We start from the raw sequence: 57,671 nt of genomic DNA on the forward strand, positions 1-57,671 counted from the left end.
TCCTTGCCGCCGGAGAAGAGGATCACCGGCTTCTCGAACTCGCCCGCCACCTCGCGGAAGATGTGCACCGCCTCCGACTCCAGCGCGTCCAGGTGCGACATGGAGAAGGCGCTCACACCAGCCCCCGTTCCGCCAGCACCGCGAACACGGCGTCGGCCGACTCCTCGGGTGTCTGGTCCTGCGTCGGCAGCACCAGCGCCGGGTCGACCGGCGGCTCGTACGGATCGTCGACGCCGGTGAGCCCGGTCAGATGGCCCTCGGCCTGCCGGGCGTACAGCCCCTTGACGTCCCGCTCGCTGCACACCTCGACCGGCGTGGCCACATGCACCTCGATGTACGGCGTCCCGCTCGCCTCGTGCCGCTTGCGGACCGCCTCCCGGCTGTCGGCGTACGGGGCGATGACGGGGACGACGGACAGCACGCCGTTGCGGGCGAGCACCTCCGAGACCAGGCCGATGCGCTGCACATTCGTGTTGCGGTCCTCGCGCGAGAACCCGAGACCGGCCGAGAGGAAACGGCGGATCTCGTCGCCGTCGAGGACCTCCACGCGGCGCCCCCGCGCCCTCAGCCGTTGGTCGAGCAGTCGGGCGATGGTCGTCTTGCCTGCGCTCGGCAGCCCGGTGAGCCAGACGGTGGCTCCGCGCGGCCGTGCCGTGGTGGTCATGCGCAAAGTCCTCTTCTCTCTACTTCCCCCCGCTGACGACCCTTTGGACGTTAGGTAAGAAACTTGAGAGTAGGGACAGAGGAACCTGAGGGTTTTCTAAGTGCATACCCCATGCGCCCGGCCGCACCTGGCCGGCGGACCGCCGTGCACGGCCTCGCTCACGGGTCCCCGGACAGCCCCGCGAAGACGGCGCCCGCGTCCCGCAGCCTGTCGTGCAGCGCGCGGAACACCGCCGCCGAGCGGGCCCCCGGCCAGTCCTCGGGCAGCAGTCGCGCGGGCAGCCCCGGGTCGACGTAGGGCAGGTGCCGCCAGGAGTCCAGGGCCAGCAGGTAGTCCCGGTAGGCGTCCTCCGGCGCGGCGGCGGCGTCCCCGCGCGTCTCCCAGTCGCGCAGCACGCGTGCGTGCCGGTCGAGGAACGCCTCGTACTCCTTCGCGATCGCCGCCAGGTCCCACCAGCGGGCCACCGCCCGCGCGGTCGGGGTGAAGCCGAGGTGCTCCCCGCGGAAGAAGTCCACGTACCCGTCGAGCCCCAGTTGCCCGAGCGCGGACCGGGTCTCCTCGTAGAGCCGGGCCGGGGCGATCCAGACGCCCGGCGCGGCGGTGCCGAAGCCCAGCGCGGCGAGCCGGGACCGCAGGATGTGACGTTTCTGCCGCTCGGATTCCGGGACGGAGAACACGGCGAGCACCCAGCCCTCGTCCCCGGCCGGCTCCGTGGCGTGGACCCGCCGGGCGCCGTCCTCCAGCAACTTCCGGGCCCGCTCCGACAACGCGTACCCGGCGGCGCCCCGCTCCGTGCGGGCCGGCAGCAGCAGGCCGCGCCGCTTCAGCCGGGACACCGAGGAACGGACCGAGGGCGCGTCCACGCCCACCGCGGCCAGCAGCCGGATCAGCTCCTTGACGGGCACCGGGCCCGGCGCGAAGCGGCCGTACGCGCCGTAGAACGTGACGATCAGGGACCGTGGAGCATGCTGGTCGGACACGTTGATCATCTTAGGTCGTCGGCATCGCCGCCGGTCACCCTCGGTCCGCGCGGGCGCCGCGGCGGCCGGGCCGGCGGGCCGGGGGGTCCGCGACCCCCCGGGGGGCCGTCGCTCAGATGTCCCGGAACGTCTCGATCTGCGCCCCCACCGAGTTCAGGCGCTCGGCGAGGTCCTCGTAACCCCGGTTGATGACATAGACGTTGCGCAGCACCGACGTGCCCTCGGCGGCCATCATCGCCAGCAGCACGACGACGGCGGGGCGGAGGGCGGGCGGGCACATCATCTCGGCGGCGCGCCAGCGGGTGGGGCCCTCGACCAGCACCCGGTGCGGGTCCAGCAACTGCAGGCGCCCGCCGAGGCGGTTGAGGTCGGTCAGGTAGATGGCGCGGTTGTCGTAGACCCAGTCGTGGATGAGGGTCTGGCCCTGCGCGGAGGCGGCGATGGCCGCGAAGAACGGGACGTTGTCGATGTTCAGGCCGGGGAACGGCATCGGGTGGATCTTGTCGATGGGCGCCTCCAGCTTGGAGGGGCGCACCGTCAGGTCCACCAGGCGGGTGCGGCCGTTGTCGGCGACGTACTCGGGCGTGCGGTCGTGGTCGAGGCCCATCTCCTCCAGGACCGCCAGCTCGATCTCCAGGAACTCGATGGGCACGCGCCGTACCGTCAGCTCCGACTCGGTGACCACCGCGGCGGCCAGCAGGCTCATCGCCTCGACCGGGTCCTCGGAGGGGGAGTAGTCCACGTCCACGTCGATGACCGGCAGGCCGTGCACGGTCAGGGTGGTGGTGCCGATGCCCTCGACCTCGACGCCGAGCGCCTCCAGGAAGAAGCACAGGTCCTGGACCATGTAGTTGGAGGAGGCGTTGCGGATGACGGTGACGCCGTCGTGCCGGGCGGCGGCCAGCAGCGCGTTCTCGGTGACCGTGTCGCCCCGCTCGGTCAGCACGATCGGGCGGTCCGGGCGGACCGAGCGGTCCACGACGGCGTGGTACTGGCCCTCCGTCGCCGCCACCTCCAGACCGAACCGGCGCAGCGCGATCATGTGCGGTTCGATGGTCCGGGTGCCCAGGTCGCAGCCGCCGGCGTAGGGCAGCTTGAAGCGGTCCATGCGGTGCAGCAGCGGGCCGAGGAACATGATGATCGACCGGGTGCGCACCGCGGCCTCGGCGTCGATGGCCGCCATGTCGAACTCGGCCGGCGGCACGATCTCCAGGTCCACGCCGTCGTTGATCCAACGGGTGCGCACACCGATGGAGTTGAGCACCTCCAGGAGGCGGTACACCTCCTCGATCCGGGCGACCCGGCGCAGTACCGTGCGCCCCTTGTTGAGCAGCGAGGCGCACAGCAGGGCCACACACGCGTTCTTGCTCGTCTTGACGTCGATGGCACCGGACAGGCGCCGGCCGCCGACCACCCGCAGATGCATCGGGCCCGCGTAGCCCAGAGAGACGATCTCACTGTCCAGCGCTTCGCCGATCCTGGCGATCATCTCAAGGCTGATGTTCTGGTTCCCGCGCTCGATGCGGTTGACCGCACTCTGGCTGGTGCCGAGCGCCTCCGCGAGCTGTGACTGCGTCCAGCCGCGGTGCTGCCGGGCGTCACGGATGAGCTTGCCGATGCGTACGAGGTAGTCGTCTGCCATGAGGTCGAGGCTATCTCAGATATGAGATGGCGCCTCTTGGGGGGTCCGTCCGGGTGACGAGATGTCACCCGCGCTTGGCCGAGCGGGTGCGCCGCCAGCCGAAGGGACCGGGCAGATCCATCGACGTCGTACGGCGTCCGGTGCTGCTGTGGGTGTGCCGGGGACCGTTGCTGCCGCCGGTGGTGATCGACCAGGAACGCTTGTTGATGTTCAGCCGCACTCCGGGCAGGATTCGGAAGCTCTTGCGGAACGTGAGGGGCATCGTGCCTCCTTGGCAGGTCGGGCCGGGCCGGACGGCCCCGGCTCAACTCGGTTACCCCGCAAGGGCGCGGTGATGGCCGGACCGGTCAGGAATCGAGAAGCACGGGCCCGGCGCCGCGATTAGCGTGACGGACATGGACATCACCATTCACACCGCCTTCCTCCCGCAGGACGACCCCGAGGCCGCCCTGGCGTTCTACCGCGACACCCTCGGCTTCGAGGTCCGCAAGGACGTCGGGTACCAGGGGATGCGCTGGATCACCGTCGGCCCGCCCGGCCAGCCCGGCACCTCCCTGGTGCTGCACCCCCCGGCCGCCGACCCGGGCATCACCGAGGACGAGCGCCGCACCATCACCGAGATGATGGCCAAGGGCACCTACGGGAGCATCGTCCTGGCCACCCACGACCTCGACGGCGTCTTCGAGCGGGTGCAGGCCACCGCCGAGGTGGTCCAGGAGCCGACGAAGCAGCCGTACGGCGTCCGCGACTGCGCCTTCCGGGACCCCGCGGGCAACATGGTCCGCATCCAGGAACTGGCCTGACCCGCCTCCGCCGGCCAGGCGTTCCCGCGGACCCGGGCCCGCCCGCCGGGCCCGCCCGCCGGATGCGCGGAAACGCCCGGCCGGCGGCCCGCCCCGCACGTATCCTCATGGCCGCCCCGATGCAGCCCGGCGGCGTCGACACTATGGAGAGACGATGACCACGGCCCCGCGCCCGGACACCCACCCGACCGCCCCGCACGCCGCCGACAGCCACGACCTGATCCGGGTGCACGGGGCGCGGGAGAACAACCTGAAGGACGTGAGCGTCGAGATCCCCAAACGGCGGCTGACGGTCTTCACCGGGGTCTCCGGCTCGGGCAAGAGCTCCCTGGTCTTCGACACCATCGCCGCCGAGTCCCAGCGGATGATCAACGAGACGTACAGCGCCTTCGTGCAGGGCTTCATGCCGACGCTCGCCCGGCCCGAGGCCGACCTCCTGGAGGGGCTGACCACCGCGATCATCGTCGACCAGCAGCGGATGGGTGCCGACCCCCGCTCCACGGTCGGCACCGCCACCGACACCAACGCCCTGCTGCGCATCCTGTTCAGCCGGCTCGCCGAGCCGCACGTCGGCCCGCCCGGCGCGTACTCCTTCAACGTCGCCTCGGTCTCCGCGAGCGGCGGCTTCCGGGTCGAGCGGGGCGCCGAGAAGACGAAGACCGAGAAGGTGACGTTCAGCCGCACCGGCGGGATGTGCGTGCGCTGCGAGGGCCGCGGCAGCGTCTCCGACATCGACCTCGGCCAGCTCTACGACGACTCCAAGTCGATCGCCGAGGGCGCGTTCACCATCCCCGGCTGGAAGTCGGACAGCGTCTGGACGGTCGGGGTCTACGCCCAGTCCGGCTTCCTCGACCCGGACAAGCCGATCCGCGAGTTCTCCGAGAAGGAGATGCGGGACTTCCTGTACGGCGAGCCCACCAAGGTCAAGGTCAACGGCGTCAACCTCACCTACGAGGGCCTGATCCCCAAGATCCAGAAGTCCTTCCTGGCCAAGGACAAGGAGGCCCTCCAGCCGCACATCCGGGCCTTCGTGGAGCGGGCGGTCACCTTCACCACCTGCCCCGACTGCGACGGCACCCGGCTCAGCGAGGCCGTCCGCTCCTCGAAGATCGCGGGCGTCTCCATAGCCGACGCCTGCGCGATGGAGATCCGGGACCTCGCCGAGTGGGTCCGCGGCCTCGCCGAACCCTCCGTGGTACCGCTGCTCACCGCGCTGCGGGAGACCCTGGAGTCCTTCGTGGAGATCGGCCTCGGCTACCTCTCCCTGGACCGGCCGGCCGGCACCCTCTCGGGCGGCGAGGCCCAGCGCGTGAAGATGATCCGCCACCTCGGCTCCGCCCTCACCGACGTCACGTACGTCTTCGACGAGCCCACCATCGGGCTGCACCCGCACGACATCCAGCGCATGAACGACCTGCTGCTGCGCCTGCGGGACAAGGGCAACACGGTCCTCGTCGTCGAGCACAAGCCGGAGACGATCGCCATCGCCGACCACGTCGTCGACCTCGGCCCCGGCGCGGGCACGGCCGGCGGCACCGTCTGCTTCGAGGGCACCGTCGCCGGTCTGCGCGCCTCCGGCACCGTCACCGGCCGGCACCTCGACGACCGGGCCGCGCTGAAGGAGGAGGTCCGCAAGCCCACCGGGGCCCTGGAGATCCGCGGCGCCTCGGCGAACAACCTGCGCGACGTCGACGTCGACATCCCGCTCGGCACCCTGGTCGTCGTCACCGGCGTGGCGGGCTCCGGCAAGAGTTCGCTGGTGCACGGCTCGATCCCGGCCGGCGAGAACGCGGTCTTCGTCGACCAGAGCCCGATCCGCGGCTCCCGGCGCTCCAACCCGGCCACCTACACCGGGCTGCTCGACCCGATCCGCAAGTCCTTCGCCAAGGCGAGCGGCGCCAAGCCCGCCCTGTTCAGCCCCAACTCCGAGGGCGCCTGCCCGGCCTGCAACGGCGCCGGGGTGGTCTTCACCGACCTGGCGATGATGGCGGGCGTCGCCACCACGTGTGAGGAGTGCGAGGGCCGCCGCTTCCAGGCGTCGGTCCTGGAGCACCGGCTCGGCGGCCGGAACATCGGCGAGGTGCTGGCGATGCCGGTGACCGAGGCGGAGGAGTTCTTCGCGGCCGGCGAGGCCCGCACCCCGGCCGCGCACCGGGTCCTCCAGCGGCTCGCCGACGTCGGGCTCGGCTACCTCAGCCTCGGCCAGCCGCTCACCACCCTCTCCGGCGGCGAGCGGCAGCGGCTGAAACTCGCCACGCACATGGGCGACAAGGGCGGGATCTACGTCCTCGACGAGCCGACCACGGGCCTCCACCTCGCCGACGTCGAACAGTTGCTCGGCCTGCTCGACCGGCTGGTGGACGCCGGCAAGTCGGTCGTCGTCATCGAGCACCACCAGGCCGTCATGGCCCACGCCGACTGGATCATCGACCTGGGCCCCGGCGCCGGCCACGACGGCGGCCGGGTCGTCTTCGAGGGCACCCCGGCCGACCTGGTCGCCGCCCGCTCCACCCTGACCGGCGAACACCTGGCGGCCTACGTGGGGGCACCCGGGGCCTGACGGCCCCACGCCGGGCGCCCGCCTGACGGTCCCACGCCGGGCGCCCGCCCGACGGCCTCACGCCGCGCTCCCGTCCGACGGTCCCGGGCCGGGCGCCCGGCGATCCCGGGCGGGTGTCACCGGGCCGCCGTACGATCGGTCGGGTGACGAGCAGACCCAGCCAGGATCAGCGGCTGAAGGACCTGGCGCGGCTGCGCCGGGTCAAGGACCGCATCGACCGGGAGTACGCGCGCCCGCTCGACGTCGAGGCCCTCGCCCGCGGCGAGCACATGTCGGCCGGGCACCTCAGCCGCGCCTTCCGGGCCGCGTACGGCGAGTCGCCGTACGCGTATCTCATGACCCGCCGGATCGAGCGGGCGATGGCGCTGCTGCGCCGCGGCGACCTCAGCGTCACCGAGGTCTGCTTCGAGGTGGGCTGCGCCTCGCTCGGCACCTTCAGCACCCGCTTCACCGAACTGGTCGGGATGCCCCCCAGCGCCTACCGGCGGCTCGCCGCCGACGCGACGGAGGGCATTCCGTCGTGCGTGGCCAAGCAGGTGACCCGCCCGGTCCGGACCAGGGAAACCCGGCCGTCCGGCCCGGACCGGGCGGGGCGGAGCGGGGTCGGGGCATGACCAGGACGCCCCCATGTACTAGAGTTATCTCGACATCGAGATATCTGCCGAGGCGTACCGCAGCCGCCATCCCGGTAAGGCTAGCCTAACTTAGCCTTACCTGAGCGGATCGGCCAGGGCGGCGTGGCGGCACGATGCGGTGGTACGCGCACATGAATGAAGGAGACTGTCGTGTCGGCGAACAGCTTCGACGCCCGCAGCACGCTGCAGGTGGGCGACGAGTCGTACGAGATCTTCCGGCTGGACAAGGTCGAGGGCTCCGCGCGCCTTCCCTACAGCCTGAAGGTGCTGCTGGAGAACCTCCTCCGCACCGAGGACGGCGCGAACATCACCGCCGACCACATCCGCGCCCTCGGCACCTGGGACTCCCAGGCCCAGCCGTCGCAGGAGATCCAGTTCACGCCCGCCCGCGTGATCATGCAGGACTTCACCGGCGTGCCCTGTGTCGTGGACCTCGCCACCATGCGTGAGGCGGTCAAGGAGCTGGGCGGCGACCCGGCGAAGGTCAACCCGCTCTCCCCGGCCGAACTGGTCATCGACCACTCCGTCATCGCCGACAAGTTCGGCACCAACGACGCCTTCAAGCAGAACGTCGACCTGGAGTACGGCCGCAACAAGGAGCGCTACCAGTTCCTGCGCTGGGGCCAGACCGCGTTCGACGACTTCAAGGTCGTCCCGCCCGGCACCGGCATCGTCCACCAGGTCAACATCGAGCACCTGGCCCGCGTCGTCATGATCCGCGACGGCAAGGCGTACCCCGACACCCTGGTCGGCACCGACTCCCACACCACCATGGTCAACGGCCTGGGCGTGCTCGGCTGGGGCGTCGGCGGCATCGAGGCCGAGGCCGCGATGCTCGGCCAGCCGGTCTCCATGCTGATCCCGCGCGTCGTCGGCTTCAAGCTCACCGGCGAGCTGCCGCCCGGCACCACCGCCACCGACCTGGTCCTCACGATCACCGAGATGCTGCGCGAGCACGGCGTCGTCGGCAAGTTCGTCGAGTTCTACGGCGAGGGCGTGGCCGCCACCAGCCTGGCCAACCGCGCCACCATCGGCAACATGTCCCCGGAGTTCGGCTCCACCGCCGCGATCTTCCCGATCGACGACGAGACGCTGAACTACCTGCGGCTGACCGGCCGCAGCGACCAGCAGGTCGCCCTGGTGGAGGCGTACGCCAAGGAGCAGGGCCTGTGGCTGGACCCGGCGGCCGAGCCCGACTTCTCCGAGAAGCTGGAGCTGGACCTCGCCACCGTCGTGCCGTCCATCGCCGGCCCGAAGCGCCCGCAGGACCGCATCGTCCTCGCCGAGGCCGCCCGGCAGTTCGCCAAGGACGTCCTCAACTACGTCGAGGTCCCCGCCGCGCCGCAGTCCGGTACCGCGGCCTCGCCGGTCGACGAGGCGAGCGACGAGTCCTTCCCGGCCTCCGACGCCCCGGCCTACGGCAGCCAGGAGAACGGCGCCGGCGCCCCGCAGCACGCCGACGGCACCGGTGCCGGCGTCCCGTCCAACCCGGTGCGCGTCACCGCCCCCGACGGCACCTCCTACGAGCTGGACCACGGTGCGGTGACGGTCGCGGCCATCACCTCCTGCACCAACACCTCCAACCCGTACGTCATGGTCGCCGCCGCACTCGTGGCGAAGAAGGCGGTCGAGAAGGGCCTGACCCGCAAGCCGTGGGTCAAGACCACCCTCGCCCCGGGCTCCAAGGTCGTCACCGACTACTTCGAGAAGGCGGGCCTGACCCCCTACCTCGACAAGGTCGGCTTCAACCTCGTCGGCTACGGCTGCACCACCTGCATCGGCAACTCCGGCCCGCTGCCGGACGAGGTCTCCCAGGCCGTCAACGAGCACGACCTCGCCGTCACCTCGGTCCTGTCCGGCAACCGGAACTTCGAGGGCCGGATCAACCCCGACGTCAAGATGAACTACCTGGCGTCCCCGCCGCTGGTCGTCGCCTACGCGATCGCCGGTTCCATGAAGGTGGACATCACCCGCGACGCCCTGGGCACCGACCAGGACGGCAACCCGGTCTTCCTCAAGGACATCTGGCCCTCCGAGGCCGAGGTCAACGAGGTCGTGGCCAGCGCCATCGGCGAGGACATGTTCGCCAAGTCCTACGCCGACGTCTTCGCCGGCGACGCCCAGTGGCAGGCGCTGCCCATCCCGACCGGCGACACCTTCGAGTGGGACGCGGAGTCCACCTACGTCCGCAAGCCCCCGTACTTCGAGGGCATGACGATGGAGACCACCCCGGTCTCCGACATCGCGGGCGCCCGCGTCCTGGCCAAGCTGGGCGACTCGGTCACCACCGACCACATCTCCCCGGCCGGCGCCATCAAGGCCGACACCCCGGCCGGCAAGTACCTCACGGAGCACGGCGTCGAGCGCCGCGACTTCAACAGCTACGGCTCGCGCCGCGGCAACCACGAGGTCATGATCCGCGGCACGTTCGCCAACATCCGCCTGCGCAACCAGATCGCGCCGGGCACCGAGGGCGGCTACACCCGCGACTTCACCCGGGCCGCCGAAGGTGAAGGAGGTGCGCCCGTCTCCTTCATCTACGACGCCTCGCAGAACTACCAGGCCGCCGGCATCCCGCTGGTCGTCCTGGCCGGCAAGGAGTACGGCTCCGGCTCGTCCCGCGACTGGGCCGCCAAGGGCACCGCGCTCCTCGGCGTCAAGGCCGTCATCGCCGAGTCCTACGAGCGCATCCACCGCTCCAACCTGATCGGCATGGGCGTCCTCCCGCTCCAGTTCCCGGAGGGCGGGTCCGCCGCCTCCCTCGGCCTGACCGGCGAGGAGACCTTCTCCATCACCGGCGTCACCGAGCTGAACGAGGGCACCACCCCGCGCACGGTGAAGGTCACCACCGACACCGGCGTCGAGTTCGACGCGGTCGTCCGCATCGACACCCCCGGCGAGGCGGACTACTACCGCAACGGCGGCATCATGCAGTACGTCCTGCGCAGCCTGATCCGCAAGTAAGCGGCACGGCGGCACGGACGCGGACCTGAGGGCCGCATCCCCGGCGACGGGGGTGCGGCCCTCTCCCGTGTCCGTCAGGCCAGCAGTTGCACCTCCGCGAGCGTGTGCTCGCCGTCGAGGACCAGCCGGTACTTCGCGTAGGTGCCCGGCGTCCGGACCGAGAACGCCCGGGTCTGCCGGTCCCAGGCGAAGGATTCACCGGACCGTTCGTCGAGGGTGCGCCAGGTGGTGCCGTCCGCCGAGCCCTGGAGTTTCCAGGACGTCGGGGACCCGGCGCGGTCCGCCGGCGAGGTCAGCGTGTACTGCGCCGCCTTCGTCCGGTCGGCCACCGGCAGGTCCACCGAGGTCACGGCCGCCTCCGTCGCCGAGGTGTCGTCGAAGAGGGCTCCGTCGCCGGCCAGGGCGTCCTCGCGCGGCGCCGGCACCTCGTCGTCGCGGGTGATGGAGACCGGCGCGGCGTTCTCGCCGGTGCCCCACGCGGAGGGCCGCGAGCCCATGTCGAACTCCAGGACCCCGCCCCGGGCGATCAGCGAGTGGGGGAGCGAAGTGGAGTTCCACGAGCGGCCGTTGACCTTCAGCCCCTGCACGTACACGTTCCGCGCGGAGTTCTTCGGCGCCTTGACGACCAGTTCCCGCCCGTTCTCCAGATGGACGGTCGCCTCGGTGAACAGCGGGGAGCCGATGGCGTACTCGCCGCTGCCCATCACCAGCGGGTAGAAGCCCAGCGCGGAGAAGAGGAACCAGGCCGACTGCTCGCCGTTGTCCTCGTCGCCGTGGTAGCCCTGCCCGATCTCGCTGCCGGTGTAGAGCCGGGAGAGCACCTCACGCACGTTGCGCTGCGTCTTGTACGGCTGCCCGGCCGCGTCGTACATGTAGAGGGCGTGGTGGGCGACCTGGTTGGAGTGCCCGTACATGCCCATCCGGACGTCCCGCGCCTCGGTCATCTCGTGGATGACGCCGCCGTAGGAGCCGACGAACTCGGCGGCGGCCGTCTCCGGGGTGGCGAGGTACTCGTCGAGCTTGTCGGCGAGGCCGGAGCGCCCGCCGTAGAGGTTGGCCAGGCCCCGGCTGTCCTGCGGGGCGGTGAAGGCGTAGCCCCAGCCGTTGGTCTCGGTGTAGTCGTAGCCCCACACCCGCGGGTCGTACTTCTCCGAGTCCACCCGCCACTTGCCGGACGCGTCCCTGCCCTGGAAGAAGCCCGCCTTCGCGTCGAACATCTTGACGTAGTCCTGGGCGCGGTCGAGGAAGTACGCGGACTCCTCCCGGTACCGCTTCTCCCCGGTCTCCCGGTAGAGCTTCTCGCCCATCTTCGCGATGCCGTAGTCGTTGAGGTAGCCCTCCAGCGCCCAGGACAGGCCCTCGTGCGTCTCGGTGGAGGTGTAGCCGAGGAACGGCGAGGTGGCCATGCCCTTGCGGCCCACTCCCGAGGACGGCGGCACCACCGTGGCGTTCTTCACCGCCGCGTCGTACGCCGCCTCCGCGTCGAAGTCGACGCCCTTGACGTAGGCGTCGGCGAAGGCCACGTCGCTGGAGGTGCCGGTCATCAGGTCCGCGTAGCCGGGGGAGGACCAGCGCGAGGTCCAACCGCCGTCCTTGTAGTGCTGCACGAACCCGTCGACCAGCTCACCGGCCTGCGCCGGGGTGAGGAAGGAGTACGCGGGCCAGGTCGTCCGGTAGGTGTCCCAGAAGCCGTTGTTGACGTACACCTTGCCGTCCACGATCTTCGCGCCGGTGTGCGTCGCGGTGTCCGGCTGGGGCATCTTCTGGAACGGCGAGGCGTACTTGTGGACGCCGTCGACCTTCTCGTGGCCCGCGTTCGGGTACAGGTACAGCCGGTACAGGCTGGAGTACAGCGTGGTCAGTTGGTCCCGGGTGGCGCCCTCGACCTCGACCTTGCCGAGGATGCGGTCCCACTGCCGCTGCGCGTCCCGCTTCACCTTCTCGAAGGAGGCGCCCGCCCCGATCTCCTGGCGCAGGTTGTCCTTCGCCTGGTCGACGCCGATCAGCGAGGTCGCCAGTCTCAGCGTCACCGTGCGGTCGTCGCCCGCGTCGAAGCGGAGGTGGCCCTTGACGCCGCTGGAGTCGCCGCCGGTGACCTTCTTGTCGAACTCGCCGTAGACGAAGAGCCGGGTCGCGCCGGTCGACAGGCCGGACTTCACGTCCGAGTAGCCGGTGAACGTGCCGTTCTCCTGGTCCAGGGTCAGGCCCGCCTGGTCGGTGACGTTGTCGAAGACCACGTTGGCATCGTCGCCGGGGTAGGTGAAGCGGAGCATCGCGGCGTGGTCGGTCGGCGCCATCTCGGCCGTCAGGCCGTTCTCGAAGGTGACCCCGTAGTAGTACGGCCGCGCGGTCTCGTTCTCGTGCCGGAACGGCAGCTCACGGGCCTCCCGGTCGGTCCGGGGGGTGCCGGACGCGGCCGACGGCATCACCTGGAAGGTCTGCCGGTCACCCATCCAGGGACTCGGCTCGTGGCTGGCGCTGAACGCCTGGATCGTCGGCAGGTTGTCCGCGTTGTTGCCGCGGGCGTAGTCGTACAGCCAGCTCAGCGAACCCGCGTCGGTCACCGGCGTCCAGAAGTTGAAGCCGTGCGGGACGGCCGTCGCGGGGAAGTTGTTGCCGCGCGAGAAACCGCCGCTGGAGTTGGTGCCGCGGGTGGTCAGCGCGTAGTCGGAGAGGTGGGCCGCGGGCCGCTCCGGCTCGGCCCGCGTGATCGACACGTCGTCCAGCCAGCCCCGGAACTTCGCCGGGCCCTTCGGGGAGTCGTAGGCGACCAGGACCCGGTCGACCGTCTTTCCGGCCGCGACCGAGCCGATGCCCGACTCGACGGCGTTCCACTGGTTGACGTACAGCACCTTGGACGCGCCCTGCCCGCGCGGCGTCAGCGGGAAGCCGTGACCGTCGGTCGCCCCGAGGTCACTGAGGTAGGTGCCGTCGGTGAAGGCGAGGTCGACGGAGACGTTGGTGGCGTCGTAGTCGAGGTCGCCGTCGGCCATCGACGGAAAGATCTTGTAGGAGAGTTCGGTCCGGCGGTCGACCCGCACATCGACGTCGAACACCTTGTTGTACGAGTAGGCCCGCCCGTCGGCGGTGTGCCGGCCCGCGTAGCGCAGCGCCCGCTTGCCGGTGAACCCGGCGCCCGCCTTGGCCGTCGGGGAGCCGGTGGGACCCTTGTCGACGAGGGAGAGCATGTCCTCGGGGACGGCGGTGCCGTCGCCGCCGGTGGAGAACTGCACGTCGGCGAGCTGGAGGGCGTCGCCCGCCCCGTTGTTCTTCGTGAACTCCAGCCTGAAGTGCCGGAATTCGGCCTTCTCGGCGAGGTCGTACGTCTTCGTCTCGAACCGTTCGGCGAAGGACTCCCCGGTGCGGGTGTCCACGGCCGTCCAGGTCTCGCCGTCCGCCGAGCCCCGCAACGTCCAGTCCACCGGGTCGCGTTCGGCGTGGTCGTTGGCGGAGGTGAGCGCGTACCGGGTCACCTCGGCCGGCGCGTCCAGCTCGAACTCGACCCAGCCGGTGGGGGCGAAGGTCAGCCACTTGGTGCCGGGCTCGGTGTCGACGAGGTTCTCCTTGACCTCGCCGCCGCCCGCGTTCTCGCCGCTCGCCCGGACCTCCTCGACATGGTCGGAGACGTTGCCGGGGATGCCGGTGCGGTAGCCGCCGTCGACGCCGGAGGCGCGCTTGCCGCCGCCCGGCGCGGTGTCGACGGTATTGAGCCAGTCCGGAGCCGGATCGTCCGCCTCGAAGGAGGACGTGAACTCCTTGGCCGGAGCGGCGGGCGTCCCTGGCAGGGCGACCGCCGCGCCCTGCGAGCCGACCGCCAGTGCGAAGGCGGTCGTCACCACGACCGCCGGAACCCATCTGTGCCGAGTTCTGCGCTGCATTCCCGAGGACCCTCCCTGCGCGCTGGACAACGTTGTCAATTCCTGTGCGCAAGGTCCAGTAGTGGGCCAAGTGGCGAGCGGTGTCAAGGTGTTGACAACGGTGCCCGGGGGTTATGTCAGCAATTTTTCCGGCCGACGGCACACCCGCCACTCATATGTCCGTCAGGTCTCAACTCGGAAAAGACCCATGGCCAACCTTGCGTTCGATCTTGCTCCCCTGACGGAAAGTGGACTATACCTGTCGGCCACCGGGGAGATCCGCAGTAACCGAGTCCCCAGGCACGACCCGCACTTCCTGCACGAACCAGCTCGACCCGATCTGCGGTGCCGGGACGGATGATCCGGTTCACCGCCTGAGTCCTGGAGAAGGCGAGGACTTGAGCCATGGGAACCACGTCCGCCGAGCACCACGGCCGCACCGGCGTCGGCCGCCGCGACCTGATCAAGAGGTCGGCCGCGCTCGGTCTGATCTCCGTCCCCACGATGGGTTTCCTGTCCGCCTGCGCGAGCGGCGGCGGCGGTGACGACCAGGACAAAGCGGAGGCGGGCGAGAAGACCGCCAAGAATCCCCTGGGCGTCAACAACAGCGCCCAGATGGAATTCGTCCTCTTCGACGGCGGTTTCGGCAAGGAGTACGCCGAGGACGCGGTGAAGATCTACGAGAAGAACTTCGCCAAGGCGAAGGTGAAGTTCTCCGCCACCCAGAAGATCCAGTCCACCCTCCAGCCCCGCTTCAACCAGGGCACCCCGCCCGACCTCATCGACAACTCCGGCGCCGAGCAGATGGACATGGGCGTCCTCGTCGGCAAGAACCAGCTCGCCGACCTCACCCCGCTGCTCGACGCGCCCTCCTACGACGACCCGGACAAGAAGGTCCGCGACACCCTGCGCCCCGGCATCGTGGAGATGGGCCAGTTCGACGGCGACCAGGTCTGGGTCCTGTACTACGCCTACACCGTGTACGGCGTCTGGTACTCGCAGAAGGCGCTGGACTCGCTCGACGCCGAGTACCCGAAGACCTGGGACGAGATGATCGCGGTCTGCGCCAAGGCCAAGAAGAAGGGCATGGCGGGCTGGACGTACGCCGGCAAGTACCCGTACTACATCCCCTTCTCGCTCTACCCGATGATCGCGAAGGTCGGCGGCACCGAGGTGCTGGACGCCATCGACAACCTGGAGCCGAACGCCTGGAAGCACCCGGCGGTCAAGGCGTGCTTCGAGGCGTACTACGAGCTGTACCGCAAGGGGTACGTCCTCAAGGGCACCCCCGGCCTGGACCACATCCAGTCGCAGACCGCGTGGGCCAAGGGCGACGCCCTGTTCCTGCCCAACGGCTCCTGGGTGGAGAACGAGTCGGCGAAGGTCATCCCCGCCGACTTCGACCTCGCCGTCTCCGCGCCGACCGGCCTGGACTCCTCCGACAAGCTGCCGTTCGGCACCATCTGGGCCTCCGGCGGCGAGCCCTTCGTGGTCCCGGCCAAGGCGAAGAACGGCACCGGCGGCATGGAGCAGTTGCGCATCATGCTGAGCGAGGCGTCCTCGAAGAACTTCACCGCCAAGGTGAAGTCGCTGACCGCGTTCGACGGCGGCACCGACGGCATCGAACTGACCCCCGGCCTGAAGTCCGGCGTCGCCGCCCTGGAACTGGCCGGCGACAACGTGGTGAACCCGCGCATCCAGGACTGGTACGTCAAGCTCCAGAAGGAGCAGATCGGTGTCGGCGGCCTGGGCGAGATGATGGCCGGCCGGCTCACCCCGGCCGAGGCCGTCAAGAAGATCCAGGGCTATGCCGACGAGGCCGCCAAGGACTCGTCGATCAAGCACTACAAGCACCAGTGAGGAAGTGTCACCGGGGCCCGGCCGGCGTGCCCGCGCCGGCCGGGCCCCGGCGGCGCGGACCGCGCGCAGATCGGGGTCGGTAGCAATGCAGCACGGCAAGTACCGGTTCATCGTGGGGTTCCTGGCGCTGCCGCTGGGGGTGTACGCGCTCTTCGTCGTCTGGCCGTTCGTCCAGTCCATCTACTACTCGTTCACGGACTGGACCGGTCTGAGCCCCGACTTCAAGATGGTCGGCCTCGACAACTACTCACGGATGCTCGACGACGACATCTTCTGGAAGTCGCTGTGGCACAGCGTGCTGTTCGCGCTGCTGGTGCCCCTGGTGACGCTCGGCCTGGCGCTGTTCCTGTCCTTCATGATCAATGTGGGCGGACGGCACCGCCGGGGCGGCCCGGTGATCACCGGGGTCCGCGGCTCCGCCTTCTACAAGATCGTCTACTTCTTCCCGCAGGTGCTTTCCATCGCCATCGTGGCCCTGCTGTTCCAGTTCGCGTACAACCCGGACAGCGGGGCGATCAACTCCCTGCTGCGCGGGATCGGGCTGGACGGGGTGCAGCCGCTGTGGCTGGGCGACCCGGGGCTGGCGCTGTGGTGCGTGATGGCGGTGCTGGTGTGGTCCACGGTCGGCTTCTTCGTGGTCCTGTTCTCCGCCGGCATGGCCTCCATCCCGGCGGACCTGTACGAGGCCGCGCTGCTGGACGGGGCGGGCCGCGCGACCACCTTCTTCCGGGTCACCCTGCCGCTGCTGTGGGACACCGTGCAGTCCGGCTGGGTCTACATGGGCATCCTGGCGCTCGGCGCCGAGTCCTTCGCGGTCGTGCAGATCATGACGACCGGGCCCGGCGGACCCGACTACTCGACCACCGTCATGGTCCTGTACGTGTACCAGAAGGCGTTCCGTGACGGCCAGGCCGCCTATGCCACGACCATCGGCGTCGCCCTGCTCGTCGTCACGCTCGCCTTCGCGGCGCTGGTGATGAGGCTGGGCCGGCGCGAGCGGCTGGAGTACTGAGGATGAAGACGACCGACGCTCCCGCCCCGGCTCCCGTGAAGGAGCGGCCCGCCCCCGCGCGGCCGAAGAAGGAGGGCGCGACCCTCAACGTGTTCTCGCACGGCGTGCTCGTCCTGTGGGCGGTCATGGTGGTGCTGCCGCTGGTGTGGGCGGTGATGACGTCCTTCAAGGACGACGCCTCGATCTTCCGCTCGCCCTGGTCGCTGCCGGACAGGCTGCACTTCGACAACTGGTCGCGGGCCTGGACCGAGGCCAACATGAGCGACTACTTCCTCAACACCGTGCTGGTGGTCGGGGGTTCGCTGATCGGCACGCTGGTGCTCGGCTCGATGGCGGCGTACGTGCTGGCCCGCTTCGACTTCCCGGGCAACCGCTTCGTCTACTACCTGTTCGTCGGGGGCATGAGCTTCCCGATCATGCTGGCGCTGGTCCCGCTGTTCTACGTGGTGAACAACATGGGGCTGCTGAACACCATCCACGGGCTGATCCTGGTCTACATCGCCTACTCGCTGCCCTTCACGGTGTTCTTCCTGACCGCCTTCTTCCGGACACTGCCGACCTCGATCGCGGAGGCGGCGTTCGTGGACGGGGCCTCGCACACCCGGACGTTCTTCCAGATCATGCTGCCGATGGCCAAGCCCGGCCTGATCAGCGTGGGCATCTTCAACTTCCTGGGGCAGTGGAACCAGTACATGCTGCCGACGGTGCTGAACACCGACCCTGACAAGCGCGTCCTCACCCAGGGCCTGGTGCAGCTCGCCGTCAGCCAGGGCTACAAGGGGGACTGGTCCGGTCTCTTCGCGGGCCTGGTGATGGCGATGCTGCCGGTGCTGGCGGCGTACGTGATCTTCCAGCGGCAGGTGGTGCAGGGCCTGACGGCGGGTGCCCTGAAGTAACCCCTTGACGCCGGCCCGGTATGCCGCTCCCGGAACTTCGGGGGCGGCATACGGCTGTCCGGGCGGGGCACCCGGATGCGGTTCAACCTCTTGACGGGAGGCGACCCGAACGGCTCAGCTTAGAGTTCACTAGTTGGACATAGACGGGACCTCATCGATGCGGTCCCGTGCGCAGGAGGTCGTCGTGGAGACTCCGGGGTCGCAGTCGTCGCTGCACCGAGCCAACCTGGAGCGGGTGGTACGAGCCGTACGGCTGGCCGGATCGCTGACGCAGGCGGAGATCGCGAGGACGACGGGACTCTCCGCGGCGACGGTCTCCAACATCGTGCGGGAGCTGAAGGACGGCGGCACCGTCGAGGTGACGCCCACCTCGGCGGGCGGCCGGCGGGCCCGCAGCGTGTCGCTGAGCGGGGACGCCGGCATCGTGATCGGGGTGGATTTCGGCCATACCCATCTGCGCGTCGCGGTCGGCAACCTCGCCCACCAGGTGCTGGCCGAGGAGTCCGAGCCGCTGGACGTGGACGCCTCCGCGACGGAGGGCTTCGACCGGGCCGAGGAACTGGTCAAGCGGCTGATCGAGGCGACCGGCGTGGACCCGGCCAAGGTCGCCGGGGTGGGGCTGGGCGTGCCCGGCCCGATCGACGTGGAGTCCGGGACGCTGGGTTCGACGGCGATCCTGCCCGGCTGGGGCGGCACCCGGCCCGCCGAGGAGCTGCGGGGGCGGCTCGGCGTGCCGGTGCACGTGGACAACGACGCCAACCTCGGCGCCCTCGGCGAGCTGGTCTGGGGCAGCGGCCGGGGGGTGCGGGACCTGGCGTACATCAAGGTCGCCAGCGGCGTCGGGGCCGGGCTGGTGATCGCCGGGAAGATCTACCGGGGGCCCGGCGGCACGGCGGGTGAGATCGGGCACATCACCCTGGACGAGGCCGGTCCGGTCTGCCGGTGCGGCAACCGCGGCTGCCTGGAGACCTTCACGGCGGCGCGCTATGTGCTGCCCCTGCTCCAGCCCAGCCACGGCACCGATCTGACCATGGAGGGCGTGGTCCGGCTGGCCCGGGACGGCGACCCCGGCTGCCGTCGGGTGATCGCCGACGTCGGCCGGCACATCGGCAGCGGCGTCGCCAATCTCTGCAATCTGCTGAACCCCAGCCGGGTCGTCCTCGGCGGCGATCTGGCCGAGGCGGGCGAGCTGGTGCTCGGCCCCATCCGGGAGTCCGTGGGCCGGTACGCGATCCCCAGCGCGGCGCGTCAACTCTCGGTTCTTCCCGGGGCACTTGGCGGCCGTGCGGAGGTGCTCGGCGCGCTCGCCCTGGCGCTGAGCGAGATGGGCGATTCGACCCTTCTGGACGGAAGTGCGACGGGCGCGCTGTCCACCGCCACCCCCGCCTTCACTTAGAGAACGGATGGCACCGTTGCCATCTCGTTAAGGATTTACTTCTTGACGTCGCACGTGCGGCCGAGTTGACTTCCAGCCACCTCGGCCGCAACGACGCGGCCTCGTCAGGGAGGTTTCTGAAGTGAACACGCGTATGCGTCGTGCCGCCGTAGCCGTTGCCGCCACCGCGATGGCCGTCTCGCTCGCCGCCTGTGGCAGTGCCAAGGAGTCCGGCGACGACGGCAAGTCCTCGGAGTCGGCCGCCAAGAAGGGCGACGCCGTCAAGATCGGTCTGCTCCTGCCGGAGAACCAGACCGCTCGCTACGAGAAGTTCGACAAGCCCTTGATCGAGAAGAAGGTCAAGGAGCTGACGAACAACAAGGGCGAGGTCGTCTACGCCAACGCCAAGCAGGACGCCAGCCTGCAGAACCAGCAGGTCGACACGATGGTGACCAACAAGGTCGACGTGCTGATCGTGGACGCGGTGGACTCCAAGGCCATCGCGGGCTCGGTGAAGAAGGCCAAGGACGCCGGCATCAAGGTCGTGGCCTACGACCGCCTGGCCGAGGGCCCGATCGACGCCTACACCTCGTTCGACAACGTGACCGTCGGCAAGACCCAGGGCGAGGCCCTCCTGGAGGCGCTCGGCGACAAGGCCAAGGACGGCCAGATCGTCATGATGAACGGCTCGGCCACCGACCCGAACGCCAAGCAGTTCAAGGACGGCGCCCACTCCGTGCTCGACGGCAAGGTCAAGATCGGCCGCGAGTACGACACCAAGGAGTGGAAGCCGGAGAACGCCAACGCCAACATGGAGGGCGCCATCTCCGCCCTCGGCAAGGACAAGATCGTCGGCGTCTACTCCGCCAACGACGGCATGGCGGGCGGCATCATCACCGCCCTGAAGGCGGCCGGCATCGACGACATCCCGGTCACCGGCCAGGACGCCGAGCTGAACGGCGTGCAGCGCATCGTCACCGGCGAGCAGTACATGAGCGTCTACAAGCCCTACCCGCAGGAGGCCGACGTCGCCGCGGAGATGGCCGTCGCCCTCGCCCAGGGCAAGCCGCTCGACTCCATCGCCAAGGACACGGTCGACAGCCCCACCACCAAGGGCGTCCCGTCCGTCCTCGTCCCGGTCGTCTCGCTGACCCAGGACAACATCAAGGACACCGTCGTCAAGGACGGCATCTACACCATCGACGAGATCTGCGGCGGCAAGTACAAGTCCGCCTGCGACAAGATCAAGCTCAGCTAGCAGCCCCCGCCTCCCGTACCCATGACCCGTACGGGAGCAGGCCGCACCAGCTCCTCCGGCGCCCCGCACTCATCAGCCCCGCAAGCTAGGCGGGGCGCCGGACGGAACACCCGCGGGTACCTCCCGCCACCCCCCCTCTTTTCTGCACTACCTTCCGCCGGGTCAGGCGGCGAAGGAGATGGTTCACGTGTCCGCTACGCCCGTGCTGGCGTTGCGCGGGGTCTCCAAGCGATTCGGTGCCGTCCAGGCGCTCACCGACGTCGAGCTTGAGGTCCACGCCGGTGAAGTGGTCGCCCTGGTGGGCGACAACGGCGCCGGAAAGTCCACGCTGGTCAAGACGATCGCCGGCGTGCACCCCATCGATGAAGGCGCCATCGAGTGGGACGGCAAGGCCGTCACGATCAACAAGCCGCACGACGCCCAGAGCCTGGGCATCGCGACCGTCTACCAGGACCTCGCGCTGTGCGACAACATCGACGTGGTCGGCAACCTCTACCTGGGCCGGGAGATCCGCAAGCGCGGTGTCCTGGACGAGGTGGAGATGGAGCGCCGCTCCCGCGAGCTGCTGGACACGCTGTCCATCCGCATCCCCAGCGTCCGCATCCCGATCGCCTCGCTCTCCGGCGGTCAGCGCCAGGTGGTGGCCATCGCCCGCTCCATGCTGGGCGAGCCCAAGCTCGTCATCCTCGACGAGCCGACCGCCGCCCTCGGCGTCGAGCAGACCGCCCAGGTCCTCGACCTGGTCGAGCGGCTGCGCGAGCGCGGCCACGCCGTCATCCTCATCAGCCACAACATGGCCGACGTCAAGGCCGTGGCCGACAAGGTCGCCGTGCTGCGCCTCGGCCGCAACAACGGCGTCTTCGAGGTCAAGTCGACCTCGCAGGAAGAGATCATCTCCGCCATCACCGGCGCCACGGACAACGCCGTGACCCGCCGTGCGGCGCGCACCACTGGGGAGGTCCAGAAGTGAGCATCGACAAGACCTCCACGCCCGCCGACGAGAGCGCCGTGGAGAACCCGGAGGCCGCCTCCGCCGCCGTGACCGTCGTCGACCCCCGGCTGCTCGTGCGCGAGCAGGGCTTCGCCGGCTACCTCGGCGAGTTCAAGCGGAAGATGAAGTCCGGCGACCTGGGTTCCATCCCGGTGGTCGTGGGCCTCATCGTCATCTGGCTCATCTTCCAGAGCCTGAACTCCAACTTCCTCACCGCCGGCAACCTCTCCGACATGTCCGTCGCGATGGTCGGCACCGGCATGATCGCGGTCGGCATCGTCTTCGTGCTGCTGCTCGGCGAGATCGACCTGTCGGTCGGCTCGGTCAGCGGTGTCGCCGGCGCCGTCTTCGCGGTGCTGGCCGTCAACCAGGGCATGAACGAGTGGCTGGCCTTCGTGCTGGCCATCCTCACCGGCACGGTCGCCGGCGCGCTGCACGGCTTCTTCTTCGCCAAGATAGGCGTCCCGGCCTTCGCGGTCACCCTGGCCGGTCTGCTGTTCTGGAACGGCTTCATGCTCCAGGTGCTCGGCGACAACGGCACCATCAACCTCGACTCCGAGGGCGTCGTCGCCAAGCTGACCAGCTACTACTTCTCCGATGTCGCCGCCGCCTACGGGCTCGCGGTCGTGGTGACGGCCGGCTACTTCCTCAGCGCCTACTTCGGCAACCGCCGCCGCGAGGCCGTGGGCGTGCCGTCCCGGCCGCTGAGCGAGATCATCGCGCGGACCGTGCTGCTGGCGGTCCTGGCCTTCGCCGTCGCGATCGTCTTCAACCAGTACAAGGGCCTGCCGCTGGCCGTGCTGATCTTCGTCGCGGTGCTGCTGCTCAGCGACTTCGTGCTGCGCCGCACCGCCTACGGCCGCAAGGTCTTCGCGCTCGGCGGCAGCGTCGAGGCGTCCCGCCGGGCCGGTATCAACGTGACGGCCGTGCGCATCTCGGTCTTCGCGATCTCCGGCACCTTCGCCGCCCTCGGCGGTCTCTTCATCGCCTCCAAGATCGCCTCGGCCAACCAGGGCGCCGGCGCCGGCGACCTGCTGATGAACGCGATCGCCGCGGCGGTCATCGGCGGTACCTCGCTGTTCGGCGGCCGCGGCCGCACCTGGAACGCGCTGCTCGGTGTGATGGTCATCATCTCGATCCAGTACGGCCTCGCCCTCCAGGGCGTCGCCTCGCCGGTCCAGTACATGATCACCGGTGGGGTGCTGCTGGTCACCGTCGTCATCGACGCGGTGACCCGCAAGACCCAGAAGACGGCGGGCCGCGCCTAGCCGCGCCGCCTCCCCGATACCTGTGCCCGGCACCAATGGCGGTGCCGGGCGCAGTCGTGCCCGGACGCGGCCCGTGGCCGGATAGAGCCGAACGCGTGATGTACGACGCACCGCCCCGACGCGTTCCACCGGGGCGGAACATTAGACTCGACAGGCCCGGCAACAGCTCGAACAGCTCTACTGCAAGGAGGCACGGGTGCCGCTGCTGACCCGCATCGGGGGACCGCGCGATCTGGACCGGCTCAGCCTGGAGGAGCTTCAGGAGCTGGCCGGGGAGATCCGGACCTTCCTCGTCGACGCCGTCTCCAAGACCGGCGGCCACCTCGGCCCCAACCTCGGTGTGGTGGAGCTGACCCTCGCCCTGCACCGGGTCTTCGAGTCGCCGAAGGACAAGGTGCTCTGGGACACCGGCCACCAGTCCTACGTGCACAAGCTGCTCACCGGCCGGCAGGACTTCTCCAGGCTGAAGATGAAGGGCGGCCTGTCCGGCTACCCCTCCCAGGCGGAGTCCGAGCACGACGTCATCGAGAACTCCCACGCCTCCACCGTCCTCGGCTGGGCCGACGGCCTCGCCAAGGCCAACCAGGTCCTGCGCCGGGACGACCACGTCGTCGCGGTGATCGGCGACGGTGCCCTGACCGGCGGCATGGCCTGGGAGGCGCTGAACAACATCGCCGCCGCCAAGGACCGCCCCCTGGTCATCGTCGTCAACGACAACGAGCGTTCCTACGCGCCCACCATCGGCGGCCTCGCCAACCATCTGGCGACCCTGCGCACCACCGACGGCTACGAGCGCTTCCTCGCCCGCACCAAGGAGGTCCTGGAGCGCACCCCGGTCGTCGGCCGCCCGCTCTACGACACCCTGCACGGCGCCAAGAAGGGCCTGAAGGACTTCATCGCCCCGCAGGGCATGTTCGAGGACCTGGGCCTGAAGTACCTCGGCCCCATCGACGGCCACGACATCGAGGCCCTGGAGTCCGCGCTGACCCGCGCCAAGCGGTTCGGCGGCCCGGTCATCGTGCACTGCCTCACCGAGAAGGGCCGCGGCTACCAGCCCGCCCTCGCCGACGAGGCCGACCGCTTCCACGCCGTCGGCAAGATCCACCCCGACACCGGCCTGCCGATCTCCACCTCCGGCGCCGACTGGACCTCCGTCTTCGGCGAGGAGATGGTCAGGCTCGGCGAGGAGCGCGAGGACGTCGTCGCCATCACCGCCGCCATGCTCCAGCCGGTCGGCCTGGACAGGTTCGCCAAGCGCTTCCCCGACCGGGTCTACGACGTCGGCATCGCCGAGCAGCACGGCGCCGTCTCCGCCGCCGGCCTCGCGCACGGCGGACTCCACCCGGTCTTCGCGGTGTACGCCACCTTCCTCAACCGGGCCTTCGACCAGGTCCTGATGGACGTCGCCCTGCACAAGTGCGGCGTCACCTTCGTACTGGACCGGGCGGGCGTCACCGGCACCGACGGCGCCTCGCACAACGGCATGTGGGACATGTCGATCCTCCAGGTCGTCCCCGGCCTCCGGCTCGCCGCCCCGCGCGACGCCGACCAGGTCCGCGCCCAGTTGCGCGAAGCCGTCGCCGTGGACGACGCGCCGACCGTGGTCCGCTTCTCCAAGGGCGCCGTCGGCCCCGCCGTGCCCGCCGTCGGCCGGATCGGCGGCATGGACGTGCTGCGCGAGGCCGGCACCGACCGGCCCGACGTCCTGCTGGTCTCCGTCGGCGCGCTGGCCCCGATGTGCCTGGAGGTGGCCGGCCTGCTGGAGCGGCAGGGCATCTCCACCACCGTCGTCGACCCGCGCTGGGTCAAGCCCGTCGACGAGGCCATGGCCCCGCTCGCCGAGCGGCACCGCGTGGTCGTCACCGTCGAGGACAACTCCCGCGTCGGAGGCGTCGGCTCGGCGATCGCCCAGGCCCTCAGGGACGCGGGCGTCGACGTCCCGCTGCGCGACTTCGGCATCCCGCCGCGCTTCCTCGACCACGCCTCGCGCGCCGAGGTGCTCGCCGAGATCGGACTGACCGCGCCCGACATCGCCCGCCAGGTCACCGGCCTGGTCGCCAAGCTCGACGGCCGCTACGACCGGGCCGCCGCACCGGTGGAGGCCGCCCGCGACTGAGGTGCCGCCAATGGGCCGGTTCCGCCACTCGTTGAAGTGGCGGGACCGGCCCATCGGCGTGACATCCGCCCGCGCCGGGCACACGTTCTGCGCCCCCTCTCGACCATGTCGAGGACGACACAGCGTGGGAGGTCCCGTGAGCAGCACGTTCTTCCGGACGAAGAAGATCGAGCAGTCCATCCGCGACACAGAGGAGCCCGAGCACGCGCTCAAAAAGTCCCTGTCCGCGCTGGACCTGACCGTCTTCGGCGTCGGTGTCGTCATCGGCACCGGCATCTTCGTCCTGACCGGCACCGTCGCCAAGAACAACGCCGGACCCGCCACGGCCCTGGCGTTCGTGGTGGCCGGCGTGGTCTGCGCGCTGGCCGCGCTCTGCTACGCCGAGTTCGCCTCCACCGTCCCGGTGGCCGGGTCGGCGTACACCTTCTCCTACGCCTCGCTCGGCGAGCTGCCCGCCTGGATCATCGGCTGGGACCTGGTGCTGGAGTTCGCGCTCGGCACGGCGGTGGTCGCCGTCGGCTGGTCCGGGTACATCCGCTCGCTGCTGGACAACGCGGGCTGGCAGATGCCGGCGACGCTCGGCGGACGGGACGGCGCCGACGGCTTCGGCTTCGACATCCTCGCCGCCGCCCTGGTGCTGGCCCTCACCGGCATCCTCGTCCTCGGCATGAAGCTCTCCGCGCGGATCACCTCGATCGTCGTCGCCATCAAGGTGGCCGTCGTCCTCGTCGTCATCATCGCCGGCGCCTTCCTGATCAAGGGTGCCAACTACGACCCGTTCATCCCCGAGTCCAAGCCGGTGGAGGCGGGCGGCGGACTGCACTCGCCGCTCATCCAGTTGATGTTCGGCTGGGCCCCGTCCAACTTCGGCGTGATGGGCGTCTTCACCGCCGCCTCCGTGGTCTTCTTCGCCTTCATCGGCTTCGACATCGTCGCCACCGCCGCCGAGGAGACCCGCAACCCCCAGCGCGACATGCCCCGCGGCATCCTCGGCTCCCTCGCCATCTGCACCGTGCTGTACGTCGCCGTGTCCGTGGTCGTCACCGGCATGCAGCACTACAGCGAACTCTCCGTGGACGCCCCGCTCGCCGACGCGTTCAAGGCGACCGGGCACCCCTTCTTCTCCGGCGTGATCAGCTTCGGCGCGGCGGTCGGCCTCACCACGGTCTGCATGATCCTGCTGCTCGGCCAGACCCGGGTGTTCTTCGCGATGAGCCGCGACGGACTGCTGCCCCGCTTCTTCTCCCGCGTCCACCCGAAGTTCAAGACCCCGTACCGCCCGACCGTCCTGCTCGGCGTCGTCATCGCGATCGTCGCGGGCTTCACCTCGCTGAGCGAACTGGCCGAACTGGTGAACATCGGCACGCTGTTCGCGTTCGTCATCGTCGCCATCAGCGTGATCATCCTGCGCAACACCCGGCCCGACCTGCCCCGCGCCTTCCGCACCCCGCTGGTGCCGGTGCTGCCCATCGTGTCGGTGTGCGCCTCGCTGTGGCTGATGCTCAACCTGCCCGCCGAGACCTGGGTCCGGTTCGGCGTCTGGATGGCCATCGGCTTCGTCGTCTACTTCCTCTACGGCCGCACCCACAGCGGACTGGCCCGTGCCGAGGCGGGACATCACAAGGAGTGACCGCGCGAGGTCGCTAACGTGCGGGTATGCACGCCCCGCCGCTCATTACGTCACCGTCCGTGTCCGCCCGGCGGGCCGGTCACCGGTACTGGGCGAAGCTGCTGCCCGCGCTGGCGGCGCTGGCCTGCCTGACCCGGCTGCCGTCCTTCGCCCGCCCGCTGTGGAACCCCGACGAGGGCTACCTCGCCGTCCAGTCCCAACTGCTGGCCCAGGGCGGCCGGCTCTACGAGACGGTGGTGGACCGCAAGCCGCCGCTGGTGCCCTGGCTCTACCAGGGCGCCTTCGCGCTGGCCGGCTCCGAGTCGCTGCTGTCCGTACGGCTGCTGGCCGTCCTGGCCCAGTTCGCCACCGCCGCGCTGCTCGCCTCGCTGGCCCGCCGCCGCTGGGGCGACGGCCCGGGGCGCACCGCCGGGGTCCTGTACCTGCTGGTCTCCGTGGGCCTGAACCCGCAGGACGCCCAGGCCGCCACGTTCGAGGTGTTCATGCTGCCGGGCACGGCGGCGGCCCTGTGGTGCGCCGACCGCCGCCGCTGGCGGGCCGCCGGGGCCGCCGTCGCCTGCGCCTTCCTGGCCAAGCAGACCGGCGCGGCGGTGCTGCTGCCGCTGCTGTGGCGGTGCGGCGCCCGCCGGGGCCCCGTGCTGCGCCTGGCGGCGGGCGCGGCGCCCCCCCGTACTGGCCGCGGCCCTGCTCACCGACCCGGCCGGCTTCCTGTTCTGGACGCTCACCGGCTCCGCCGCCTACGTCTCCTTCTCGGGCTCCCCCGGCCACGTCCTGGTCCGGGCCGCCGGCAACGCGGCGATCCTCGCCGTCGGCTGCGCCGCCCTGCTGCCTCCGCTGGTCCGCCGGACGGCCGGCCGCGCCGACCTGTGGGTGTGGCTCGCCGCGTCGGCGGCGGCGGCCGGCACCGGCCTGCACTTCTTCGGCCACTACTACCTCCAGCTCCTGCCGCCGCTGACCCTGCTGGCGACGGCCGGGCTCAGCACCCTGCCCCCGGTGCGCACCGCCCGTACGGTCCTCGGCGCGGCCTGCTGCTGCGCGCTGTTCCTCACCTGGGGGCTGCTCGCGCCGCGCGGCGAACTCGACCACGCCCGGCGCCTGGCGGACACCGCCGCGCGCCGCACCGCACCGGACGAGCGGGTGCTGTTCTGGGGCATGCACCCGGAGACGTACTGGCTGGCCGGCCGCACCCCCGCCAGCCGCTATCTCACCGCCGGTCTGCTCACCAACCACAGCGGCGGCCGGTCCGGCGCCCGGGTCGGCGAGCGGTACGCCGTCCCGGGCGCCTGGGCCGTCTTCCGCCGGGAGACGGCCGCCCGGCCGCCCGCCCTGATCGTCGACGACTCCCGCGGCGCCCCGTACGCGCCGGAGCACCTGCCGACCCTGCGCCGCCTGCTGGCGGCCCGGTACCAGGAGGCGGGGACGGTGGACGGGGCGGTGCTGTACGTCCGGGTGCGCCGGGAGTGAGGGGCGCCGGCCCGCTCGCCGCCGGGCCCCGGCCCGGCCGGCCGTCCTCGCGCGGGGTCAGCCCCCCGCCGCCCCGCCCCCGTCCCGGCTCCGCCCGTCCTCCGCCGCCCCGTCCCGCCCCGGCCGTACCGCCCGGGGACCCGTCACCTCGGCGCCCAACTCGCCCACCCGGCGGCGCAGTTCGCGGTCGGCCGTGACCACCAGGACGGGGCGGTCCCCGGCCGCCGCCACCAGGCGGACCATGTGGTCGTCGCCGCTGCCCGGCGCGTCCTCCACCCGTACCCCCGGCACCGAGGCCACCCCGCGCGCCGCGCCCTCGACGACCAGGACCAGCTCCAGCGGACCGGCACGCCCCGGCACCCCGTCCGACGCCAGGCGGTCCCGCAGCCTCTCGGCGGCCCCGCGCCGGTCCCGCCACCAGCCGTCCGGCACCGACCCGACGACGTTCGCGGCGTCGACGATCACGAGCAGGGGGGTGTTGTCGTCCATCCCGCCAGGGTCGCACGGCCGTACCCGCCCGGTGGCGCCCGGACCGGCCCGCTTAGAGTGAACCGGTGAACGGCGACTGGCTCCTTCGCGGCCGCGACGGCCGCCTCTGCGTCTATCTGCCGTCCGGCGACGCCGCCCTGTGCCGTGCCGAGCGGGTGCCCGGCGGCCCCTGGGAGGCCCCCCGCGGGATCGGCGGCGACCAGAAGCTGCGCCCGGGGCTCACGGCAGGCCGGGGCGCCGACGGATACGCCCATCTCGTCGCGTGGCGGCCCACCGGTTCCGGCCAGTCCGGGCTCGTGCACTCCACGCACTACCGGCCGCTGCTCGCCCCCCTGGACTGGCAGCCGGTCGGCCACCCGGACAAGAAGGGCAAGCGCACCGGCACCCCCGCCGTCGCCGTCGACGCGCAGGGCCGCGCCCATGTCCTGGTCCGCTCCGCCGGCGGCGGGCTGAGCCTGCTGGCGCAGAAGGAGAAGGGCGGCTGGGACCCCTGGCGTGACCTCGGGGGCCAGGACGTCCAGGACGGACCGGCCGCCGTCACGGGCGAGTCCGGCCTGGTCGAGGCGTACGCGGCGACACCCGGCGGTCTCCTGCACTGGCGGCAGGAGAAGCCCGGCGCCCGGCCCGTCCTCGCGGAGCGGATCAGCACCCCGGTCCGGCCCGGCACCCTCCGGGCGCTGGCCACCTCGCCCGAGCACACCACCCTCTTCTACACCGACGGCGCCGGCGAGCTGTGCGCCTGGCGGCCCGGCGCCGACCCCGTCGCGCTGGTCGCCTCGGCCGGGCCCGGCCCGGTCGCCGCCGTCCGCTGCGTCATCGAGGGCCACGACTGCACGCTGCTCGCCCAGCGCTCGGCGAGCGGCCGGGTCGCCTTCGCCGCCTACCCGACGGAACAGGAACAGGCCGGTGCCTGGTGGGCCGACTCCGGGCCGCCGCTGGCGGCCGACGCCGAGGTGGCGCTCGCCGAGGACGCGGCCGGGCGGGTGGTCGCGGCGACCCTCTCCCCGTCCACCGGCAGGCTGCTGCTGACCCGCCGCAAGGACGAACCGGGCCTGGCGCTGACCGCCTGGCAGGAGGTCTGACCCCCGGCCCGGCGGCCGTCCCGGAGACACGCGTACGGGCGCTGGCCGAACGCCCCCGCCGACGACCGTAGACTTGCCCGGTATCCGCAGATATGCCCCTCCTGTGAGGACGTGTTCGATGAGCAGGGACCCCATGCCCCCGTCCTCCGTCCCCGGAGCGGACCTCGTCGTCGTCGGACTCGGTTACGTCGGTCTGCCGCTGGCCCGCGCGGCCACCGCGGCCGGACTGCGGGTGGTCGGCCTCGACCGCGGCCCGCGCGTCGTCGAGGGCCTGAACGCCGGCCGGTCGCACGTGGACGACGTCACCGACGCCGAGGTCCGGGCGATGCGCGCCCGCGGCTTCGAGGCCGTCGGCCGGCCCGGGGTGATCGCCGCTGCCGCCGCCGTCGTGATCTGCGTGCCGACCCCGCTCACCGCCCACGGCGTCCCCGACCTCGGCGCCGTGCACGCCGCCGTCGACGACATCGCCGCCCACCTGCGGCCCGGCACCCTCGTCGTGTTGGAGTCCACCACCTACCCCGGCACCACCGACGAGGTCGTCCGCCCCCGCCTGGAGGCCGGGGGACTGCGCGCCGGCACCGACTTCCACCTCGCCTTCTCCCCGGAGCGCATCGACCCGGGCAACCCCGCCCACGGCCTGGAGAACACGCCCAAGGTGGTCGGCGGCATCACCCCCGACTGCGCCAAGGCCGCCCGCGCCCTGTACGAGCGGTTCGTCGCCCGCGTGGTCGAGGCCAGGGGCACCCGGGAGGCCGAGATGGCCAAGCTGCTGGAGAACACCTACCGGCAGGTGAACATCGCCCTGGTCAATGAGATGTCGATGTTCTGCCGGCAGCTCGGCGTCGACCTGTGGGACGCCATCCGCTGCGCCGCCACCAAGCCCTTCGGCTTCGCGCCCTTCCACCCCGGTCCCGGCGTCGGCGGGCACTGCATCCCCGTCGACCCCGCCTACCTGTCGTACAAGGTGCGTTCGCTGGGCATCCCGTTCCGGTTCGTGGAGCTGGCGCAGGAGATCAACCAGCGGATGCCGGCGCACGTCGTCGACCGCGCCGCCGAGCTGCTCAACGACGCCGGCAAGGCCGTGCGCGGCTCCCGGGTGCTGCTGCTCGGCGTCACCTACAAGGCCGACGTCTCCGACCGGCGGGAGAGCCCCGCCCCGGCCGTCGCCGAGCGCTTGCGGGCCCGCGGCGCCGACCTCGCGTACTTCGACCCGTACGTCCCGCACTGGTCGGCGGGCGGGGTCCCCGTCGAGCGGACCGGCGACTATCTCGCCGCCGCGGCCGAGGCCGACCTGACCGTGCTGCTCCAGTCGCACCGGGAGATCGACCCGGGGCTGCTCGCGGACCGGGCCCGGCTGCTGTTCGACACCCGGGGCGCGACCGCCGGCCACCCCCGGGCGGTCCGGCTCTGACCGGTACGCCGACGGGCCGCACGGTGGTGGTCCACCGTGCGGCCCGTCGCCCTGCTGCGGTGCGGGTTACGCCGGGACGCTCGCCACGCCGGGCGCCAGGAACCGCTTGCCGTTCACCCGCTCGGCGACGCCCGCGCGGTCCAGGTACGGCGTGATGCCGCCCAGGTGGAAGGGCCAGCCGGCGCCGGTGATCAGGCACAGGTCGATGTCCTGGGCCTCGGCGACGACGCCCTCGTCGAGCATCAGCCCGATCTCCTGGGCCACCGCGTCCAGCACCCGGGCCCGGACCTGCTCCTCGGTCAGGACGCTGTCGCCCTGCTTGAGCAGCGCGGCGACCTCCGGGTCCAGCTCCGGCCTGCCGCTGTCGTAGACGTAGAAGCCGCGCTTGCCCGCCTCGACGACCGCCTTGAGGTTGGGGGAGACGGTGAAGCGGTCCGGGAACGCCCGGTGCAGCGTCTCGGAGACGTGCAGGCCGATCGCCGGGCCGACCAGCTCCAGCAGGACCAGCGGGGACATCGGCAGGCCGAGCGGCTCCACCGCCTTCTCCGCGACCTCGACGGGGGTGCCCTCGTCGATGACGTTCTGGATCTCGCCCATGAAGCGGGTCAGGATGCGGTTGACCACGAACGCCGGGGCGTCCTTGACCAGCACGGCCGTCTTCTTCAGCTTCCTGGCCACCGCGAACGCCGTCGCCAGCGAGGCGTCGTCGGTCCGCTCGCCGCGGACGATCTCCAGCAGCGGCAGCACCGCGACCGGGTTGAAGAAGTGGAAGCCGACGACCCGCTCGGGGTGCTTCAGCTTCGACGCCATCTCGGAGACCGACAGCGAGGAGGTGTTGGTGGCGAGGATCGCGTGCGCCGGGGCGACCGCCTCGACCTCCGCGAACACCTGCTGCTTGACGCCGATCTCCTCGAACACCGCCTCGATGACGAAGTCGGCGTCCGCGAAGCCCTCGGCCTTGTCCAGGACGCCGGTCACCAGCCCCTTGAGGCGGTTGGCCTTGTCCTGGTTGATCCGGCCCTTGCCGAGCAGCTTGTCGATCTCGGCGTGCACATAGCCCACGCCCTTGTCGACGCGCGCCTGGTCGATGTCGGTCAGCACGACCGGCACCTCCAGGCGGCGCAGGAACAGCAGGGCGAGCTGCGAGGCCATCAGACCGGCGCCGACCACGCCGACCTTGGTGACCGGACGCGCCAGGTTCTTGTCCGGGGCGCCGGCCGGGCGCTTGCCGCGCTTCTGCACCAGGTTGAACGCGTACAGCCCGGCGCGCAGTTCCCCGCCCATGATCAGGTCGGCGAGGGCCTGGTCCTCGGCGTCGTAGCCCTGCTGGAGGTCGCCGTTCTTGGCGGCGGCGATGATGTCCAGGGCGCGGTAGGCGGCCGGGGCGGCGCCGTGCACCTTGGAGTCGGCGATGAACCGGCCCCGCGCGACGGCCTGGTCCCACGCCTCGCCGCGGTCGACGGCCGGGCGCTCGACGGCGATCTCGCCCTTGAGGACGGCCGCCGTCCAGATCAGCGACTGCTCCAGGAAGTCGGCGCCCTCGAAGATCGCGTCCGCGATGCCGAGTTCGTAGACCTGCTCGCCCTTGAGCTGGCGGTTCTGGTTGAGGCTGTTCTCGATGATGACCGTGACGGCCTTGTCGGCGCCGATCAGGTTCGGCAGCAGGGTGCAGCCGCCCCAGCCGGGGACCAGGCCGAGGAAGACCTCGGGCAGCGAGAACGCCGGGACGGCCGCGGAGACCGTGCGGTAGGTGCAGTGCAGGCCGACCTCGACGCCGCCGCCCATCGCGGCGCCGTTGTAGTACGCGAACGTCGGAACCGCGAGGCCGGACAGCCGCTTGAAGACGTCGTGGCCGCCCTTGCCGATGGCGAGCGCGTCCTCGTGCCGCTTCAGCAGCTCCACGCCCTTGAGGTCGGCGCCGACGGCGAAGATGAACGGCTTGCCGGTGATGCCGACGCCGGTGATCTCACCGGCCGAGGCCTCCTTCTCGACCTGGTCGACGGCGGCGTTCAGGTTCGCCAGCGACTGGGGTCCGAAGGTGGTCGGCTTGGTGTGGTCCAGGCCGTTGTCCAGGGTGATGAGCGCGAAGCGCCCGGCACCGAGGGGCAGGTCGAAGTGGCGTACGTGGGCGGTGGTGACGACCTCGTCCGGGAACAGGTCGGCCGCGCCCTTCAACAGCTCGGCGGTGGTGCTCACTTGTCTCCCTCGAAGTGCGGGTTCTCCCAGATGACCGTGGCGCCCATGCCGAAGCCGACGCACATGGTGGTGAGGCCGTAGCGGACCTGCGGCTGCTCCTCGAACTGGCGGGCCAACTGGGTCATCAGCCGGACCCCGGAGGAGGCCAGCGGGTGGCCGAAGGCGATCGCGCCGCCGTACTGGTTGACGCGCTCGTCGTCGTCCGCGATGCCGTAGTGGTCCAGGAAGGCCAGGACCTGCACGGCGAACGCCTCGTTGATCTCGAACAGGCCGATGTCGGAGATCGACAGGCCCGCCTGCGCGAGGGCCTTCTCGGTGGCCGGGATCGGACCGTAGCCCATCACCTCGGGCTCGACGCCGGCGAAGGCGTAGGCGACCAGGCGCATCTTGACCGGCAGCCCGTGCTCGCGGGCGAAGTCCTCGGAGGCGATGAGGGAGGCGGTGGCGCCGTCGTTCAGACCGGCCGCGTTGCCCGCGGTGACCCGGCCGTGCACCCGGAACGGCGTCTTGAGGTTCGCCAGGTTCTCCAGCGTGGTGCCCGGACGCATCGGCTCGTCGGCGGTGACCAGGCCCCAGCCCGTCTCGCCCGCTTCCTCGTTGGTGCGGCGCACCGAGATCGGCACCAGGTCGGCCTGGATCTTGCCGTTGGCGTACGCCTTGGCGGCCTTCTCCTGCGAGCGCACCGCGTACTCGTCGGCGCGGAGCTTGGTGATGTGCGGGTACCGGTCGTGCAGGTTCTCCGCGGTCATGCCCATGAACAGGGCCGACTCGTCGACCAGCTTCTCGCTGACGAACCGCGGGTTGGGGTCGACGCCCTCGCCCATCGGGTGGCGGCCCATGTGCTCGACACCGCCCGCGACGGCGATGTCGTACGCGCCGAAGGCCACCGAACCGGCCACCGTGGTGACGGCGGTCAGGGCGCCCGCGCACATCCGGTCGATCGCGTAGCCGGGCACCGAGGTGGGCAGGCCCGCGAGGATGCCGGCGGTGCGGCCGATGGTCAGGCCCTGGTCGCCGATCTGCGTGGTCGCGGCGATGGCGACCTCGTCGATCTGCTTCGGGTCCAGGCCCGGGTTGCGGCGCAGCAGCTCCCGGATCGCCTTCACGACCAGGTCGTCGGCGCGGGTCTCGTGGTAGATGCCCTTCGGGCCCGCCTTGCCGAACGGGGTGCGGACGCCGTCGACGAAGACGACGTCCCTGACGGTACGAGGCACGATGGCTCTCCTCCAGGATGCGGGACGCTGAGCGCTTGCTCAACCCATGCTACTAACCAGTAACGTAGCTGCCCAGTCTTACGCGGCACAGCGGCGCAGGTCACATGGACACCCCGAAGGGGGAACGGGGAACCGCCCGCTCGGCCACCGCGCACCCGCGGCCTTCCTCCAGGCTCACCCGGGCGGCGCCGTGGACCCCCGGGGCACCAGCACCGGCGTGGCCACCGGATGCGACCCGGCGCCTTCCCCGGATATCACCCCGAACAGCGTCCGCGCCACCTCCGCCCCGAACCCGTGCACGTCATGGCTCATCGCCGACAGCGTCGGATGGGTCAGCCGGCACAACTGGGAGTCGTCCCAGGCCAGCAGCGAGACGTCGGCCGGGACCCGCAGTCCCATCTCGGAGGCGACCGACAGCCCGGCGACGGCCATGATGTCGTTGTCGTACACCACCGCGGTCGGCCGGTCCGCCGGCGGGGCCGTCAGCAGGGACCGGGTGGCCCGCGCCCCCGCGTCCCCGGAGAAGTCGGTGGCCACCTGCCGGGCACCGGCCAGCCCCAGCGCGCGGGCCGCCCCGTCGAAGGCGGCCGTACGGATGGAGGTGTGCCCGAGCGCCGCCGCGCCGCCGACCCGGGCGATCCGCCGGTGCCCGAGCGCCGCCAGATAGCGCACCGCCTCGGTGACCGCGGTGGCGTCGTCGGTCCACACCGAGGTGAGCCCGCCGGTCAGCGAGGGGTGCCCGACGGCCACCGCCGGGATGCCCAGCCCCCGCACCGGCGCCACCCGGGGGTCGTCGGCGCGGAAGTCGACCAGGATCGACCCGCCGATGCTCCGCCCCCGCCACCAGCTCTCCAGCAGCCCCGCCTCCTCCTCCACCGTGCGCACCAGCCGCAGCAGCAGGGAGCAGGAGTGCTCGGTCAGGACGCTCTCCACGCCCGAGACGAACTCCATGTAGAACGGCTCCAGGCCGAGCAGCCGGGCGGGCCGGCAGACCGCCAGCCCCACCGTGTCCACCCGCGATCCGGCCAGCGTCCGCGCGGTCGCGTTCGGCGCCCAGCCCAGTTCCCGGGCGGCCCGGAAGATCCGCTCCCGCGTCGCCTCGGAGACCCCGGGCTTGTGGTTGAAGGCGAGGGACACCGCCCCCTTGGACACGCCCGCGAGGGCGGCGACGTCCTTGATGGTGACGCGGGGGGTCGTCATCGTCGGGGCTCCATGCAGTACAGGGCGGACCGGGCGGCGTGCGCGTCAGGAGTCTTCCAGCCGCGCACCCCGATGGTCACCCGTTCCCCGGGCAGCAGGGTGACCGGCCCCCGGTCCGCCCGCGCGGCCGGGTCCAGCCGGTCGGCCTGGAGCAGCAGGTCCCGCACCAGGGTCCGGGCCGTCACCGCGACCCCGCCCGGCACGAGAGCGACGTCGAACTCCGGGGCCGGGTACGGGATGTCCCGGTCGGGCGCCGGGAAGCGCAGCGCCCGCAGCCCGTCCGCGTCGGCGACCAGGAACTCCTTCGGGCCGGCCGGCACCAGCCCGGCGGGCACCTCGACGACGGCCACCGCCCGCCGCCCGGCCGCCAGCGCGGTCCCGGTCCGGCCGAGCACGGTGCCGTCGACGGACATCCGGCGCAGGACGAGCGGCGCCGCCCACCGCTCGGCGCCCTGGTTGACGGCGGCCAGCACCAGGGCGCCGTCCCGCTCCTGGAAGGTGAGCAGCCGGTCCGCGTAGAGCCGGCGCAGCTCGTGGTAGAGCGGCTTCTCGCGGCCGTCGCCGTCGATCGCGGCCCACGAGGTCACCGGCCAGCAGTCGTTGAGCTGCCACAGGACGGTGCCCGCGCACACCGGCCAGTGCGACCGCCAGTGCTCGATCCCGGCGGCGACGGCGCGGGCCTGGTTGATCTGGGTGAGGTAGTGCCAGCGGTCGAAGTCGCCGTCGGGGACCGGGAAGTGCCGCTCCAGGCCGCGCCGCAGCTTGCCGTTGCCGTCCTCGGCCTTCTGGTGGTGCAGCATCCCGGGGGAGTCCGGCGCGAGGTCCTCGCCGGGCAGCGCGCGCCGCAGTGTGGCGTACGCGGGCGGCGCCTGCCAGCCGAACTCGGCCACGAACCGGGGCGCGCTCAGCCGGTAGTCGGCGTAGTCCTCCCGGTTCCACACCTCCCAGGAGTGGTGGGTGCCGTGCGCCGGGTCGTTCGGATGCCGGTCCCACGACCCGGACCAGGGGCTGCCCGCCGTGTACGGCCGGGTCGGGTCCGTCTCGGCCACCACCCGGGGCAGCAGGCCCAGGTAGTAGCCCTCGCCCCAGGAGTCCCCGGCCAGCCCCGGCTCCCAGCCCCAGTCCCGGAAGCCCCACAGGTTCTCGTTGTTGCCGTTCCACAGCGCCAGCGAGGGGTGCGGCATCAGCCGGGCGACGTTCTCCCGCGCCTCGGCCTCCACCTCGCCCCGCAGCGGCTGCTCCTCGGGGTAGGCCGCGCACGCGAAGGGGAAGTCCTGCCAGACCAGCAGCCCCAGCTCGTCGCAGGCGTCGTAGAAGTCCTCGCTCTCGTAGATCCCGCCGCCCCAGACCCGGACCAGGTCCACGCCCGCGTCCGCCGCCTGCCGCAGCCTGGTGCGGTACCGCTCGCGGGAGACCCGGGAGGGGAAGACGTCGTCCGGGACCCAGTTGACGCCCCGCGCGAAGAGGCGCTCGCCGTTGACGACCAGGGTGAAGCCGGTGCCGTGCGCGTCGGGGGAGGTGTCCAGCGCCACGGTCCGGAAGCCGACCCGCCGGCGCCAGACGTCCAGCGGCGTCCGCCCGTGCAGCAGCGTCAGCTCCACGTCGTACAGCGCCTGTCGGCCGTACCCCCGGGGCCACCACAGGGCCGCGTCCGGGACCCGGAGGCGTACGGTGCCGCCGGTGCCGTCCAGGGGCGCGCGGGCGGTGACGCCGCCGACGCGCGCCTCGACGGTGAGCGGCGCCTCGACGCGGGTGCGCTCCACGTCGACGAGGAGTTCCACCAGGCCGGTGCCCTCCTCGACGGTGACCAGGGGGCGGACCCGGGCGAGCCGGGCCGTCGACCAGTGCTCCAGCCGGACCGGCCGCCAGATCCCGGCCGTCACCAGGGTCGGCCCCCAGTCCCAGCCGAAGGAGCAGGCCATCTTCCGCACGTACTGGTACGGCTCGGCGTACGCGCCCGGCCGCTCGCCCAGTCGCCCCCGCACCGCCTCCGCCTCGGTGTAGGCGGAGGCGAACCGGACCGTCAGCTTGCCGCTCAGCCCGGTCACGTCGAAGCGGTACGAGCGGTGCATGTTCCGCGTCCGCCCCAGCGGCCGGCCGTCCAGCAGGATCTCGGCGACCGTGTCCAGGCCGTCGAAGACCAGGTCGGTCTGCTCGTGCGGGGAACCGGCGACGAGATCCCACTCGTACGTCCACTCCCGCCGGCCCACCCACGCCACCTCGGTCTCGTTCCGGCCGAGGAAGGGGTCCGGGATCAGTCCCGCCGCCAGCAGGTCGGTGTGCACACAGCCCGGCACCCCGGCCGGGAGCGCGCCGCCGGCGCCCTCGGGGTGACGCAGGACCCAACCCTCGGTGAGCGGTGTCGCCTGAAGCATGGCACTCCCTTAACCGGTTCACAGATGCAACGGTCAGCTACGGGCCAGTGTTGGCGAAAACGAGACTGTACCGGTTCAGTCAGCACTGTCAGAGTGCGGAACCGGCCAACCACTCGTGCTCGTCCGCCCGGAACGGAGCTGGTGCTCATGAACCGCCGCAACGTACTCGCCGGATCACTCGCCGCCCTCGCCCTGCTGGCCTCGGCCTGCACGGGCAGCGGCGGCACCTCGAAGGGCGCGGACGCCGAGGCGCCCACCGACCCGGCGAACGTCGAGGGGACCATCACGGTCCTCACCCACCGGACCGACCTCGTGCAGGACGGGACGATGAAGAAGTACGCCGCCGAGTTCAACCGGACCTACCCCAAGGTGAAGGTCGAGTTCGACGGCCTCACCGACTACGAGGGTGAGGTCAAGATCCGCATGAACACCGAGAACTACGGCGACGTCCTGATGATCCCCGCGGTGATCCAGAAGAAGGACTACCCCAGGTTCTTCGCCTCGCTGGGCAGCGCGGGCGAGCGCTCCGCGAAGTACCGCTTCACCGACTACTCCGCCGTCGACGGCAAGGTCTACGGACAGAGCCCCATCGGCGTCGTCCCCGGCTTCGTCTACAACAAGAAGGTCTGGGAGCGGGCCGGCGTCACCGACTGGCCCACCACGCCCGCCGCGTTCCTCGCCGCGCTGAAGGCGGTGAAGGCCAGGACCGACGCCGTGCCGTACTACACCAACTTCAAGGACATGTGGCCGCTCACCCAGTGGACCAACGTCAACGGCTCGGTCTCCTGCGACCCGCAGGCCACCAGCGAGCTGGCCGCGGGCGACCCGTGGGCCGAGGGCGCCGACCTCCGCGTCGGCGACACCCTGCTGCACGACATCGTGGCCCAGGGGCTGGTGGAGAAGGACCCGACCACCACCAACTGGGAGGCGTCCAAGCCCAGGCTGGCCAAGGGCGAGATCGCCACCATGTGGCTCGGCTCCTGGGCGGTGGTCCAGATGCGGGACGCGGCGAAGCAGGCCGGCACCGACCCGGACGACATCGGCTTCATGCCGTTCCCGGCGCAGAAGGACGGCACCTTCTGCGCGGTGACCTCGCCCGACTACCTCCAGGCCGTCAACGCGCACTCCGCGCACAAGGACGCCGCCCGCGCCTGGATCGACTGGTTCACCGACAAGTCCGGCTACGCCGACGCCAACCTCGCCCTCTCCCCGCTCAAGGACGCGCCCCTGCCCGAGGTGCTCAAGCCCTACGAGGAGGCCGGCGTGAAGATCATCGACCTGGACGACACCAAGGGCGCCGAGGTCAAGGCCATCGACAACGCCTCCGAGGTCGGCATCTACAAGCCCGACTACCGCCAGGACCTCGTGGACCTCGCCCGCGGCGCCGCCGACGGCGACCTCGACGGCTTCTTCGCGGAGCTGAGCGAGAAGTGGGACGCCGGGCGGAAGACAGCGGGGTCCTGATGACCGACCTCGCCCGGCAGGCGGCCCGGCCGGCACCCCCGGCCGCGCCCGCCGCGCCCCGCCCGGCCCGGCGGGTGCGCCGGCCGCGCCTGACGCCCTGGCTGTTCCTGGTCGCCCCGCTCACCCTGCTGATCGTCTTCACCTACGCGCCGATCGCCAACATGGTGGCGTACAGCTTCACGGACTGGGACGGCGTCAGCCCGGAGCTGCGCTTCACCGGCGCCGGGAACTACGCCGAGATCTTCACCCGCGAGGACCTCTTCCGGGTCTTCTTCGTCAGCGGCTACTACCTCGCCGCCTCCGTGGTGCAGATCGCCGCCGCCCTGTACTTCGCGACCGTCCTGAGCTTCAACGTCCGCTTCCGCAACTTCTTCAAGGGCGTGCTGTTCTTCCCGTACCTGATCAACGGTGTCGCCATCGGCTTCGTCTTCCTGTACTTCTTCCAGGACGGCGGCACCCTCGACTCGGTGCTGAGCCTGTTCGGCTACGACGGCGACCGCGCCTGGCTCGGCACCTCCACGTCCGCCAACGTCTCGCTCGCCGGGGTCTCGGTCTGGCGCTACACGGGACTGAACTTCGTGCTCTTCCTGGGCGCCGTCCAGTCCATCCCGGGCGACCTGTACGAGGCGGCCGAACTGGACGGGGCCAACCGCTGGCACCAGTTCCGGTACATCATCGCGCCGAGCATCCGGCCGGTGCTGAGCCTGACCGTGATCCTGTCCGTCTCCGGCTCGCTGTCGGTCTTCGAGATCCCGTACATCATGACCGGCGGTGCCACCGGCACCGAGACCTTCGTGATCCAGACGGTGAAGCTGGCCTTCCAGTTCAACAAGACGGGGCTCGCCTCGGCGGCGGCGGTCGTGCTGCTGCTGATCATCCTGGCGGTGACCTGGGTGCAGCGGCGCCTCGTCCCCGACGACGCCGACCACAAGGTGGAACCCGTATGACACGCCGTGCCGTGGCCCGGACCCTGGTGTACCTGTCGCTGATCGGCGCGAGCCTGGTGGTGCTGCTGCCGCTGGCGGTGGTCTTCCTGACCTCGCTGAAGTCCTCCGGCGAGATGGCCGACGGCGGTGGCGCCCTCGCGCTGCCCGAGGACCCGCTGAACCTCGGCAACTACGTGACGGCGTTCCAGGACGGGCGGATGCTCGCCGCGTTCGGCAACACCGCGTTCGTGCTGTTCTTCGCCATCGGCGGGACGGTCCTCATCGGGTCGATGGCGGCCTACGCGATCGACCGGTTCGCCTTCCGGATGAAGAAGCTGGTCGTGGCCCTGTTCCTGGTCGCCGCGCTGGTCCCCGGGGTCACCACCCAGGTGGCCACCTTCCAGATCGTCGACAGCCTCGGCATGTTCGACAGCCTGTGGGCGCCGATCCTGCTCTACATGGGCACCGACATCGTGTCGATCTACATCTTCCTGCAGTTCATCCGGTCCATCCCGGTCTCCCTGGACGAGGCGGCCCGGGTGGAGGGCGCCAACGCCTTTACCATCTACCGGAAGATCATCTTCCCGCTGCTGCGGCCCGCGATCGCGACGGTCGTCATCGTCAAGGGCATCACCGTCTACAACGACTTCTACATCCCGTTCCTCTATCTGCCGTCGGAGGATCTTGGCGTGATCTCGACGTCGCTGTTCCGCTTCAAGGGGCCCTTCGGGGCGCACTGGGAGACGATCTCGGCAGGAGCGGTCCTGGTCATCCTGCCGACGCTGATCGTCTTCCTGTTCCTCCAGCGGTTCATCTACAACGGCTTCACCCGGGGCGCGACCAAGTGACCCAGCCGGTCAGCCGTCCGCCGCCAGCGCCGCCACCAGGACCGGCGTGACCTGCTCCACCTGCCAGGGCCGGGCCCCGTGCCGGGCGAGCGCGGCGGCCACCGAGGCGGCGTCGGCGGGCTGCGGCGGCTCCCAGCAGACCCGGCGCACGGTGTCCGGGGTGATCAGGTTCTCCTGCGGCATGTTCAGCCGCTCGGCCAGCGCCGTCACCCCGGCCCGCGCCGCCGACAGCCGGGCCGCGGCGGCCGGGTCCTTGTCGGCCCACGCCCGGGGCGGCGGGGGCCCGGTCACCGGCTGTCCGGGCGGCGGCAACTGCGATTCCGGCAGCGCCCTGGCCCGGTCGACCGCCGTCTGCCACTGCTCCAACTGCCGGCGGTTGACCCGCCCGAACCCGTTCAGCGCGGCCAGCGCGTGGGCGTTGGGCGGCAGCGCCAGCGCGGCCTCGACGATGGCCGCGTCGCCGAGCACCTTGCCGGGGGAGACGTCCCGGCGCCGCGCGATGCGGTCCCGGGTCTCCCACAGCTCCCGCACGACGGCCATCTGCCGCCGCCGGCGCACCTTGTGCATCCCGGACGTGCGGCGCCAGGGGTCCTTGCGGGGCTCGGCCGGCGGGGCGGCGGCGATGGCGTCGAACTCCTGCCGGGCCCACTCCAGCTTGCCCTGCCGCTCCAGCTCGGCCTCCAGCGCGTCCCGCAGGTCGACCAGCAGCTCCACGTCGAGGGCGGCGTAGCGCAGCCAGGGCTCGGGCAGCGGCCGGGTGGACCAGTCGACGGCGGAGTGGCCCTTCTCCAGGACGTAGCCGAGCACGGACTCGACCATCGCGCCGAGGCCGACCCGCGGGAACCCGGCGAGCCGCCCGGCCAGCTCGGTGTCGAACAGCCTGCTGGGCACCATCCCTATCTCCCGCAGGCAGGGCAGGTCCTGGGTGGCGGCGTGCAGCACCCACTCGGCGTCCGCCAGGGCCTCGCCGATCCCGGAGAGGTCCGGGCAGGCCACCGGGTCGATCAGGGCCGTCCCGGCGCCCTCGCGGCGCAACTGCACCAGGTAGGCGCGCTGGCCGTAGCGGTACCCGGAGGCCCGCTCGGCGTCGACGGCGACGGGGCCGGTGCCGGCGGCGAAGGCGGCGGTCGTCTCGGCGAGCGCGGCGGCGTCCGCGATCACCGGGGGAATCCCCTCGCGCGGCTCCAACAGCGGGATCGGCGCCTCGGTAGCAGAAGATCCGGCCTCGTCCGGAGGGGCGCCTCCGGTGGTTCGCAGTGAACGGTCTGCTGCGGTTTCGTGGGCGTCGGTCACCTGTCAAGAGTATCCGTGGATCGACGGAGCCCGCCGACGGAACGTTCCGTCGGCGGGCTCCGGGGGGTCGTAAACCAGTCAGGTCGCCGCGGTGGGGGACGCGGGGGAGGGGCGGGAGGGGGTCGGTCAGTGGATGATCCCGGTGCGCAGCGCCACCGCGACCATGCCGGCCCGGTCGCCGGTGCCCAGCTTGCGGGCGATGCGGGCCAGGTGGCTCTTGACGGTCAGCGCGGACAGGCCCATGGAGACGCCGATCGCCTTGTTCGACTGGCCCTCCGCGACCAGTCGCAGCACCTCGACCTCGCGGCCGGACAGCTCGCGGTAGCCGCCCGGGTGGCTCGGGGCGCCCGGGGGGCGGCGGTGCAGCCGGGCGGCGGCGGCGCCGATGGGGGCGGCACCCGGCCGGGTGGGGAGCCCGACGTTGGTACGGGTGCCGGTGACGACGTAGCCCTTGACGCCGCCGGCGAGGGCGTTGCGCACCGCGCCGATGTCGTCGGCGGCGGACAGCGCGAGCCCGTTGGGCCAGCCCGCGGCGCGGGTCTCCGACAGCAGGGTCAGGCCGGAGCCGTCGGGAAGGTGGACGTCGGCGACGCAGATGTCGCGGGGGTTGCCGATGCGGGGACGAGCCTCCGCGACGGACGAGGCCTCGATGACGTCGCGCACACCGAGCGCCCACAGATGGCGGGTGACGGTGGAACGGACGCGCGGGTCGGCCACGACCACCATGGCGGTCGGCTTGTTCGGGCGGTAGGCGACCAGGCTTGCGGGCTGCTCGAGGAGAACGGACACCAGGCCTCCTGGGGTGCGGGGACGGGGGCCGGCTCATGGGGAAGAAGCCGGGGGGAACCGTGCTTTCAAGGTCACAGTCGTCTTCGGCACCGAACGCGTCCGCCTTTAGAGAATGATCACTATCTGGTGAGTAACAATCCGAGCAATTCGGACGTGCGGTCGATCATTCGAAGTCGGAACGGTTTCGGTTCGAACCAATACGTGCTCGAAAGTGGCCGTATCGACAAAGTGACGGGAGGAACCGGTACGAAAAAAGGGGGAGCGCGGATCGCTCCGCGCTCCCCCTGCCGGGAAGCTGCCGGGCCGGGCCCGGACCTGCCGGGCCTACCGGGTCTGCGGCCCCCGCCGCTGCGGCAGCGTCACCACCGACGCGTCGCCCGGACCGGCCGGCGGCAGCCCGCCGACCTGGGCCAGCAGATCGCACCACGCGGCGAGGTGCGCGGCGGTGTCCGGAACCCCGCCGAGCCCCTCCCGGGGCGTCCAGGAGGCGCGGATCTCGATCTGCGAGGCGGCCGGGCGCGCGGACAGCCCGCCGAAGTAGTGCGAGGAGGCCCGGGTCACCGTGCCGCTGGGCTCGCCGAACGCCAGCCCCCGCCCCTGGAGCGCGCCGGTCAGCCAGGACCAGCACACCTCCGGCAGCAGCGGGTCCGCGGCCATCTCCGGCTCCAGCTCCGCCCGGACCAGCGTCACCAGCCGGAACGTGCCCCGCCAGGCGTCGTGCCCCGCCGGGTCGTGCAGCAGCACCAGCCGCCCGTCGGCCAGGTCCTGGTCGCCGTCGACGACCGTGGCCTCCAGCGCGTACGCGTGCGGCGCGAGCCGCTGCGGCGGGCGCGTCGGCTCCACCTCGACCTGGGGCCGCAGCTTCGCGGTCCGCAGCGCCTCCACCGCGGCCCGGAACGGCGGCGGGGCCGCGTCCGGGTGCCGGGCGCCCGCCGCGCCGTCCGTGGGTTCCTTGGGTTCCGTGGGTTCGTCCATTCCGTCCGCGCCGTCCGACAGTCGTCCCTGAGCCGCAGCCATGCGGGGAAGGTTAAGCGGAACGCGGCCCCGGCGCAGGGAGGGACACCCGCGTGCGGGCGCGATGGCCGGATCACGTGGCACCCGGGCCGAAGACCGTGCCGCGGCGGGTCCGGCGCGGCCGCCCCGCGGTCCGGGGCGGCCGGCGGGGCGTGCGAGACTTTCCGTCGTGAGTGCCAACCAGAGCCCCGCGGGCAAGCAGCCGTCAGCCACGTACGACTCCGCCTTCCTCAAGGCGTGCAGGCGTGAGCCGGTGCCGCACACGCCGGTGTGGTTCATGCGGCAGGCCGGGCGCTCGCTGCCGGAGTACCGCAAGGTGCGCGAGGGCATCCCCATGCTGGAGTCCTGCATGCGGCCCGAGCTGGTCACCGAGATCACCCTCCAGCCGGTGCGCCGGCACGGCGTGGACGCGGCGATCTACTTCAGCGACATCGTCGTCCCGCTCAAGGCCATCGGCGTCGACCTCGACATCCGGCCCGGCGTCGGCCCGGTCGTCGAGCGGCCGATCCGCACCCGCGCCGACCTGGCGGTGCTGCGCGACCTGACCCCCGAGGACGTCTCCTACGTCACCGAGGCGATCGGCCTGCTCACCGCCGAGCTGGGCGAGACCCCGCTGATCGGCTTCGCGGGCGCCCCCTTCACCCTGGCGAGCTACCTCGTGGAGGGCGGCCCGTCCCGCAACCACGAGCACACCAAGGCGCTCATGTACGGCGATCCGGAACTCTGGGCCGACCTGCTGGACCGCCTCGCCGACATCACGGCCGCCTTCCTGAAGGTGCAGATCGAGGCGGGCGCCAGCGCCGTCCAGTTGTTCGACTCCTGGGTCGGCGCGCTCGCCCCGGCCGACTACCGCCGCTCGGTGCTGCCCGCCTCCGCGAAGGTCTTCGAGGCGGTCGCCGGATACGGCGTGCCGCGCATCCACTTCGGCGTCGGCACCGGCGAACTCCTCGGCCCGATGGGCGAGGCCGGCGCGGACGTCGTGGGCGTCGACTGGCGGGTCCCGCTGGACGAGGCCGCCCGCCGGGTCGGCCCCGGCAAGGCGCTCCAGGGCAACCTCGACCCGGCCGTCCTGTTCTCCTCCCGCGAGGCCGTCGAGGCCAAGACCGACGAGATCCTCACCGCCGCCGAGCACCTCGAAGGCCATGTCTTCAACCTCGGCCACGGCGTCCTGCCCACCACCGACCCGGACGCGCTGACCCGGCTCGTGGAGCACGTCCACACCCGCACGGCCCGCTGACCGCACGCCGGGCCGCACCGCCCGGCCGCCCCGCACCCCGTCGCGGCCGGGAGGTGCCGTCAGTGCGCCGTCACTGACGTGTCATCGGGCCTTCGTAGTGTTCCGCGCACGATCCGTTGTCCGGGGACGGTGCCAGAACGCCGGGGGTGTGTGTGGAGTACCGAATTCTCGGCCAGGTCGAAGTGCGGCACGAGGGGCGGCCGGTGCCGCTGCACGGCGCCAAACCGCGCACCGTGCTCAGCGCCCTGCTCCTCGCCGGCGACCAGGTGGTCTACGACTCCCAGTTGGGCGACCACCTCTGGGGCCGCAAGGCGCCCGCCACCATGAACGCCCAGATCTACACCTATGTCTCGCGGCTGCGGAAGCTGCTCGGCCCGCACGCGCGGATCACCCGCCGCTCACCGGGCTACGTCATGGAGACCGGGTCCGCCTGGTTCGACCTGGCCGAGTTCACCGACCGGTCGCGGCGCGGGCACGAGGCGCTGGCCGCCGGTGACCACCGGGGGGCGGTCCGCCTGCTGACCTCGGCGCTGTCGCTGTGGCGCGGCCCCGCGCTCGCCAACGCCTGCGCGCCGCTGGCCGAAGAGGTGCGACCGCACCTGGAGGAGGCCCGGATCACGGCGCTCACCGGCCGGTTCGAGGCCGGACTCGCGCTCGGCGCACACGCCGCGCTGGTGCCGGAGCTGACCCGGACGGTCCGTGAGTACCCGCTGCAGGAGCGGTTCCGCGCGCAGCTCATGACGGCCCTGTACCGCTGCCACCGCCAGGCCGACGCCTTGGCCCTGTACGAGCAGGGCCGGAAGATGCTGAAGGGCTCGCTGGGCGTCGACCCCGGCACGCTGCTGCGCGAGGTCATGCTCGCGATCCTGCACTCCGATCCCGCGCTGCTCGGCCCGGTCCGCGAGCGCGCGCCGGCCGGCGCCGGGCGCATGGCGCCGCCGGGACTCGCCGTCCGCTGAGCGGCGGCGCACCGGCACCCGCGGGGCCCGGCATCCCGTCCGCGCCCCCACCCACCTCACAGGAGGCACTGCCATGACTGCACCTCTGCCCGAGACCGCCCTGCCCGACGAGGCACGCGCCCGCGTCAAGGACGTGGTGTGCGAGGTCCTGGAGGTCGAACCGGACGAGATCACCCCCACCGGGTCGTTCACCGGGACCTACGGCGCCGACTCGATGGCGCTGGTGGCCCTCGGCGCCACGCTGGAGCGGACCTTCGACATCGAGATCGACGGCTGGAAGGTCGACCAGATGGACGACCTGGAGAACGTCTACGCGGTGGTGGGCGAGGCCCTCGCCGAGAACCGCTGATCCGGTTCCACGACGCGAGGGAGGGGCGAAGTGAACGCGGACGGGGACAGGGAAAGAGTGGTGATCACGGGCCTGGGCGTGGTCAGCAGCATCGGTACCGGGGCCGAGGACTTCTGCGCCGGGCTGCGTGAGGGGCGCAGCGGGGCCAAGCCGATCACGGCCTTCGACACCACCGGCTTCGCGCACTCGGTCGGCTGCGAGGTGACCGGGTTCGATCCGGGGCGGTGGCTGGAGGTCCTGGCGCCGCAGGAGGCCGGGCGGGCCACCCGGTTCGCGGCCGCCGGTGCCCGGATGGCCCTCGCGGACGCCGCGCTGGACGTCGCGGAAGTGCGGCGCCGCCGGACCCTGGTGTCCGTCGGCACCAGCGACGGCGAGAACAACGACCTGGACACGCTGACCGGGCAGCACCTGGCCGGCGGCGCCGCGGCGCTCGACCCGGCGCTGGCCGGGCGCGTCGACCCGGGGCGGCTCGCCGCGGGCGTGGTCCGCGAACTCGGGCTGCGCGACGCGGAGATGATGACGCTCGGCACGGCCTGCGCGGCGGGCAACTACGCGATCGGCAGCGCGTTCGACGCGCTGCGCGCCGGTGACGTCGACTTCGCGCTGTGCGGGGGCGCGGACGCGGTGTGCCGCAAGACGTTCACCGGGTTCTACCGGTTCGGCACGATCGCCCCGGAGAAGTGCCAGCCCTTCGACCGGGACCGCAAGGGCCTGCTGGTCAGCGAGGGCAGCGGCATCCTGGCGCTGGAGACCCTGCGCTCGGCGCGGGCCCGGGGGGCGCGGATCTACGCCGAGGTGCTCGGCTACGGGCTCAACTGCGACGCCCAGCACGCGGTCGCCCCGGACCGGGACAGCCTGGCCCGGTGCATCCGGCTGGCGCACCGCAACGCCGGCATCAAGCCCGAGGACGTGGACCTGATCTCGGCGCACGGCACCGGCACCCCGACCAACGACGTGGTCGAGACCGGCGCGATCCGCCAGGTGTTCGCCGATCCGCCGCCGACGGTGTCGGTGAAGAGCATGATCGGACACGCGATGGGAGCGGCGAGCGCGCTGGCCGCGGTCGCCTGCGCGCTCGCTATCCGGGAGGGCTTCGTCCCGCCCACCATCAACCACGAGCACACCGACCCGGAGTGCGGCCTGGACTGCGTGCCCAACCAGGCGCGTTCCGCCGTACTGAACGTGGTGCAGAACAACGCGCTGGCGTTCGCCGGCAACAACGTGGTCCTGCTGCTGGGCCGGCACCGGGAGACGATGTGACGACGATCGAGGCGACCGGGCCGCTCGGCCCGGACGCGGCGGAGGCCGGCGAGCGGACCCTGGTGCTGTCGGGCTGGTCCGCCGTGACCGGCTACGGGGTGGGCCGCGAAGCCCTGCGCGAGGGAGTGCTGTCCGGCCGCCCGGTGGCGGCGGACCCGGACGCGGCCGGGCCGGACGGGGGCGCCCCGGCCGTGGTGGTGCCGGAGTTCCGGGTCGCGGACCACCTGGGGCGCAAGGGGACCCGTACGATGTGCCGCTCCACGGCGTTCGCCGTGACCGCCATCGACGTGCTGCTGCGCGAACTGGGCCCCGAGGTCGTCGAGGACCCGGGGGCCATCGGGCTGGTGCTGGGGGTCGGCCAGGGCAACGTGCAGGCCGCCATGGACTTCACCCGGGGGGCGCTCACCGCGTCCAGGCCCTACCACGTGGACGCGCTGCGCTTCCCGGACACGTTCCTCAACCGGGCCGCCGGGCAGAGCGCGATCTGGCACCGCCTCAAGGGCCCGAACACCACGGTGGCCGGCGGCCGGCTGGCCGGGCTGCTGGCGCTGGGCTACGCGTCCCGGCTGCTGCGCGGCGGGCACTGCCGGAAGCTGCTGGTCGGCGCCACCGAGGAGTACTCGCCGGCCCGCGCCATGCTGGCGGACGCGGCGGGCGGACCGGACCGTACGCGCGGTCCGCTGGGCGAGGGCTGCACGGTCGCGCTGCTGGAGTCGGCGGCCGACGCGGCGCGGGCCGGGCGGGTCCCGGTGGCCACCGTGGCGGCGACGCACTTCCGGGCGGCCCCGGAGCCCGGGACGGCCGGTCCGGAACTGGCCGCGTGCGTGCGGGCCGCGCTCGCCAAGGCGGGCGCCGGCGCCGACCGGGTCCGGCTGGTGGCGCCGCTGGGCGAGTACGCGGCGGCGGAGGAGGCCGCGGTCCGCGAGGTGACCGGCGACCACGGGCCGCACTGGCTGCGGTGCCGTCCGCTGCTGGGCGACGCGTTCGCCGCGTCGGCGGCGCTGCAGATGTCGGCGGCGCTGGCCGCCGAGCGGTACTGGCCGGAGCGCGGGGACCTGGCGCTGATCACCGGCATCGACCGGGACGGCACGGTGGGCTGCGCCCTGCTGGGCCGCCCCGCCTGACCGGCCCGCCCCCCTCGCACCGGCACCACGGCACCACGGCACCTCGGCACCGCGCTCCGGCACGGGCCGGGGTGCCGGGCGCGTGCCCGGGGCGTGCGGCCGGTGCCTCGCGCGTACCCGCCGGTCGCGCGGGGCCGCCCGAAGAACCCTCGCCTGCGGGCGAGTCGCGAAGTCCTTCCCAGACGAACGGAGTCGATCATCATGACACGTACCCGCACCTGGGCGGCCGCGGCCGCGGCCGCCGTGGGTCTGCTGACCGCGGCGGCCGCTCCCGTCGCCGCGGACCAACCGGCACGGGCGGCGGCCCCCGTCCCCTGGTCGGTCTCCCTGGGGACGGCCGGTGCCGCCGGGGAGCGGTGGACCGAGCCCTCCGCGTATCCGGGCCTGCCCGACCTGGTGATCAGCGGCACCCTCACCAACACCGGCACGGGCTGTTACGCGGTGTGGACGCGCTTCTACCGGGACTTCTCCGTCGGCCCGGTCACCAAGCAGGCCGAGATCTGCGGCCCGGGGTCCGCCGCCGTGGCGGCGCGGCAGTCCTACGGCTTCACCACCACCGGGTACGTGACGGTCTGCCGGGGCACGGCGAACACCGCGGACTGCGCCCCCTGGGCGAACATCACCTGGTGGCCCATCGACCCGTCGAGCTGACCGGGACCGACACCGAGGGCCAGGAGCCGTCCGACCGGCTCCTGGCCCTCGGTGCGCACCGGCGCGGGGGCCGGTGTCCCGGCTAGCTCGCCTTGCCGTGCAGCTTGCGCAGGTAGTCGTAGGTCGACGGCAGGGTGTCCAGCAACTCCTGCTGCTTGGCCTTGATGCCTTCGAACACCGGCTGGGCGCGGTCCATCATGTCCGGCCGGGCCGCCAGCATCGGCAGCGTCTGGTCCGGCATGTGGTTCAGGCCGGCGAAGATGCAGTAGTAGTTGCTGTTGTTCCAGAAGTTGCGGAACTCGGCGTCGAAGTTGCCGTAGTAGGTGGACTCGTCGGTGATGGGCATGTTCACCGGGAGACCCACCCGGTACATCTCCATCTTCTCCTTGATGTCGTCGGACAGTTCGAGGTCCTTGCAGGCCCGCCAGAACGCCGTGTCGTTGCGCGGCGCGAAGCTGAAGTGGGCCTGGAGGAAGTCCCGGGTGTCGTCGAACATCGTCTCGATCTCGGCGTTGAACCGGCGCTGCAGGATCGGGTCGAACCGCTTGTCCGGGAAGTGCTTCGCCAGTTGGTACAGCGCCGCGTAGGTGAAGTAGATGCCGGTGGACTCCAGCGGCTCCACGAAGCAGGACGCCAGGCCGATGCTGACGCAGTTGCGCACCCACGCGCGGCGGTTGCGGCCGACCCGGAACTTGATCTGGTTCAGCGGCTGGGTCTCCGGGTCGAGCCCCCACATCCGGCAGAACTCCAGGGTGGCGTCGTCACGCGACTGGAAACGGCTGGAGAACACGTACCCGGTCCCGAACCGGCCCAGCATGGGGATCTTCCACGCCCAGCCCGATGACATGGCGATGGAGCCGGTGTACGGCTCGACGCCCTCGGCCTCGTCGTCGTGCTCGACGGCGGTGGCGACCGCGCTGTCGTTGAGCAGGTGGTCGCTCATGTCCAGGAACGGCTCGCGCATCACGCCGTTGATCAGCAGCGCGCGGAAGCCGGAGCAGTCGATGAACAGGTCGCCCTCGATGACCCGCCCGGTCTCGGTCTTGATGGAGGTGATGTACCCGCGCTCGTCCACCTCGGCGCCGGTCATCTTGTCCTGGATGTGGATCGCGCCCTGCTTCTGCACCGCGAACCGGCACAGGAAGCCGGCGACCAGGTTGGCGTCGAAGTGCCAGGCGTAGTTGGTCCACTTGGTGCCGTCCATGAACCGCGGCGACAGCTTCCGGTCCATGACCGGGGGCTCGCGGTAACACGCGTAGTCGAACGGCTCGTCGGTCTGGCCGGTCAGCTTCTGCTGCGTCCAGTGGTGCGAGATCGGCAGGTTGTCCGAGTTCGCCAGCAGGCCGAACAGGTGGTAGAAGTGGTCCGTCCCGTCGCCCAGCGGGCGCGGGGTCGACTGACCCTCACCCGGGGTGCGCCAGTTGGTGAACTTGATGCCCATCTTGAAGCTGGCGTTGCACTCGCGCATCCACTCTTCCTCGGTGAAGCCGAGGTAGTCGAAGAACGTCTTGTGCAGGTTCGGCACCGTCGCCTCGCCGACGCCGATTCGGCCCACCTGCGGCGCCTCCAGCACCGTGATGGTCACGTCCGGACCGAGCGCCTTGCCGAGGTACGAGGCGGACATCCACCCGGCCGTTCCGCCACCGAGGACGACGACCCGCTTGATGCGGTGATCCTCTACCACTGCTCACCCTTTCCGCGCCGTCGCACGACGCCGGCTCATTCGTTTTGCTGAATGCGAGAACCGCCTTTTCCAGAGGCGTTCGCCGAATTTCTCACGCGTGTCTCCGAGTGTCAACAAATCCCAGTGGATGCCCCCTGCGGAATTCTTTATTCCCTCTATATTCCCAGGTCAGAAGGGCCCGTCAGTGCTGCGTCATCGCCCTGTCAGCGCGGCGAGCAATCATCTTCGAGAATCGCGAATCAGGGAGTAGGGGTTCGGGACAGATGGCGATAATTTCCGGGGGTCGGACCCAACGGCTAATTCCCGGGCGCGGAAAAATAATTGCGGACTTCCGGGAGACGCGATGACGGTGATCACCCGGCCCGAGGAGTTCAACGTCGGGGACCTCTACGTGGCCATGCAGCCCATGTTCGGACAGTCCCTCTACCTCAAGTGCGAGGGCTTCAACTTCGCGGGCTCGGTCAAACTGAAGGCGGCCCTGGAGATGATCGGCGCCGCCGAACGGGCCGGCGTGCTGAGCCCCGGCAAGACCATCGTGGAGAGCTCCTCGGGCAACCTCGGCGTTGCGCTGAGCATCGTCGCCGCGAGCTACGGCTACGGCTTCGTGTGCGTCACCGACGCCCGCTGCACGCTCAGCGCCCAGCGGCTGATGCGGGCGCACGGCGCCGAGGTGCACGTGGTGGCCGAGCCGCACCCGCAGCGCGGGCTGCTCGGCGCCCGGCTGGCGCGCGTGGAGCAGATGTGCCGGGACAACGACCGGTACGTCTGGCTCGACCAGTACAGCAACCCGGCGAACTGGCTGGCGCACTCGCGCACCACCGGCCCGGAGATCCTCAAGCAGTTCCCCGAGTTGGACGTGCTGTTCGTCGGCGCGGGCACCACCGGGACGCTGATGGGCTGCGCCCGCTACCTGCACGAGGAGAAGCCGTCGGTGCGGATCGTGGTGATCGACGCGGAAGGGTCCATCACCTTCGGCTTCCCGCCCGCGCCGCGGCTCATCCCGGGGCTGGGCACCGCGGTGCGGCCCGCCCTGCTCGACCGGTCCTTCGTCGACGAGGTGCTCCTGGTGGCCGAGCTGGACACCGTGCGCACCTGCCGGACGATGCAGCGCAACGGGTTCCTGTTCGGCGGCTCGACCGGGACGGTGGTCGCCGGCGCGCTGCGCTGGCTGGCGGAGCACTCGCCGACCGGGGACCTCACCGCCGTGGCCATCGCCCCCGACCTCGGTGAGCGCTACCTGGACACCATCTACGACGACGAATGGGTGACCGAGCACTTCGGGGCAGGCGCGCTGACGCCGTCCGTGGAGCGGTCCGCCACCCCGAGGAGGCAGCCGTGACCTCAGCGCAGCAGCAGCGGACGGTGTTCCCGCTGATGCCGGGCCAGGCGGAGATCTGGTACGACGAGCAGTTCTCCGGCGGCACACCCGCCTACAACTCCGGTGTGCGCGTGGACATCAGCGGCCCCGTCGACCCCGCCGTGCTGGAGGCGTCCGTACGGCAGCTCGTGGACGAGGCGGAGTGCACCCGGCTCCGGTTCACCGAACGCGACGGGCTGCCCCGGCAGAGCGTCCAGCCCCTGCCCGACCTGCCGCTGACCTGGCACGACCTCTCCGCCGAGCCGGACCCCGAGGCCGCCGCCCGGCGCTGGACGGACACCGACCTGCTGCGCCCCTTCGCGATGACCGACTTCCCGCTGATGCGGCTGGCCGTGCTCCGGCTGGGCCCCGAGCGGGCCCAGCTCTACCTGTGCGTCCACCACGCGGTCAGCGACGGCTACAGCCACGTCGTGTACTGGCGCCGGTTCGCGGAGATCTACGCCGCGCGGGCCACCGGCGCCGACCCGCGGCGCGGCGCGCTGCCGCCGCTGCGCCTGCTGATCGAGGAGGAGGAGTCCTACCTCGGCTCCCGGTTCGAGGAGCGGGACCGCGCCTACTGGCGCGAGCGGTTCCCCTCGCCCACCGCGCCCGCCACGCTCTCCACCCGGTCGCCGGTGGACTCGCTGCCCCGCGAGTTCCTGCGCCGCACCCGCGTGCTCGACGCGGACGTCTCCGGCGCCGTGCGCGGCGCCGCCGCCGAGGCCAAGGTGAGCACCGGCGCGCTGCTGATGGCCGCGACCGCCCTCTACACCCACCGCGTCACCGGCGTCCCCGAGGTCACCCTGACGGTCGCGGCCAGCGCCCGCACCAGCGCCGCCGCCCTGAAGATCCCCGGGATGACCGCCAACTTCCTGCCGCTGGGCGTGCGGATCGACCGCGCGGAGAGCCGCCCCGAACTGCTCCGCCGCACCGCCACCGGCCTCGGCGGACTGCTGCGCCACCAGCGCTACCGGATCGGCGCCGTCCGCCGCGACCTCGGCCTGCGCGCCGACGACCGGTGGCCGGTCGGCCCGTTCGTCAACATGCTGCCGCTGCTGACCGAGCTGGACCTGGGCCCGTGCACCGCGACGGTCGAGAACCTCACCACCGGCCTGGTCGGCGACCTGATGGTCACCACGGTCGACAACCCCGGCGCGAACCTGCGGCTCAGCGTCAACGGCAACCCCGACCTGTACGACCCGGACGAGGTGAGCGACCACCTCGACCGGTTCGCGGGGTTCCTCGGCCGGTTCGCCGGCGCCCCCGCGCGCACCCCCGTGGGGGAGGTGCCGCTGTTCGACACCGCCGAGGCGGGCCACTACGACCGGATGTCCGCCGGACCGGTCCGAGACGAGCCGTACCGGGGCGTCGCCGGGACGATCCGCGCGCTCGCCGCGCGCCGGCCCGACGCGGTCGCCCTGGTCGACGGCCCGCACGACGCGCCCCGCGAGACCAGCTACGGCCAACTGGCCGCCCGTGCCAACGCGGTGACCCGGCGACTGCCGGGCGGCGGGCTCGTCGGGATGCTCGCCGGGCCGGGCGCCGCGTTCGTCGCCGGAGTGCTCGGCGTCTGGGGCGCGGGCGCGGCCTACGTACCGCTGGACGTCCGGGCCCCCGCCGCGCGCACCGCCGCCCTGCTCGCGGACAACGGCATCGGCCTGCTGCTGGCGGACGCCGAACACCTCGCCCTGGCCGCCGAGATCACCGCCGGCACCGCCGCCCGGGTACTGCCGCTGGACGACGCCGAGGACGCCGACCTCGCCGAACTGCCCGAGGACGCCGACGAGTTGGCGTACGTCATCTTCACCTCCGGCTCCACGGGGACGCCGAAGGGCGCGATGGTGCACCACGGCGGCATGGTGAACCACCTGCGCGCCAAGGCCGAGGACCTGGCCCTGGCACCGGCCGACACGGTGCTGATGAACGCGCCGCTCACCTTCGACATCTCCGTCTGGCAGATGCTGGCGGGCCTGCTGGCCGGCGGCCGGGTGCGCATCGTCTCCCGCGAGGTGGCCGGCGACCCGAACCTGCTCTTCCCGCTGGCCGTGGCCGAGGGCGTCACCGTGGTCGAGGTGGTGCCGTCGCTGCTGCGCGCCGCGCTGGACTCCTGGGACGCCCTCGGCGACGGCCCGCGCCTGCACACCCTGCGCCGGCTCCTGGTGACCGGCGAGGCGATGCCCGAGGACCTGTGCCGCCGCTGGTTCGCCCGCGAACCGACGGTCCCCGTGGTGAACGCCTACGGCCCCACCGAGTGCTCCGACGACGTCACGCACGCGGTGCTCACCGCCGGGGACGGCACCGCCGGCCCGGCCCGGCGCCGGGTCCCGATCGGCCGCGCGGTCCGCAACACCACGCTGTACGTGCTGGGCGACGACCTGGCCCCGCTGCCGCGCGGCGCCATCGGCGAGCTGTACGTCGGCGGCCGGGGCGTCGGCCGCGGCTATCTCGGCGACCCGGCGAAGACCGCGGCGGCCTTCCTGCCCGACCCCTTCGCGGGCGGCGGCGCGCGGATGTACCGCACCGGCGACCGGGTGGTGTGGCGGGCGGACGGACAGCTCGAATTCGTGGAGCGCCGCGACCACCAGGTGAAGCTGCGCGGCAACCGCATCGAACTGGCCGAGGTGGAGGCCGCGATGCAGGCCCTGCCGGCGGTGCGGGACGCCGCCGCGGCCGTCTTCGGCGAGCTGGGCCGGCAGCGGCTGGTCGGCTACGTGGTGCCCGCCGACACCACCGGCACCGATCCGGCGGCCCTGCGCGAGCAACTCGCCGGAACACTGCCCGAGTACATGGTGCCGTCCGTGCTGGTGCCCCTGGACGCGCTGCCGCTGACCGCGCACGGCAAGGTGGACCGCAAGGCCCTGCCCGAGCCGGCGCCGGACGGCGGGGCACGGGCGGGCACCGGCCGGGGACCGGCGACCGAGCGCGAGGAACTGCTGTGCCGCCTGTTCGCCGAGGCGCTCGCCCTGCCCGCGATCGGACCGGACGACAACTTCTTCGACCTGGGCGGGGACAGCATCATCTCCATCCAGGTGTCCGGCCGGATCGGCCGGGAGGGCCTGCTGGTCACCCCCCGGCAGATCTTCCAGTTGAAGACCCCGGCCGCCATCGCCGCCGCGGCCGTCCCGGCGCGGCAGACCCCGGCCCGCCCGGCGGACGGCGTCGGAGAGGTCGAACTCCCGCCGGTCACCGCCCAGCTCCGCGCCGACCTCGCGCCGCTGGCCGGGGACGGCCTGCCCGAGGCGGTCCGCCGCTACGGCCAGTACGTCGTGGTCGAGGTCCCGCCCGGGGTGGACGCCGACCGGCTCGGCCGCGCGCTCCAGGCCGTCCTCGACCACCACGACGCGCTCCGCACGCAGGTGAGCGCCCCGGTCGCCGGCCAGTGGCTGATGGAGACCCTGCCGCCCGGGACGGTGAAGGCCGGCGACGTGCTCACCGAGGCGGACGCCGCACCGGTCGCGGACCTCGCGGCGGCGGCCCAGGCCCGCCTGGACCCCGAACACGGGCTCGTCACCCAGGCGGTGCTGGTGCGCGGCGCGGACGGCGCCCCCGACCGGCTGCTGTGGCTGGTCAGCCACCTGTGCGTGGACGGCGTGTCCTGGCGGGTGCTGGTGCCGGACCTGCGCGAGGCGTGGGAGGCCGCGGCGGCGGACGAGGAGATCGCGCTGGCCGCCGTCGGCACCTCCTACCGCCAGTGGTGCCGCACGCTGGGCCGCAACGCCCGCTCCCGGTCCCGCCTCGCGGAGTTCCCGGTCTGGCTCGACCAGGTGAGCGACCCGGGCCCGCCGCTGGGCGTCCGGCCGCTGGACCCCCGGCGGGACACCTACGCCACCGCACGCGCCCTGCGCCTGGAACTGCCGCCGCAGACCACCGCGCCGCTGCTCGGCGTCCTCCCGGCCGCCCTGGGCGTCGAGGTCAACGACGTGCTGCTGACCGCCCTGGGCATCGCCGTCACCGACTGGCGGCGCCGCCGGGGCGACGGCGCCGGGCCGGTCCTGGTGGAACTGGAGGGGCACGGCCGCGAGCCGCTCGCCGACGAGGACCTGGCCCGTACGGTGGGCTGGTTCACCAGCGTCTTCCCGGTCCGGGTGGACCTGTCGGCGGACGGCGCGGTGCCCGGCCCCGACGACCTCTTCGCGGGCGGCCCCGCGCTGCGGCGGCTCGCGGCCCGCTCGTACGCCGTGCCCGACCGGGGCCTGGGCTACGGCCTGCTGCGCTACCTCAACGCCCAGACGGAGGCCGCGCTGGCCCGGTTCGCGCCGCCCGAGCTGGGCCTGAACTACCTGGGGCGGTTCGCCGCCGGGGCCGGGACGGGCGCCTGGCGACTGGACGGCGGCGGCGCCGTGATCGCCACCGCCACCAGCCAGGACATGCCCCTGCGGCACGTCCTGGCCGTCACGCCCGTCACCGAGGACCGGCCGGCCGGGCCGCACCTGGTGGCCGACTGGCTCTGGGCGGGCCGGCTGTTCGACGACGCGGACGCCGAGGACATCGCGCACACCTGGTTCCGGGCGCTGCGCGCCCTGGTGGACCACTGCGGACCCAACGCTAGGGAGACATCGTGACACAGCCGGAGACAGCCGTCGCGGGCGGAGAGCACGACGTGCGCGATGTCGAGCTGACCCCCTCGGCGCAGAAGCTGCGCGACCGGGCCGGCGCGCTGCCGGGCCCGGCCGCGCGACTGGGCGAACACCTGCTGGTGGACGCCCCGGAGGGCACCGACCTGGCCGCGCTGACCGCGGCCGTACGGGCGCTGCTGGACCGGCACGAGGCACTG

41 protein-coding genes and 2 pseudogenes (1 of these 43 running past the window's edge) are annotated in these 57,671 nt (G+C 72.0%); 28 read left to right on the plus strand and 15 right to left on the minus strand.

The window, feature by feature from the left end:
* The 5 genes and pseudogenes from ACFY32_RS25800 to ACFY32_RS25820 all read right to left on the minus strand — a co-directional run.
* A pseudogene (locus ACFY32_RS25800) lies at positions 1 to 101 on the minus strand (sulfate adenylyltransferase small subunit); the annotation flags it as partial.
* Between the two features lie 11 nt (positions 102 to 112).
* Complete coding sequence (cysC, locus tag ACFY32_RS25805; protein ID WP_359202455.1) at positions 113 to 664, minus strand: adenylyl-sulfate kinase; 552 nt, start codon at positions 662 to 664, stop codon at positions 113 to 115.
* A 158-nt stretch (positions 665 to 822) separates the two neighbouring features.
* Positions 823 to 1,653: a PaaX family transcriptional regulator C-terminal domain-containing protein gene (locus tag ACFY32_RS25810; RefSeq protein ID WP_390675383.1), complete on the minus strand. Its 831-nt coding sequence runs from the start codon at positions 1,651 to 1,653 to the stop codon at positions 823 to 825.
* Between the two features lie 103 nt (positions 1,654 to 1,756).
* Positions 1,757 to 3,286, minus strand: coding sequence for a UDP-N-acetylglucosamine 1-carboxyvinyltransferase (locus ACFY32_RS25815; RefSeq protein ID WP_359202459.1), 1,530 nt, complete (start codon positions 3,284 to 3,286; stop codon positions 1,757 to 1,759).
* Between the two features lie 64 nt (positions 3,287 to 3,350).
* Complete coding sequence (locus ACFY32_RS25820) at positions 3,351 to 3,548, minus strand: DUF4236 domain-containing protein (protein ID WP_359202461.1); 198 nt, start codon at positions 3,546 to 3,548, stop codon at positions 3,351 to 3,353.
* A 133-nt stretch (positions 3,549 to 3,681) separates the two neighbouring features.
* On the opposite strand from ACFY32_RS25820, the gene ACFY32_RS25825 reads away from it, so the two are divergent.
* The 4 genes from ACFY32_RS25825 (at position 3,682) to ACFY32_RS25840 (ending at position 10,248) form a co-directional block, all read left to right on the plus strand.
* The gene (locus tag ACFY32_RS25825; protein WP_359202464.1) at positions 3,682 to 4,089 is read left to right on the plus strand and encodes a VOC family protein; all 408 of its coding nucleotides are present in this window, start codon (positions 3,682 to 3,684) and stop codon (positions 4,087 to 4,089) included.
* A gap of 154 nt (positions 4,090 to 4,243) precedes the next feature.
* A complete protein-coding gene (locus tag ACFY32_RS25830; protein WP_359202466.1) occupies positions 4,244 to 6,649 on the plus strand; it encodes an excinuclease ABC subunit UvrA in 2,406 nt (801 codons plus the stop codon).
* Between the two features lie 143 nt (positions 6,650 to 6,792).
* Positions 6,793 to 7,263, plus strand: a complete 471-nt coding sequence (locus ACFY32_RS25835) for a helix-turn-helix transcriptional regulator (protein WP_359202468.1) — start codon at positions 6,793 to 6,795, stop codon at positions 7,261 to 7,263.
* A gap of 156 nt (positions 7,264 to 7,419) precedes the next feature.
* The gene (locus tag ACFY32_RS25840; RefSeq protein ID WP_390675384.1) at positions 7,420 to 10,248 is read left to right on the plus strand and encodes an aconitate hydratase; all 2,829 of its coding nucleotides are present in this window, start codon (positions 7,420 to 7,422) and stop codon (positions 10,246 to 10,248) included.
* A gap of 74 nt (positions 10,249 to 10,322) precedes the next feature.
* On the opposite strand, the gene ACFY32_RS25845 is transcribed toward ACFY32_RS25840, so the two are convergent.
* Positions 10,323 to 14,126 carry a GH92 family glycosyl hydrolase gene (locus ACFY32_RS25845; protein WP_390675385.1) on the minus strand — a complete coding sequence of 1,268 codons (3,804 nt, stop codon included), beginning with the start codon at positions 14,124 to 14,126 and terminating at the stop codon, positions 10,323 to 10,325.
* Positions 14,127 to 14,510: 384 nt separating this feature from the next.
* On the opposite strand from ACFY32_RS25845, the gene ngcE reads away from it, so the two are divergent.
* The 10 genes and pseudogenes from ngcE (at position 14,511) to ACFY32_RS25895 (ending at position 27,975) form a co-directional block, all read left to right on the plus strand.
* The gene (ngcE, locus tag ACFY32_RS25850) at positions 14,511 to 15,965 is read left to right on the plus strand and encodes an N-acetylglucosamine/diacetylchitobiose ABC transporter substrate-binding protein (protein WP_359202474.1); all 1,455 of its coding nucleotides are present in this window, start codon (positions 14,511 to 14,513) and stop codon (positions 15,963 to 15,965) included.
* Positions 15,966 to 16,050: 85 nt separating this feature from the next.
* Entirely contained in the window at positions 16,051 to 16,977 is a 927-nt protein-coding gene (locus tag ACFY32_RS25855; protein ID WP_359202476.1) for a sugar ABC transporter permease, read from the plus strand.
* A 2-nt stretch (positions 16,978 to 16,979) separates the two neighbouring features.
* Positions 16,980 to 17,873: a carbohydrate ABC transporter permease gene (locus ACFY32_RS25860; RefSeq protein WP_359202478.1), complete on the plus strand. Its 894-nt coding sequence runs from the start codon at positions 16,980 to 16,982 to the stop codon at positions 17,871 to 17,873.
* A 184-nt stretch (positions 17,874 to 18,057) separates the two neighbouring features.
* On the plus strand, positions 18,058 to 19,269 hold the full coding sequence (locus ACFY32_RS25865; protein WP_390675386.1) for an ROK family transcriptional regulator: 1,212 nt from the start codon (positions 18,058 to 18,060) through the stop codon (positions 19,267 to 19,269).
* Positions 19,270 to 19,402: 133 nt separating this feature from the next.
* A complete protein-coding gene (locus ACFY32_RS25870; RefSeq protein ID WP_390675425.1) occupies positions 19,403 to 20,506 on the plus strand; it encodes a sugar ABC transporter substrate-binding protein in 1,104 nt (367 codons plus the stop codon).
* A 178-nt stretch (positions 20,507 to 20,684) separates the two neighbouring features.
* The gene (locus ACFY32_RS25875) at positions 20,685 to 21,476 is read left to right on the plus strand and encodes an ATP-binding cassette domain-containing protein (protein ID WP_359202482.1); all 792 of its coding nucleotides are present in this window, start codon (positions 20,685 to 20,687) and stop codon (positions 21,474 to 21,476) included.
* Positions 21,473 to 22,765, plus strand: coding sequence for a sugar ABC transporter permease (locus tag ACFY32_RS25880; protein WP_359202484.1), 1,293 nt, complete (start codon positions 21,473 to 21,475; stop codon positions 22,763 to 22,765). Before ACFY32_RS25875 ends, ACFY32_RS25880 begins: the two co-directional genes overlap by 4 nt.
* Positions 22,766 to 22,961: 196 nt before the next feature.
* Positions 22,962 to 24,881, plus strand: a complete 1,920-nt coding sequence (gene dxs / locus ACFY32_RS25885) for a 1-deoxy-D-xylulose-5-phosphate synthase (RefSeq protein ID WP_359202486.1) — start codon at positions 22,962 to 22,964, stop codon at positions 24,879 to 24,881.
* A gap of 136 nt (positions 24,882 to 25,017) precedes the next feature.
* Positions 25,018 to 26,511, plus strand: a complete 1,494-nt coding sequence (locus ACFY32_RS25890; protein ID WP_390675387.1) for an amino acid permease — start codon at positions 25,018 to 25,020, stop codon at positions 26,509 to 26,511.
* 26 nt (positions 26,512 to 26,537) lie between these two features.
* Positions 26,538 to 27,975, plus strand: a pseudogene (locus ACFY32_RS25895) (glycosyltransferase family 39 protein).
* Positions 27,976 to 28,032: 57 nt separating this feature from the next.
* On the opposite strand, the gene ACFY32_RS25900 reads toward ACFY32_RS25895, so the two are convergent.
* Complete coding sequence (locus ACFY32_RS25900) at positions 28,033 to 28,464, minus strand: NTP pyrophosphohydrolase (protein ID WP_359202492.1); 432 nt, start codon at positions 28,462 to 28,464, stop codon at positions 28,033 to 28,035.
* Positions 28,465 to 28,529: 65 nt separating this feature from the next.
* On the opposite strand from ACFY32_RS25900, the gene ACFY32_RS25905 reads away from it, so the two are divergent.
* Together ACFY32_RS25905 and ACFY32_RS25910 are read left to right on the plus strand one after the other, a co-directional pair.
* Positions 28,530 to 29,546: a hypothetical protein gene (locus ACFY32_RS25905; RefSeq protein WP_359202494.1), complete on the plus strand. Its 1,017-nt coding sequence runs from the start codon at positions 28,530 to 28,532 to the stop codon at positions 29,544 to 29,546.
* Positions 29,547 to 29,664: 118 nt separating this feature from the next.
* Entirely contained in the window at positions 29,665 to 30,957 is a 1,293-nt protein-coding gene (locus tag ACFY32_RS25910; RefSeq protein WP_390675388.1) for a nucleotide sugar dehydrogenase, read from the plus strand.
* A 66-nt stretch (positions 30,958 to 31,023) separates the two neighbouring features.
* Here the strand turns inward: ACFY32_RS25910 and ACFY32_RS25915 are convergent, their stop codons facing one another.
* From ACFY32_RS25915 to ACFY32_RS25930, 4 genes are all read right to left on the minus strand, one after another.
* Positions 31,024 to 33,153: a 3-hydroxyacyl-CoA dehydrogenase NAD-binding domain-containing protein gene (locus ACFY32_RS25915; protein ID WP_390675389.1), complete on the minus strand. Its 2,130-nt coding sequence runs from the start codon at positions 33,151 to 33,153 to the stop codon at positions 31,024 to 31,026.
* Positions 33,150 to 34,367: an acetyl-CoA C-acyltransferase gene (locus ACFY32_RS25920; protein ID WP_359202500.1), complete on the minus strand. Its 1,218-nt coding sequence runs from the start codon at positions 34,365 to 34,367 to the stop codon at positions 33,150 to 33,152. Before ACFY32_RS25920 ends, ACFY32_RS25915 begins: the two co-directional genes overlap by 4 nt.
* A gap of 174 nt (positions 34,368 to 34,541) precedes the next feature.
* Positions 34,542 to 35,567, minus strand: coding sequence for a LacI family DNA-binding transcriptional regulator (locus ACFY32_RS25925; RefSeq protein WP_359202502.1), 1,026 nt, complete (start codon positions 35,565 to 35,567; stop codon positions 34,542 to 34,544).
* On the minus strand, positions 35,564 to 37,942 hold the full coding sequence (locus tag ACFY32_RS25930; protein WP_359202504.1) for a glycoside hydrolase family 2 protein: 2,379 nt from the start codon (positions 37,940 to 37,942) through the stop codon (positions 35,564 to 35,566). The genes ACFY32_RS25925 and ACFY32_RS25930 overlap by 4 nt, the downstream gene beginning before the upstream one ends.
* Positions 37,943 to 38,089: 147 nt before the next feature.
* Between ACFY32_RS25930 and ACFY32_RS25935 the strand changes: the two genes are divergently transcribed.
* Genes ACFY32_RS25935 through ACFY32_RS25945 form a run of 3 tightly spaced genes read left to right on the plus strand, consistent with a single transcriptional unit; the run spans position 38,090 to position 41,180 of the window.
* Positions 38,090 to 39,406 carry an extracellular solute-binding protein gene (locus tag ACFY32_RS25935; protein WP_359202506.1) on the plus strand — a complete coding sequence of 439 codons (1,317 nt, stop codon included), beginning with the start codon at positions 38,090 to 38,092 and terminating at the stop codon, positions 39,404 to 39,406.
* Positions 39,406 to 40,353 carry a sugar ABC transporter permease gene (locus ACFY32_RS25940; protein WP_359202508.1) on the plus strand — a complete coding sequence of 316 codons (948 nt, stop codon included), beginning with the start codon at positions 39,406 to 39,408 and terminating at the stop codon, positions 40,351 to 40,353. The genes ACFY32_RS25935 and ACFY32_RS25940 overlap by 1 nt, the downstream gene beginning before the upstream one ends.
* Positions 40,350 to 41,180: a carbohydrate ABC transporter permease gene (locus ACFY32_RS25945; RefSeq protein ID WP_359202510.1), complete on the plus strand. Its 831-nt coding sequence runs from the start codon at positions 40,350 to 40,352 to the stop codon at positions 41,178 to 41,180. The genes ACFY32_RS25940 and ACFY32_RS25945 overlap by 4 nt, the downstream gene beginning before the upstream one ends.
* A gap of 9 nt (positions 41,181 to 41,189) precedes the next feature.
* Here the strand turns inward: ACFY32_RS25945 and ACFY32_RS25950 are convergent, their stop codons facing one another.
* The 3 genes from ACFY32_RS25950 to ACFY32_RS25960 form a co-directional block, all read right to left on the minus strand.
* Positions 41,190 to 42,473, minus strand: coding sequence for a ribonuclease D (locus ACFY32_RS25950; protein WP_359202512.1), 1,284 nt, complete (start codon positions 42,471 to 42,473; stop codon positions 41,190 to 41,192).
* 126 nt (positions 42,474 to 42,599) lie between these two features.
* Positions 42,600 to 43,262 (minus strand): response regulator transcription factor, encoded by a 663-nt coding sequence (locus ACFY32_RS25955; RefSeq protein WP_003972894.1) that lies wholly within the window; start codon positions 43,260 to 43,262, stop codon positions 42,600 to 42,602.
* Positions 43,263 to 43,586: 324 nt separating this feature from the next.
* Positions 43,587 to 44,279, minus strand: a complete 693-nt coding sequence (locus tag ACFY32_RS25960; RefSeq protein ID WP_359202515.1) for a DUF3000 domain-containing protein — start codon at positions 44,277 to 44,279, stop codon at positions 43,587 to 43,589.
* A gap of 166 nt (positions 44,280 to 44,445) precedes the next feature.
* Here ACFY32_RS25960 and hemE point away from each other — a divergent pair, with 166 nt between their 5' ends.
* From hemE to ACFY32_RS25990, 6 genes are all read left to right on the plus strand, one after another.
* Positions 44,446 to 45,513 (plus strand): uroporphyrinogen decarboxylase, encoded by a 1,068-nt coding sequence (hemE, locus tag ACFY32_RS25965; protein ID WP_359202517.1) that lies wholly within the window; start codon positions 44,446 to 44,448, stop codon positions 45,511 to 45,513.
* A 152-nt stretch (positions 45,514 to 45,665) separates the two neighbouring features.
* Positions 45,666 to 46,472 (plus strand): BTAD domain-containing putative transcriptional regulator, encoded by an 807-nt coding sequence (locus ACFY32_RS25970; RefSeq protein WP_390675390.1) that lies wholly within the window; start codon positions 45,666 to 45,668, stop codon positions 46,470 to 46,472.
* A 73-nt stretch (positions 46,473 to 46,545) separates the two neighbouring features.
* Positions 46,546 to 46,821: an acyl carrier protein gene (locus ACFY32_RS25975; RefSeq protein ID WP_359202521.1), complete on the plus strand. Its 276-nt coding sequence runs from the start codon at positions 46,546 to 46,548 to the stop codon at positions 46,819 to 46,821.
* Between the two features lie 30 nt (positions 46,822 to 46,851).
* The gene (locus ACFY32_RS25980; protein ID WP_359202524.1) at positions 46,852 to 48,081 is read left to right on the plus strand and encodes a beta-ketoacyl-[acyl-carrier-protein] synthase family protein; all 1,230 of its coding nucleotides are present in this window, start codon (positions 46,852 to 46,854) and stop codon (positions 48,079 to 48,081) included.
* A complete protein-coding gene (locus ACFY32_RS25985; RefSeq protein ID WP_359202526.1) occupies positions 48,078 to 49,205 on the plus strand; it encodes a beta-ketoacyl synthase N-terminal-like domain-containing protein in 1,128 nt (375 codons plus the stop codon). Before ACFY32_RS25980 ends, ACFY32_RS25985 begins: the two co-directional genes overlap by 4 nt.
* Before the next feature lie 201 nt (positions 49,206 to 49,406).
* Positions 49,407 to 49,856, plus strand: a complete 450-nt coding sequence (locus ACFY32_RS25990; RefSeq protein ID WP_359202529.1) for a hypothetical protein — start codon at positions 49,407 to 49,409, stop codon at positions 49,854 to 49,856.
* Between the two features lie 82 nt (positions 49,857 to 49,938).
* On the opposite strand, the gene ACFY32_RS25995 is transcribed toward ACFY32_RS25990, so the two are convergent.
* On the minus strand, positions 49,939 to 51,540 hold the full coding sequence (locus ACFY32_RS25995; protein WP_359202532.1) for a tryptophan halogenase family protein: 1,602 nt from the start codon (positions 51,538 to 51,540) through the stop codon (positions 49,939 to 49,941).
* Between the two features lie 343 nt (positions 51,541 to 51,883).
* On the opposite strand from ACFY32_RS25995, the gene sbnA reads away from it, so the two are divergent.
* The 3 genes in view from sbnA to ACFY32_RS26010 are tightly spaced (each overlapping or abutting the next) and all read left to right on the plus strand, a layout consistent with a single transcriptional unit that may run on beyond the window.
* Positions 51,884 to 52,879, plus strand: a complete 996-nt coding sequence (sbnA, locus tag ACFY32_RS26000; RefSeq protein ID WP_359202535.1) for a 2,3-diaminopropionate biosynthesis protein SbnA — start codon at positions 51,884 to 51,886, stop codon at positions 52,877 to 52,879.
* Positions 52,876 to 57,459, plus strand: a complete 4,584-nt coding sequence (locus tag ACFY32_RS26005; RefSeq protein ID WP_390675391.1) for an amino acid adenylation domain-containing protein — start codon at positions 52,876 to 52,878, stop codon at positions 57,457 to 57,459. Before sbnA ends, ACFY32_RS26005 begins: the two co-directional genes overlap by 4 nt.
* Positions 57,456 to 57,671: the beginning of an amino acid adenylation domain-containing protein gene (locus tag ACFY32_RS26010; RefSeq protein ID WP_390675392.1), read on the plus strand. 11,532 nt of this gene lie beyond the right edge of the window; 216 of the gene's 11,748 nt are visible here — the first part of the coding sequence; its start codon is at positions 57,456 to 57,458; the stop codon falls past the right edge of the window. Before ACFY32_RS26005 ends, ACFY32_RS26010 begins: the two co-directional genes overlap by 4 nt.

It is taken from the genome of Streptomyces sp. NPDC000134 (genome assembly GCF_042899225.1).
Taxonomy (GTDB): Bacteria; Actinomycetota; Actinomycetes; order Streptomycetales; family Streptomycetaceae; genus Streptomyces.

Bases quoted from the DNA above. Each gene is read 5' to 3' on its own strand.
- ACFY32_RS25815 (WP_359202459.1), bottom strand. From the start codon at position 3,286: ATGGCAGACGACTACCTCGTACGCATCGGCAAGCTCATCCGTGACGCC.
- ACFY32_RS25855 (WP_359202476.1), top strand. From the start codon at position 16,051: ATGCAGCACGGCAAGTACCGGTTCATCGTGGGGTTCCTGGCGCTGCCG.
- sbnA (WP_359202535.1), top strand. From the start codon at position 51,884: ATGACGGTGATCACCCGGCCCGAGGAGTTCAACGTCGGGGACCTCTAC.
- ACFY32_RS25840 (WP_390675384.1), top strand. From the start codon at position 7,420: ATGAAGGAGACTGTCGTGTCGGCGAACAGCTTCGACGCCCGCAGCACG.
- ACFY32_RS25820 (WP_359202461.1), bottom strand. From the start codon at position 3,548: ATGCCCCTCACGTTCCGCAAGAGCTTCCGAATCCTGCCCGGAGTGCGG.
- ACFY32_RS25810 (WP_390675383.1), bottom strand. From the start codon at position 1,653: ATGATCAACGTGTCCGACCAGCATGCTCCACGGTCCCTGATCGTCACG.
- ngcE (WP_359202474.1), top strand. From the start codon at position 14,511: ATGGGAACCACGTCCGCCGAGCACCACGGCCGCACCGGCGTCGGCCGC.
- ACFY32_RS25875 (WP_359202482.1), top strand. From the start codon at position 20,685: ATGGTTCACGTGTCCGCTACGCCCGTGCTGGCGTTGCGCGGGGTCTCC.
- ACFY32_RS25845 (WP_390675385.1), bottom strand. From the start codon at position 14,126: ATGCAGCGCAGAACTCGGCACAGATGGGTTCCGGCGGTCGTGGTGACG.
- cysC (WP_359202455.1), bottom strand. From the start codon at position 664: ATGACCACCACGGCACGGCCGCGCGGAGCCACCGTCTGGCTCACCGGG.
- ACFY32_RS25830 (WP_359202466.1), top strand. From the start codon at position 4,244: ATGACCACGGCCCCGCGCCCGGACACCCACCCGACCGCCCCGCACGCC.
- ACFY32_RS25990 (WP_359202529.1), top strand. From the start codon at position 49,407: ATGACACGTACCCGCACCTGGGCGGCCGCGGCCGCGGCCGCCGTGGGT.
- ACFY32_RS25945 (WP_359202510.1), top strand. From the start codon at position 40,350: ATGACACGCCGTGCCGTGGCCCGGACCCTGGTGTACCTGTCGCTGATC.
- ACFY32_RS25940 (WP_359202508.1), top strand. From the start codon at position 39,406: ATGACCGACCTCGCCCGGCAGGCGGCCCGGCCGGCACCCCCGGCCGCG.
- ACFY32_RS25910 (WP_390675388.1), top strand. From the start codon at position 29,665: ATGAGCAGGGACCCCATGCCCCCGTCCTCCGTCCCCGGAGCGGACCTC.
- ACFY32_RS25925 (WP_359202502.1), bottom strand. From the start codon at position 35,567: ATGACGACCCCCCGCGTCACCATCAAGGACGTCGCCGCCCTCGCGGGC.
- ACFY32_RS25930 (WP_359202504.1), bottom strand. From the start codon at position 37,942: ATGCTTCAGGCGACACCGCTCACCGAGGGTTGGGTCCTGCGTCACCCC.
- ACFY32_RS25960 (WP_359202515.1), bottom strand. From the start codon at position 44,279: ATGGCTGCGGCTCAGGGACGACTGTCGGACGGCGCGGACGGAATGGAC.
- ACFY32_RS25825 (WP_359202464.1), top strand. From the start codon at position 3,682: ATGGACATCACCATTCACACCGCCTTCCTCCCGCAGGACGACCCCGAG.
- ACFY32_RS25900 (WP_359202492.1), bottom strand. From the start codon at position 28,464: ATGGACGACAACACCCCCCTGCTCGTGATCGTCGACGCCGCGAACGTC.
- ACFY32_RS25860 (WP_359202478.1), top strand. From the start codon at position 16,980: ATGAAGACGACCGACGCTCCCGCCCCGGCTCCCGTGAAGGAGCGGCCC.
- ACFY32_RS25935 (WP_359202506.1), top strand. From the start codon at position 38,090: ATGAACCGCCGCAACGTACTCGCCGGATCACTCGCCGCCCTCGCCCTG.
- ACFY32_RS25870 (WP_390675425.1), top strand. From the start codon at position 19,403: ATGCGTCGTGCCGCCGTAGCCGTTGCCGCCACCGCGATGGCCGTCTCG.
- ACFY32_RS25975 (WP_359202521.1), top strand. From the start codon at position 46,546: ATGACTGCACCTCTGCCCGAGACCGCCCTGCCCGACGAGGCACGCGCC.